Here is a 55,322-nt window from a genome sequence, read left to right on the forward strand (position 1 = left end):
CGGTCAAGGAGGTCGCGGGTTCGGGCAAGCAGCTGCTCTGCCCGATGCCGGGCCTGGTGAAGAGCATCATGGTCACCCCCGGCCAGGAGGTGAAGGCGGGTGAGCCGCTGGCGATCGTCGAGGCGATGAAGATGGAGAATGTGCTGCGCGCCGAGCGCGACGGCACCGTCCAGACCATCCAGGCCAAGGAGGGCGACAGCCTGGCAGTCGACGCGGTGATCCTCGAATTCGCCTGACCGGTCGTTCGTGCCGCTCTACTTCGCCTACGGCTCCAACATGGACCGGGCCGCCATGGCCCGGCGCTGCCCCGCCTCGCGGGTCATCGGCCTCGGCCGGCTCAACCGCCACCGCCTGGTGATCATGCGCGAGGGCTACGCCTCGGTGGAGCGTTCGCCCACCGGGACGGTCTGGGGCGTGCTCTGGGATCTGGCGCTCTCCGACGTGCCGGCCCTCGACCGCTACGAGGGCGTGGCGAGCGGGCTCTACGTCAAGGCGCAGCAACCGGTCTCGACCGAGGGCGGGGTGCGGCGGGCCTTGGTGTATCTCGGGCGCGGCAACGGTGGGGTGCCGCGGCCGGGCTACCTGGAAGGCGTGATCGCGGCGGGCCGGGAGAACGGGTTGCCGGAGATGTACCTCAAGGGGCTGGCGACGCTGAAGCGGTGAAAACCCGCGACGCCTGAACCCTCCCCCCTCTGCGGGGGAGGGTGCCCCACGGAGTGGGGCGGGAGAGGGTAACCACGCTTCCGGAGAGGTCGCGACCTTGATGAAGGGCGCCGACTGAATCAGCGCGTCGCGCTGCCCCTCTCCCGGCTCGCTCCGCTCGCCACCCTCCCCCGCAGAGGGGGGAGGGTTGATCTATGCGCTCTACGAGGCGCGGGGAACCAGCTTCACCGCCCCGCTCTGGGGATCATACGCCACACCCCGATAAAAGCAGTCCCGCCGCCCGGTATGGCAGCAACCGCCGTCGCCGCCGACGCGCACCCGCAGCAAGAGCGCGTCCTGATCGCAATCGACCCGCATCTCGACGAGCGTCTGGATCTGCCCGCTGGTCGCACCCTTGTGCCAGAGCTCGGCCCGCGAGCGCGACCAGTACCAGACCTCGCCGGTAATAAGCGTGCGCGCCAGCGATTCGGCGTTCATGTGGGCGAGCATCAGCACCGCGCCCGTGTCGGCATCGACCGCGAGCGCCGTGATGAGGCCGTCGGGCCCGAAGCGCGGGGTGAACACCTCGCCCTCTTCCAGCGCCCGCTTGTCGCCGGGCGGGGCAAACACGGGAAGCGCGCTCATCGCCGGTCGCGCACGAGGGTGAGGAAGCGGACCTGTTCGGTCGGGTCCTGCTTGAAGACGCCGGTGAACTGGGTGGTGATGGTCGAGACGCCGGATTTCTGCACGCCGCGCATCGCCATGCACAGGTGCTCGGCCTCCACCATCACGGCGACGCCGCGGGGATGCAGCACCGAATCGATCACCTCGGCGATCTGGGCGGTCATCGTTTCCTGGGTTTGGAGCCGGCGCGCGAAGGTGTCGACCACCCGGGCGAGCTTCGAGAGCCCGACGACGCCGCGGCGCGGATAATAGGCGATGTGGGCATGCCCCATGAACGGCACCATGTGGTGCTCGCAATGGGAGTGGAACGGGATGTCGCGTACCAGCACGATGTCGGAATAGCCCTCGACCTCCTCGAACACCCGGTCGAGGATGGCGTCGGCATCCTGGCGGTAGCCCCCAAAAATCTGCTCGTAGGCCTTCACCACCCGCTGCGGCGTCTCGAGCAGGCCCTCGCGCTCCGGATCGTCGCCGGCCCAGCGCAGCAGGGTGCGCACGGCGGCTTCGGCCTCCTGGCGGGTCGGGCGCTCGGTGACGCGCGCCGGCCGGGGGGCGTCGCTGCGCTTGTCGGCCGCCTCCGGGGACCGGACCGACAAGGACTTCAGCACCGCGTCCATCACGCCTCCAAGATCGAGACCGCCCCCGTCGGGCAGCCATGCCGGGACCGAAAGATGCGCCCCGATCCGGCCGCGCCTCGCACCGCCCGGCAACCGTGCCTATATCGGAAATCCGTCCGGCGCGCGCAATGCACCGGGCGCGCAGCAGGTCACCGCGTCCGAACCCATCCTTCCGTCAAGCCAAAGTCAGACCGGTTCGGTCAAGTCCGATTCGTCCGTCCCGCGGCCCCTCTCGTCCAAAGTACGAATGCCATGCTCGACGACATCTACAATGCCCGCATCCTCGCCCTCGCGGCGGACATCCCCCGCCTCGGCCGCCTGCCGCGCCCGGGGGCGAGCGCGTCCAAGCACTCGAAGCTGTGCGGCTCGACCGTGACGGTCGATCTCGTCGCCGAGGGCGGCACGGTCACCGACTTCGCCCACGACGTGAAGGCCTGCGCGCTCGGCCAGGCCGCCTCCTCGCTGATGGCCCGTCACGTGGTCGGGGCGAGCGCCGAGGAACTGCGCGCACTTCGCGAGACCGTGCGGCGGATGCTGAAGGAGAACGGGCCGGCCCCGGAGGGGAAGTTCGCCGATTTCGCGGTGCTGGAGCCGGTGCGGGACTTCAAGGCGCGCCACGCCTCGACGCTGCTCACCTTCGACGCGGTGGTGGACGCCCTCGACCAGATCGCCGCCCAAAAAGAGGCGGTGCCGGCGTGAGCCCGACCCGCCGCGCGGCGCATCTCGCCATCCGCGGCTACCAGCTGACCTTGTCGGGCCTCGTCGGGCGCCAGTGCCGGCACTGGCCGTCCTGCTCGGCCTATACCGACGAGGCGATCCAGCGCCACGGCCTCTGGGCCGGCGGCTGGATGGGATTCGCCCGGATCTGCCGCTGCGGCCCGTTCGGCACCCACGGCATCGACCTCGTGCCGGACGCCCCGCCTCCTGGTGCCGCCTGGCACCGCCCCTGGGCCTATGCCCGCTGGCGCGGGGTCAACGCGCCGCCGCCGCTCTGCGAGCGCGTCGAGGGCTGAGCGCGAAGACGCGGGCGAAGGTGCAGGACTGTGTCTGACATGTCCCGTCATCGCTGCTATACGGCGCGGCGTCCGGTGCGTGGCTGAAGCCCGCCGGATTCGTGTCCACCATCCGGCTTACCTGCACCGTGCGCAGGAGTGAGCCCCGAGGAGCTTTTCGAGACCCATGCCGATCCTGACATTTCCCAACGGCGATACGCGGTCCTTCGACGGCGCCGTGACCGGCCGCACCGTCGTCGAGGGCATCGCCAAGTCCCTGGCCAAGCGCACCGTGGCGATGGCTCTCGACGGCTCTGTCCGCGACCTCGGCGACACGATCGAGGCGGATGCCCGCATCGAGTTCCTCGACCGTACCGACCCGCGGGCGCTGGAACTGATCCGGCACGATTGCGCCCACGTCCTGGCGGAGGCCGTGCAGTCGCTGTGGCCGGAGACGCAGGTCACGATCGGCCCGGTGATCGAGAACGGCTTCTACTACGACTTCCACCGCGAGACCCCGTTCTCGCCGGAGGACTTCCCGGCGATCGAGGCGCGGATGCGCGAGATCATCGCCCGGGACGCCCCCTTCACCAAGGAGATCTGGGCCCGCGACGACGTGCGCAGGCTGTTCGAGCAGAAGGGCGAGCACTTCAAGGTCGAGCTGGTCGACGCGATCCCGCCGGGCGAGGACCTGCGGATCTACCGCCAGGGCGAGTGGTTCGACCTCTGCCGCGGCCCGCACATGACCTCGACCGCCAAGATCGGCAGCGCCTTCAAGCTGATGAAGGTGGCCGGCGCCTATTGGCGCGGCGATTCGACGAAGCCTATGCTGAGCCGGATCTACGCCACCGCCTGGGCGACCCAAGCCGATCTCGACGCCTACCTGAACCGCCTCGCCGAGGCCGAGCGCCGCGACCACCGCAAGCTCGGCCGCGAGATGGACCTCTTCCACTTCCAGGAGGAGGGGCCGGGCGTGGTGTTCTGGCACCCGAAGGGCTGGACCCTGTTCCAGTCGCTGATCGCCTACATGCGCCGGCGCCTGAAGGGCGACTACGCCGAGGTGAACGCGCCGCAGATCCTCGACAAGGCCCTGTGGGAGACGTCCGGCCACTGGGACTGGTACCGGGAGAACATGTTCGTCACGAAGACCGAGGACGACCGCGTCTTCGCGATCAAGCCGATGAACTGCCCCGGCCACGTCCAGATCTTCAAGCACGGGCTGAAGTCCTACCGCGACCTGCCGCTGCGCATGGCCGAGTTCGGCGCGGTCTCGCGCTACGAACCGTCGGGCGCGCTGCACGGCCTGATGCGGGTGCGGGCCTTCACGCAGGACGACGCCCACGTCTTCTGCACCGAGGACCAGCTCGCCGCCGAGTGCCTGAAGATCAACGACCTGATCCTCTCGACTTACGCCGATTTCGGCTTCGACGAGATCGTGGTGAAGCTCTCGACCCGGCCCGAGAAGCGCGTCGGCTCGGACGCCCTGTGGGATCACGCCGAGGAGGTGATGACCCGGGTGCTCTCCCAGATCGAGGAGCAGTCCGGCGGGCGGATCAAGACCGCGATCAACCCCGGCGAGGGCGCCTTCTACGGCCCGAAATTCGAGTACGTTTTGCGCGACGCCATCGGCCGCGACTGGCAATGCGGCACCACGCAGGTCGACTTCAACCTGCCGGAGCGGTTCGGCGCGTTCTTCGTCGATGCCGACGGGCAGAAGAAGACCCCGGTCATGGTCCACCGGGCGATCTGCGGCTCGATGGAGCGCTTCACCGGCATCCTGATCGAGCATTTCGCCGGCCATTTCCCGCTCTGGCTGGCGCCGCTCCAGGTGGTCGTCGCGACGATCACCGGCGAGGCCGACCCCTATGCCCGCGAGGTCCTGAAGGCGGCGGACGCGGCGGGGCTGCGGGCCGAGGCCGATCTTCGCAACGAGAAGATCAACTACAAGGTCCGCGAGCATTCCCACGCCAAGGTGCCGGTGATGCTGGTCGTCGGCCGCAAGGAAGGCGAGGAGCGCACCGTCTCGATCCGCCGCCTCGGCAGCCCGCAGAGCCGCACGCTGCCGCTCGACCAGGCTCTGGCCGAGCTCGTCGCCGAGGCGACCTTCCCGGATCTGCGCCGGGCGGAAGCGGTGGCCGATGCCGTGCCGAGCGAGGGCGTGACGCTCGACGGGCAGCACGGCGAAACGCCGGTGCCGTAATCCCGAGAAGGGACGGGGTCGGCCCGCCGGCCCCGCCCTTTTCGTCGTCCGCGACGCTCAGGACGTCCGCGACTGTGCCGGTGCGGGCGCAGGCGGGGCCAGCCGCAGCACCAGGGCTCCGGCGGCCATGCAGAGCAGCGAGCCGGCCAGCACGCCGATCTTGGTCTCGGCCTCCAGTTCCGGGCTGCTGGCGAAGGCCAGGAGGCCGATGAACAGACTCATGGTGAACCCGACCCCGCACAGCAGCGCCACGCCGTAGATCTGGAGCCAGGTGGCGCGGGCCGGCCGCTGCGCCCAGCCGAGCCTGACCACGCCCAGCACGAATCCGAACACCCCGAGCTGCTTGCCGAGGAACAGGCCCAAAGCCACGCCGAGGGTGACGGGATCGAGCAGCATCGCCGGCTTGAACCCGGCCAGGGACACGCCCGCATTGGCGAAGCCGAAGATCGGCAGGATCAGGAACGCCGACCACGGATGGATCGCGTGTTCGAGGATGTGCAGCGGCGAGGTCGGGTCGTCCGGCTTGCCGACGCTGAGGCGCAAGGGGATCGTCAGCGCGAGCAGCACGCCGGCGATCGTCGCGTGGATGCCGGATTTGAGCACGAACACCCACAGCACCACGCCGAGCAGCAGGTAGGGCCACAGCCGCGCGACACCGGCCTTGTTCATCCCGTAGAGCGCGGCGAGCGTCAGGCCTGCGCCTCCGAGCATCGGCAGCGACAAGTCGGCGGTGTAGAACGCCGCGATGATGACGACCGCGCCGAGGTCGTCGATGATCGCGAGCGCGGTCAGGAAGACCTTGAGCGAGACCGGCACGCGCGAGCCGAGCAGCGCCAGCACCCCGAGCGCGAAGGCGATGTCGGTGGCGGCCGGAATCGCCCAGCCGCGCAGGGTCTCCGGCGAATGCCAGTTGATCGCGGTGTAGACCAGCGCCGGCATCAGCATGCCGCCGAGCGCCGCGACGCCGGGCAGGATGCGGTCGGGCCAGGTGCGCAGCCGCCCGTCCAGAACCTCGCGCTTGATCTCGAGGCCGACCAGCAGGAAGAACACCGCCATCAGGGCGTCGTTGATCCAGTGCAGCAGGCTCAACGGGCCGAGATAGGCTTTCAGGGCCGCGAAATAGGTATCCGCATAGGCGGAATTGGCGACGACCAGCGCGAGCGCCGCGCTCGCCATCAGCACCAGGCCGCCGCTGGCTTCGTTGTGCAGCATGGAGCGCAAGGCCGAGAGCGGCCGGCGAATGGGCATCGGGGCCTGGATGTTCATGTCGTTCACCTTGCGGGTCCGCAGGGGAGGGGGCGGCGGAATCCGCCGATTGTCGGAGACACTGTCTTCGCGAGGGCGGCCGAGCCGGGGTGGACCTGTCACGATGGCTGCGCCGAGGTCGGGGCCGTGGCCCCATCGTCGCGGGTGCCGATCAGGCCGCCGACCAGCAGAAGGCAGAGCACACCGAGGATGGCGACGAGTGCGACCGCCAGGACGACGTCGGCGGCGCGGACGGTCGTCGGGGCGCGGCGGCTGGCGACTGATGGCCGGAGGCGACGGTGGCTGGTCGGATGAGGCATGGGCACGGGTCTCCGCCGCTGGCGGCCCGACCAGCGGTAGAGATCCTGCAAGCCCCGTCACGAGGCCGCACACCTTGGCGCCCCTATCCCATCGATCGACGGCGCGTGCAATGGCGCACGCCCGGTCCGGGTGCGCGAGAGGGCTCCACGATCGCGTTGCAATCGTGACGCTCTCCGGGCCTTTGGTTGTGCCGCACCCACCGCGCCGAACCCGCATCCGCTTCGTCGGAAAATGCTCTATGGGGCATGCCCGCCTCGCCCGACCGGACCGCATGTCTTCCCTGAAAGCCCGATTGCAGGCCCTCTACGAGGGTGACACCGACCAGGCGCATCGCTTCCGGTACGCCCTGCTCGCCTTCGACGTCGCGACGATCGCCTTCGTGATCGCGACCTCGTTCCTGCCTCTCTCTCTCCCTGGATCCTCGCCCTCGACGGATTGCTCGGGCTCGGGGTGCTGGCGGATTTCCTCGGCCGCCTGACGATCAGCCGGGCGCCGGCCCGCGAGTTCCTGCGCCTGAGCACCTGGACGGACGTGGTCGCCATCGCCTCGTTCCTGGCGCCGATGTTCGCGGAGGGCGTCGGCTTCCTGCGCATCCTGCGTACGCTGCGCCTGTCGCGCACCTACCAGCTGCTCGAGCGCCTGCGCCACGACAGCCGGGTCTTCCGGCGCAACGAGGAGGCGATCCTCGCGGCGACCAACCTCGTCGTGTTCGTGTTCGTGATGACCGGCGTGGTCTACGTCACGCAGCATCGCACCAATCCGGCGATCGGCAGTCCGGTCGATGCCCTGTACTTCACGGTCACGTCGCTGACGACCACCGGCTACGGCGACATCACCCTGCCGGGCACCTCCGGACGGCTGATCTCGGTGTTCGTGATGATCTGCGGCGTGACCTTGTTCTTCCGCCTCGCCCAGGTGGTGTTCCGGCCCTACAAGGTGCGTTTCCCGTGCCCGACCTGCGGCTTGCAGCGGCACGAGCCCGACGCCGTGCATTGCAAGGCCTGCGGCACCACGCTGAACATTCCCGACGAAGGCGCCGACTGAGACCGCCGTGCCGGGAGGGGTCGGTGCACGGCGACATGATCGGGGTTCGACCCTGAGCGTGCCGTGTGCGGGTCGGCACGGCGAGCGCGGTCCGGCGGGCGTACCAGATTGCCGGCAAGCCAGGACTCACGCCATGTCCGAGATCGTCTCCGACGTCACCCGCTACGCCATCCGCCGCGACCGGGCCGGCTGGACGGTCTACGACCTGCGCTCCGGGGCGATCGCGGTCATCGGCGATGTGCTGCAAATCGGCCTCGACCGCGACGAGGCCGAGTGCGTCGCGGAGGCCTCTGGCGATGGGCCGCACGTCTCGGCGCTCGCGGGCGTGCTGCCGCGATTCGCGTGGTTCCAGGTACCGGCCCGTCCGTGAAAGGGCGCTCGATCGGCGCCATCTTTCGATCCGGCGGGAATAGCGGAATATCCCGACCCCTCACCTCATCCTGAGGCGCGACCGGAGGGAGCCTCGAAGGAGGGATCCAGAAGCCTCGGCGATTCCTGGAGCCCTCCTTCGAGGTCAGCCGATTTCCAATCGGGTGCGATCTGCGATCGCCAACACCTCAGGATGAGGTTGGAGGATAGGAACCTCAGTTTTCCGGAACGTCCGAAGATCGGGCCTCTCCCGAAATTGCGAGATCAGGCCCGAAACCCCTCGAACACCATCTGGTCGGCATGCGCCCGCGCCAGCTGCACCTGCGCCTCGGTCCTGACGGTCCAGGTCATCACCGGCATGCGCCCGAGCAGGCGGCAGAGATGGGTCGCGGCGTTCGGCAGGTCGTCGACGCGCCAGGACAGGAAGTCCGGACGGCTCTCGGACACATGCAGCAGGTTCGCCAGCCCGTGCCGTTGCGCCTCGGTGAGGGCGGCATAGGCCGGGTCGTCGTGGTGGCTCTCCGCGACGATGCCGCGCGGGACTCCCGGCGCGAGATCGGCAAGCGCCCCGACGATGACGGGATCGAACGATTTCAGCGCCACCGGCCCGTCATAGGCGGCGACGATGTCCGCGGTGCGGCGGGCCAGGTCCAAGTCGCCGTCGTGCCGGGTCTTCACCTCGATCACCAGCGGCGTCCGGCCGGCGATTTTTCCCAAGAATTCCGACAGGGTCGGGACGCGCTCGGCGCTGCCGAGCACCGTCAATCGCTTGAGATCGGCGGCGTCGCGCTCGCGCACGAGGCCATCGGCCCCGGTGAGCCGGCCGAGGCCGGCATCGTGGAACACCATCGCCTCGCCGTCCCGGCTGAGCTGGACGTCGCACTCGATCGCGTAGCCGCCACCGATCGCGGCCTCGGCGGCGGCGATCGTGTTCTCGGGGATGCCGGCGCCGCGGTCGTGCAGGCCGCGATGGGCGATCGGACGGGCGGTCAGCCAGTCGGGGGCGAGGCGGTCTGTCATTGTATCAGCGGATCTCGAACATGCCCTCGACCTCGACCACGGCGTCGAGCGGAAGTTCCGCGACGCCGATCGTCGAGCGGGCGTGGCGGCCGCGCTCGCCCATCACCTGCACCATCAGGTCGGAGGCGCCGTTCATCACGCCCGCGATGGCCGAGAAGCCCGGTGCCGCGTTGATGAAGCCGCCGAGCCGCAGGCAGGCCACCACCGCGTCGTCGAGGTTGCCGGCCGCCGCGCGCAGCTGCGCCAGGACGTTGAGGGCGCAGTGCCGCGCCGCCTCGGCAGCCAGTTCCGGCGAGACCGCGCCGCCGACCTTGCCCTTGTGGGCCGGGTCGATCTGGCCGTCGGCGCCGAAGGGCAGCTGGCCCGAGATGATCACCAGGTTGCCGCTGCGCTGGAAGCCGACATAGTTCGCCACGGGGGCCGCGGCCGGCGGCAGGGTGAAGCCGAGCTCCTTCAGGCGGTCGAGGGTCGCGCTCATCGGTCCAATCTCCCACCAGGCCCGCCAGCTCGCCGCGTCATGGCCGGTTCGTCGTCCCCGCGGCGTGACTGCCGCGGCGCGGCCGAGACCGGCCGCCCGAGGGTCTGTGCCCCGAAGGAAGTCCGGCCGCAACCCCGGGCGGGGCGATGTGTCCGTGTCATCTCGGCGTCATCTTCATCGACGGCGTTGACAGGGCGCGCTCGTTCCATAGTATCCGCGCGCGCCGCCCTTCGAGGCGGCGCTTTGTTTTCCGGTCGACCGACTCACTCGACCGCGACGGAGACGAGATCGTGACCTCCTCGCTGCTGCCGACCTACGCCCGGGCCAAGGTGTCCTTCGAGCGCGGTGAGGGCGCTTGGCTCATCGCCCGAGACGGCTCGCGATACCTCGATTTCGGCGCCGGCATCGCGGTCAACTCGGTCGGCCACGGCCATCCGCACCTCGTCGCCGCCCTGACCGAGCAGGCCCAGAAGGTCTGGCACGTCTCGAACCTGTTCGAGGTGCCCGACGCCGAGCGGCTGGCCCAGCGGCTGACCGAGGCGAGCTTCGCCGACGTGGTGTTCTTCGCCAATTCCGGTGCCGAGGCCAACGAGGCCTGCATCAAGATGGCGCGCAAGTACCACGCCGCCGGCGGCCATCCCGAGCGCTACCGGATCGTCACCTTCGAGGGCGCCTTCCACGGCCGGACGCTCGCCACCATCGCGGCCGGCGGCCAGCAGAAATACATCGACGGCTTCGGCCCGAAGGTCGACGGGTTCGACCAGGTGCCTTTCGGCGACCTGGAGGCGTTGAAGGCCGCCATCACGCCGGAGACCGCCGCCCTGATGATCGAGCCGATCCAGGGCGAGGGCGGCCTGCGGGTGGTCTCGCACGAGTGGCTGCGCACCCTGCGCTCGCTCTGCGACGAGCACGGCCTCCTGCTCATCATGGACGAGGTCCAGACCGGGATCGGCCGGACCGGCAAGCTCTTCGCCCATGAATGGTCGGGCGTGACGCCGGACATCCTGTCCTCGGCCAAGGGGATCGGCGGCGGCTTCCCGATGGGCGCCTGCCTCGCCACCCGCGAGGCGGCCCGCGGCATGGTGGTCGGCAGCCACGGCACCACCTTCGGCGGCAACCCGCTCGCCATGGCGGTGGGCAATGCCGTGCTCGACATCGTGCTGGCCCCCGGCTTCCTCGACCACGTGCGCCAGACCGGCCTTCTGCTGAAGCAGCGGCTCGCCGCCCTCAAGGACCGCCACCCGGACGTGGTCGACGAGATCCGCGGCGAGGGCCTGATGACCGGCCTGCGCCTCGTGGTGCCGAACACCGAATTCGCCGCCACCGCCCGGGACGAGCACCTGCTGGTGATCCCGGCCGGCGACAACGTCGTGCGCCTGCTGCCGCCGCTGATCATCGGCGAGGCCGAGGTGAACGCGGCGCTCGACAAGCTGGAGGCGGCCTGCGCCGCCATGGAGACGAGGGGCCGGAGGGCCGCCGAGTGATGAATGCGCCCGTGAAGATCGCGCCGGCCCCCCGGCATTTCCTCGACCTGACCGATTTCAGCGGCGCCGAGCTGCGCACGGTCCTCGATGCCTGCGCCGACCTGAAAAGCCGCCGCCGCCGGGGCGAGCCCCCGGCCGAGCGTCCGCTCGCCGGCAAGTTCCTCGGCATGGTGTTCGACAAACCCTCGACCCGCACCCGCGTCTCCTTCGACGTGGCGATGCGGGAACTGGGCGGCGAGACCCTGATGCTCACCGGCCGGGAGATGCAGCTCGGCCGCGGCGAGACCGTCGCCGACACCGCCCGGGTCCTGTCGCGCTACATCGACGCGATCATGATCCGCATCCTCGATCACGGCATGATGCTGGAACTGGCCGAATACGCCACCATCCCGGTCATCAACGGCCTGACGAAGGATTCGCACCCGTGCCAGATCATGGCCGACGTGCTGACCTTCGAGGAGCATCGCGGGCCGATCAAGGGCCGCACCGTCGCCTGGTCGGGCGATTCGAACAACGTGCTGGCCTCCTGGGCTCACGCCGCGGCGCGGTTCGACTTCACGCTCAACGTCGCCTGCCCGCCCGAGATGCCGGTCTCGGAGAGCCTGATCGCCCGCGCCAAGGCCGAGGGCGCGGTGCTCAACGTCACCACCGATCCGTTCGAGGCGGTGGCGGGGGCCGACGCGGTCGTGACCGATTGCTGGGTCTCGATGGGCGACGAGGACGAGGCGCACCGCCACAACCTGCTGATGCCCTACCAGGTCAACGGCCGGCTGATGGCGGCCGCCGCCAAGGATGCGGTGTTCATGCACTGCCTGCCGGCCCATCGCGGCGAGGAGGTCACCGCCGAGGTGATCGACGGGCCGCAATCGGTGGTGTTCGACGAGGCCGAGAACCGCCTGCACGCCCAGAAGGGAATCCTGGCCTGGTGCCTCGGCGCCGTGCCGTGAGGGTATGACCGACGGGCTGGTGGTTCCGCCCCCACGCTTCGATCATCCTCCACGTCATCCCGGGGCTCGGCAAAGCCGAGAACCCGGGATGACGTGGCGTGGGTGAACACCGTGGGGACCGGCGAACAGGCGCCGGCTTCATCCCCCGGTAACCCCTTCGAAAACATCGGTCAGACCACCATATATCGGGATAAGCCGGTCTCTCGCCGCGGCGTCTCCCGCCTCATCGCTCCGCCTGCCCGCTCGCTGCGCGGACATGCGGCGCGGGTTCGCGCGGGAGGCCCCTCGCCGGGAGACCTTCAAAATCGTGCGCGAGAGCCGGCCTTCAGCCTTGCCGGCGACGGTGAGAGCATGTCCGAGACCATTCCCTCTCAGAATTCCGAGGGCCGCGACGACGCGATCCTTCCCTTCGCGGTCGAGCCCCTCGACGTGCGCGGCCGCGTCGTGCGCCTCGGCCCTTCCGTCGACACCATCCTGCGGCGTCACGGCTATCCGGACACCGTGGCGCGGCTCCTCGGCGAGGCCGCGGCGCTGACGGTCCTGCTCGGCTCCTCGCTCAAGTTCCAGGGCCGGTTCCAGCTCCAGACCAAGTCCGACGGCCCGGTCGACATGGTGGTGGTGGATTTCGAGGCGCCCGACCGGGTCCGCGCCACCGCCCGCTTCGATGCCGGCCGCGTCGCCGAGGCCGGTCCCCGCGCCGGCACTGCGCAGCTCCTCGGACGCGGTCACCTCGCCATGACCATCGACCAGGGTTCGGTCCAGAGCCGCTACCAGGGCGTGGTCGCGCTGGAGGGCCAGGGCTTCGAGGAGGCGGCGCACCAGTATTTCCGCCAGTCGGAGCAGATCCCGACCCGGGTCCGCCTCGCCGTCGCCGAGCAGGTCGAGGGCGCGGGACAGGCCTGGAGGGCCGGCGGCCTCCTGATGCAGTTCCTGCCGCACTCGCCCGAGCGCGCGCGGCTGGCCGACCTGCCGCCCGGCGACCTGCCGGAGGGGCATGCGCTCCTCGACGAGAGCCGACCACAGGAGGACGATGCCTGGGTCGAGGCCAAGTCGCTGGTGGCGACGATCGAGGACCACGAACTCGTCGACCCGACGGTGTCGAGCGAGCGCCTGCTCTACCGCCTCTTCCACGAGCGCGGCGTGCGGGTGTTCGAGGCGCTAGGGGTGCACGAGGCCTGCCGCTGCTCGCGCGAGCGGGTGATGGGCATGGTGCGCAACTTCTCGGCCGAGGAGCGCCGCGAGATCGTCGGGGATGACGGCCGGATCGGCATCACCTGCGAGTTCTGCTCGCGGCACTACGACCTCGACCCGGCCGAGGTCGAGGCCGAGATCGCGGGAAGCCCGCAGGCCTGACGCAGCGAAAGAGGGGGCTTACGGGAACTTTTCGCACCGCAACGGACTCATATTGCGCCCGAGCGTGTCGGGCGTCTGATGCCGGAGCCGTCGATGTCCCGCCCCCTCCTCGCCGCCGCGTTCCTCCTCGTCGCCGGCGCCAGCGCCGGCCTGGCGCAGGATGTCGGCGGTCCGAAGCCCGTGCCCGGCACTCCCGCCACCCTGAACAACGACCTGCGGCCGACCTTCGTCGCCCAGGAGCCGAGCGACCTCGTCGCCACGAAGCTGATCGGCCAGAACATCCAGAACGGCGCCAACGAGACTATCGGCTCGATCGCCGACATCGTGCTCGGGCCGGATCTGGCGGTGAAGTCCTACGTCGTCGGTGTCGGTGGCTTCCTCGGCCTCGGTACCAAGTACGTCTCGGTGGCGAAGGAGGCGTTGCAGGTCACCCGGGTCGACGACAAGACCCTGAAGGCGGTGATCAACACCGACAAGGACCAGCTCCGCGCCGCGCCGGAATACGTCTATCTCGGCCAGCAGCCCGCCAAGGCGGATGCTCCGAAGTCCGGCGCGCAGGCAACCGACACGTCGAAATCCGACGTTCCCGCCTCGACCGGCACCACCACGACCCAGCCGGTGCAGCAGTAACCGCGAGTCTGGCGGGGTGGCAGCGTGCATGGCACGCTGTATTCCGGTTCAAAGCCGGATCGCCCCGCCATGCCCCCCGACCTCTATCTCGGCTTCGTCGCCGCGACGCTCGTCCTGATCCTGATCCCGGGCCCGAACGTCGCCCTCATCGTCGCCAACAGCGTGGCCCATGGCACCCGCTACGGCCTCGTCACGGTGGCGGGGACCAGCGTGGCCCTGACGATCCAGCTCGTGCTCACGGTCGCCGGCCTCTCGGCGATGCTGAGCCTGATGGCGGCGTGGTTCGAGGTGCTGCGCTGGATCGGCGTCGCCTATCTCGCCTGGCTGGCCGTCCGCGCCTGGCGTGCCCCGGCGACCGACCTCGCGCAGACCGCGCCGGAACCCCGGGCCGTCCGGGTCATCGCGCTCCGCGGCTTCCTCGTGGCGCTCACCAACCCGAAGACGCTGCTGTTCTTCGGCGCGTTCCTGCCCCAGTTCGTCAGCCCGGATGCGGCGCCCCTCGGGCAGCTGGCGCTGCTCGCCGTGACCTTCCTGGTCCTGGCGATCGGCGGCGATGCGGTCTGGGCGGCGCTGGCGGGGCGGGCGCGGGTCGTGCTGGCGCGTGGGCGGTGGCGCAACCGGCTGACCGGTGGTCTGCTGATGGGGGCGGGCGTCGGGTTGGCGCTGGCGCGGCGGCCGTGAGGTGGAACTGCAAACTCGCCGACGTGTGGAAGTAGAGCGCGTCTCCCTCCCCCTTGTGGGGAGGGGCTAGGGGTGGGGGTGGTGCAGACGGCACCGCCTCGCTCTATCCGGCACCACCCCCACCCCTAGCCCCTCCCGCAACTTGCAGCGATACCGGGCAAGCCCGGGATCGCCGGGGGGAGGGGAGGAGCGTTACTTGCAAAGAGAGAGGATGGTCAGATCGAGTTGTCTGAATGCGACAATTGTCACGGGTGAGGAGAGCCCGCGATTAATTTTTACAACATGCACTCCTTGCGGAAGCTTGCTGTGACGTCTCACACCGGGCTCCACCCCGCCGCACAATCCCGCACCAGCTGGCGCAGGAAATCCTCTCCCGCCTCCAAAGCCGCCAGCGTGATGTATTCGTCCGGCTGGTGAGCCTGGTCGATCGAGCCGGGGCCGCAGACGACGGTCGGCAGGCCGGCGAGCTGGAAGCGGCCGGCCTCGGTGGCGTAGGGCACCGTGATCGTGTGGTTGCGGCCGGCGAGCCGCAGGGCGAGGCGCTCGGCCGGGGAACCGGGCTCGGGTGCGAGCCCCGGTACCGCCGCATCCTCCTCGGTCTCGACGCGGCCGTAATCGCCGAAGCGGTTGAGCCGCTCGCGGGTCACCCGCTCGACTTCCGCGGAGAACAGGGCCGGGATCTCGTCGCGGGGAAGGTCCGGCAGGCCGCGGAATTCCCACTGGAACTCGCAGGCCTTGGGCAGGATGTTGCGGGCGGTGCCGCCACCGATCACCCCGACATGCACGGTCGTGTAGGCCGGATCGAACCGACCGCTGGCGTCGCCCCGCGCCGCCATCTGGTCGGCGATGCGGTTGAGCCCCGCCACCAGCTCCGCCGCCGCCATCACGGCGTTGGCGCCCAGCGCCGGCTTCGAGGAATGCGCCTCGTGGCCGTGGACGGTGGTGCGGTAGGTGTAGATGCTCTTGTGGGCGTCGGCCACGTCGAGGTCGGTCGGCTCGCCGACGATCACCGCGCCCGGCCGCGGCAGGTCCTTGCCGAAGCGCGCGATCACGTCGACGACGCCGAGGCAGGTCAGCTCCTCGTCGTAGGAGAGCAGGATGTGGATCGGCGTCTTGAGGTCGGCCGCCAGCATCTCCGGCACCAGGGCGAGGCAGAGCGCGTCGAAGCCCTTCATGTCGACGGCACCGCGGCCATAGGCCCGGCCGTCGGCGATGCGCAAGGTATAGGGATCGCTGGTCCAGTTCTGGCCGGCCACCGGCACCACGTCGGTATGGCCCGACAGCACCACGCCGCCGTCCCGCATCGGCCCGATCGTGGCGAAGAGCGCCGCCTTGTCGCCGGTCTCGTTGGGGGCGACGATGTAGGGCACGCCCCAGGCGTCGAGGTACTCGCCCACCCACGCGATCAGCGGCAGGTTCGACCTCTGGCTCTCGGTATCGAAGGAGATCAGCCGGGCGAGCAGTTCGAGCGGGGTCAGGCGGGGGCCGGTCTTGGTCATCGGGGCAGGCTGTCTCGCGCAACGGGATTCGAAGCCCCGGTCTTAGCGCAAGCTCACGCCCCTCGACAGCCGCCCCGGCGCAACGTCCCCCAGACGCCGGAGCACAGGCTCCTGTTAGTGCATCACCCGGCGCACATGCGGCGAATCGAGCGAGAAGGCGGGGATCGCCGCCTCGAAGCTGCGGCCGTCGGCGGTCGCCATGGTGTAGGTGCCCTCCATCGTGCCGTCCGGCGTCGTGAGGGGGCAGCCGCTGGTATAGCTGAACGATTCGCCGGGCCCGAGCACCGGCTGCTTGCCGACCACGCCGGCGCCGCGCACCTCCTGCATCTCGCCGCGACCGTCGACGATGCGCCAGTGGCGGGAGCGCAGCTGCACCTGCTCGCTGCCGTTGTTGGTGATCTCCACCGTGTAGGCGAAGAAGTAGCGTCCGCTGTCGGGCGAGGATTCCTCCTCGACGAAGCGCGGCTGCACGGACACGCTGATGCCGCGGGTCTCTGCCTTGTACATCAGGGAACCTCCGCTGGCGGCCCCGCAGGCAAGCGCGACGGCCGGCGGGGGTCGTGGTACGTCCGGCCTTCCGGATCGTCAATCACCGGCGATCACGGTCGGTAATCCTGCACGAGGCGCGCCCGTTCCCGCCATGAGGTTTCTTCGCTCGTCCACGACCGTCGCGGGCCTTGCCGCCGCCGCGGCGCTGGCGCTCCGGGCCGATGCCACGGCGCTCGCCCTGCTCGCCCTCTGGTGCGGGCTGACCCTGCTCGCGGCGCGGCGGGGGATGGCGGGGGAGGAGGGAGCCCGGATCCGCCTCGCGCTTGCCCTCGCGCTGGCGTGGCGGGCGCCCGGCGGTCCGGCGGCGGCACTCAGCGCGGCGCTCCTCGTCGAGATCGCCGTGGCGCGGCTGACGGCCGTCGCGGCGGCCCGGACCGGGACGGCGATGCCCGGCCTGGACCCGCACTCGCTGATCCTTGCCGGCGGGCGGGGGGCCGACATCGTCGCAGGTGCGGGCCTTGCCGCCCTGATCCTGTGGCCGGATCGGCTGCCGCTGATCGCGAGCGCGCTCGCCGGCCTCACCGCCATGGGGGCGATCGCCCGGGCGAGCCTCGCACTCGCGGTGATGCGGGGGATGCGCGACGAGGCGTGATCCTCTTCACCTCGTCGCAACCCTGGCCTACGACAGTGGCCGCTTGAGGATGGACAGGTCATGGTGAAGCTCGAGGACGGGATTCAATCGGCGGAGAGCATCGTGGCGCTGGCCGCCGCCGGGGTGATCCGGCCGGCCAGCCCCTTTGCGGACGATCAGGTCCAGCCGGCGAGCCTCGACCTGCGCTTGGGCAACCGGGCCTGGCGGGTGCGGGCGAGCTTCCTGCCAGGGCGCACCCGCGACGTCGCCGCCTGCCTCGACAAGCTCAAGCTGCACGAGATCGACCTGCGCCAGGGCGCGGTGCTGGAGACCGGCTGCGTCTACATCGCCGAGCTCCAGGAGGGCCTGGCCCTGCCGCCGGACCTCGCCGCGAGCGCCAACCCCAAAAGCTCGACCGGGCGCATCGACGTGTTCACCCGGGTCATCACCGACCAGGCGCGGGAATTCGACATGGTCGAGGCCGGCTATGCCGGGCCGCTCTTCGCCGAGATCTCGCCGCGCACCTTCCCGGTGCTGGTGCGCACCGGCTCGCGCCTGTCGCAGCTGCGCTTCCGCCGCGGCGCGGTGCGGCTCGACGATGCGGCGCTCGCCCGCCTGCACGCGGCGACGCCGCTGGTCGATTCGTCCGACCCCTCGTTCCAGGGCGGCGTCGCGGTCTCGGTCGATCTCTCGGGCTTCGACGGGCTGATCGGCTACCGCGCCAAGCGCCATACCGGCCTCGTCGACGTCGACCGGCCCCGGTCCTATCCGGCGGGCGAGTTCTGGGAGCCCCTGCGGGCCGACGGATCCGGCACGCTCATCCTCGATCCGGGCCAGTTCTACATCCTGGCCTCGAAGGAGGCGGTGCAGGTACCGCCGGACTTCGCCGCCGAGATGGTGCCGTTCGATCCCCTGGTGGGCGAGTTCCGGGTCCATTACGCCGGCTTCTTCGATCCCGGCTTCGGCCATGCCGAGGCCGGCGGCACCGGCGCCCGCGCGGTGCTGGAGGTGCGCTCCCGCGACGTGCCGTTCATGCTGGAGGACGGCCAGATCGTCGGCCGCCTCGTCTACGAACGCATGGCCCAGCGCCCGGCCGCCCTCTACGGCAGTGCCGCCGGCTCGAACTACCAGGCGCAGGGGCTGAAGCTCTCGAAGCACTTCGTCTGACCCTCGCCTCCGGGCGACCGCCCCGGGATTGGGTGACGCACGAAAAGGGGCCCGACCGCAGCGCGATCGGGCCCTTCTTTCTGGCCGCCGCCAAGGTTCAGGCCGCCTTGACCCGCCCGAGGAAGCTCGTCACCTCGTGCCGCAGCATCTCCGATTGACGTGACAGCTCCTGCGCGGCGCCCAGGACCTGGGAGGCCGCCTGGCTGGTCTGACCGGCGCCGTCGCGCACGCCGGCGATGTTGCCGGTGACCTGCTCGGTGCCGCGGGCCGCCTGCTGCACGTTACGGGTGATCTCCTGCACGGCGCTGCCCTGCTCCTCCATCGCCGCCGCGATGCTGGCGGCGTAGGTCGACATGTCCTCGATCACCTTGGCGATCTGGCGGATGTCGCCCACCGTCGCGCGGGTCGCCTCCTGGATCTCGCCGATCCGGGCGCCGATCTCGTCGGTGGCCTTGCCGGTCTGGCCGGCGAGTTCCTTCACTTCCGCGGCGACGACGGCGAAGCCGCGCCCCGCCGCACCGGCCCGCGCCGCCTCGATGGTGGCGTTGAGCGCGAGCAGGTTGGTCTGGCTGGCGATGCTCGACACGGTGGCGACGAAGTCGTTGATCCGCTCCGCCGTCCCGGCGAGGCGCTGCACCGTCGCGTTGGTGCGCGCGGCATCCTCCACCGCGCGGGCGGCGATGCGGGACGATTGGTTGACCTGCTGGACGATCTCCTGGATCGAGGCGGTCATCTCCTCGCTGGCCGCCGCGACCGTCTGGACGTTCGCGGAGGTCTGCGACGCGGCGCCCGCCACCGTCACGGTCTGGCGGGTCGTCTCCTCGGCCACGTCGGTCATGGAGCGTGCCGTCGCCTCCATCTCGGTGGCGGCGCCGGCAAGGCCGGCGGTAAGGCCCGACACCGTCTGCTCGAACGCCCGCGCCAGGTCGTCGACGAGGCGGGCGCGGCGCATCCGGGCCTCGTCCTCGGCGGCCTGGGCGGCGGCCAGCCTGTCCGCCTCGATGGCGTTCCGGCGAAACACCTCGACGGCCCGCGCCATGGCGCCGACCTCGTCGCCGCGCTCCACACCCGCGACCACGATCGACTTGTCGCCTTGCGCCAGCCGCTGCATCAGCGCGGCCATCGCCCGCAGCGGCATCGCCAGGGTGCGCGAGACCATCAGGGCCATCACGGCGGCGATCAGCAGGCTCGCGGCGACGCCGAGGAGGTTCATCAGGTCGGCGAGGCCGAAGGTGCGCTCCTGCGCCCGCTCGCGCACGGTCATCAGGTCGTCCTCGACCTTGCGGATCTCCGCCGCCTTCGCGCGCAGGGCATCCATGGCCGCCTTGCCGGCTCCCTTCGCTTCGATGGCGCGGGCCTGGTCGCGGGTGCCCGCATCGCCCATCAGGGCGATTTCCCGCTCGGCGACGTCCTGCATCCAGCGTCGCGCCTCCCGGTCGAGCGCGTCGAGGCGCACCTGCTGCGCGGGGTTGTCGGCGGTCAGACGCTTGGCCTCGGCAAAGGCGGTCCGGTAGGCCTGCTGCCCCTCGCTGTAGGGGGCGAGGAAGTGCTGATCGGCCGAGACCAGATAGCCGCGCAGGCCTGTCTCCTGATTGAGCATCCCGGACACTATATCGTCGACGGCATGGAGCACGGCCTGCGTATGCCCAGTCCAGTGGTTGCGCTCCTTGATCGACTGAAAGCTCCAGTAATTCAGGGCGTTGACCGTCAGGGTGACGGCCACCAGGCTGCCGAACGCGACGGTCAGTTTGGGGACGATCTTGAGATTGTTGAGCGCGCGCATCGGGCCTGCTCGCAAGGACAGCCCTTGGGAGCTGCCGGTGGGTCGGTTACGCAGATCTGCGTCCGTCCACCTTGGCGATGAGTCGTTAAGATCGATTCATTGTTGACGCTTTTGCGTTCAGGTTACTGTTATGGAGCAAATTGTATCAATCAAAGGTTGCAATTGGGCGCTCATGCAGAAACCGTGAAATAAAGGGCGCGCCCTGTCATCACCAATACATAGCTGTCATACCAATGGCCCAGGATGCTGACGCATCGGGCCATTGATACAACTCGAATTTTCGATTTCAAGCCAGAGGCTCGGCAAAAATTCGAGAACGGAACCAAAGATCGTTTCCAACGACCGTTGGTATCAGACGTTGGAATGCCCGCGCCTCACGATGCGGGCCGAGGTCTGATTTCACGGACGAAAATGCCCGTACCTGCATCTCGCGTGGGCATGCCGAAACCCCACCGGACGGGGCGCGGCGCCGACATGACCCAATGGCAGCATGCTCGCGCCTGCGTTGTGTCGTGGATGCCGGCGCCTGCGCCCGTCAGACCGCCGCGTCCCGATCGAGCAGCCACACGGTCTCGCCCCAGGCCTTTGCGTGTCCCGACGGCAGGTCCTCACCGGAGGCGAGGCGGGACAGGGGTGCCCGCTTGCCCGCGCCGGTGACCAGGAACAGGATCAGCGGCGTGGCGCCGAGCGCCGAAAGGGTCAGGCTCACCCGCGGCACGAAGGGGCTAAGACCCGCCTCCGGTACCGCCACCACCCAGGCCGCCGCCTCCCGCGCCTCGGGCTTGCCCGGAAACAGCGAGGCGGTGTGGCCGTCCTCGCCGAGCCCGAGGAGGACGAGGTCGAACAGGGGCCGGGCGGGGTCGAGCCGATCGGCGCCGTACCAGGCCCGCAACTCCGCCGCGTAAGCGGCGGCGCAGGCCTGCGGGGTCCGGTCGGTCGGGATCGGGTGCAGGTGGCCGTCGGGGACGAGGTCGCCGAAGGCGTCTTCCGTCAGCCGCCGGTTGCTGCCGGCCTCCGGCCCGTCACCGACGCGCTCGTCGCCGAAGAACCAGTGCAGGCGCTCCCACGGGAGGCGGTCGCGAAACTCCGGCCCGGCGAGCAGCCGGTAGAGAAGCTTCGGGGTCGAGCCGCCCGACAGGCAGATCCCGATCCGGTCCGGCTTGGCCCCCGCCACCGCGACCAGCCGCTCGGCCGCCGCCCGGGCGACCGCGTCGGGATCGGGCAGCACCTCGTGATGCCCGGTCATGACTGGTGCTCCAGCGAGCGCCAGGCCCGGCCGTCGCGGGTCAGGAGTTCGTCCGCCTCCTTCGGCCCGGCGGTGCCGGCCTCGTAGGGCAGGGTGGCGAGCGTGCCCGAGGCCGCGGCATCGAGGATCGGCTGGACGATGCGCCAGCCGGCCTCGATCATGTCGGCGCGCTGGAACAGCGTCGGGTCGCCGATCATCGCGTCGTAGATCAGCGTCTCGTAGCCGGTGCTCGGCTCGGTCTTGAAGTAGTCCTTGTAGCAGAACCTCATGTCGACGCTGCCGAGCCGCACCGCCGGGCCCGGAATCTTGGCACCGAATTGCAGCGAGATGCCCTCGTCGGGCTGCAATTGCAGCACCAGCCAGTTCGGCACGTCCTCGCGAACGTTGGTGCCCTTGAACAGCGACAGCGGCGCCTGCTTGAAGCGGATGGCGATCTCGGTGTCGCGCCGGGTCATCGCCTTGCCGGTGCGTAGGTAGAACGGCACCCCGGCCCAGCGCCAGTTGTCGATGCCGAGCTTGAGGGCCACGAAGGTCTCGGTGTCGGAGTCGTGGGCGACGTCCGGCTCCTCGCGGTAATCCTTGACGGCCTTGCCCTGGACCTCGCCCGCAACGTAGCGGCCCCGCACCGCATCCTCGACTTTGGCCGAGGGGGTGGCGAGCAGCACCTCCTCTTTCTTGTCGCGCACGGCCTCGGCCTCGAACGAGATCGGCGGCTCCATGGCGACCAGCGTGTAGAGCTGGAACAGGTGATTGGGCACCATGTCGCGCAAGGCGCCGGTGGCCTCGTAGAACTTCCCCCGTCCCTCGACGCCCACCGTTTCCGCGACGGTGATCTGGACGTGATCGATGTGGTCGCGGTTCCACAACGGCTCGAACAGGCCGTTGCCGAACCGGAACGCCATGATGTTCTGCACCGTCTCCTTGCCGAGGAAGTGGTCGATGCGAAAGACCTGGTCCTCGGACAGGACCTTCAGGATGTCGGCATCGAGCTTTTCCGCGGATGGAAGGTCGTGGCCGAACGGCTTCTCGATGATGACCCGGCGCCAGCGATCCTCACCCTGTTCGGTCAGCCCGGCCTCGCCGAGCTTGGCGATGGTCGACCCGAACAGGCCGGCGGCGACCGCGAGGTAGAACAGGACGTTGCCACCATCCTGCTTGCCCGACACCTCGGCGATGGCCCGCTTCAGCTCCTCGAACGAGGCCGCCTCCGACAGGTCGCCCGAGCGGTAATGGACCCGCCCGACGAGGTCGCTCCACACGCCTTCGTCGAATCCGCCGCCGCCGGCCTCACCGCCCTTTGCGGTGAGGAAGCCGCGCACGGTCTCGCTCAGCTCGGAGCGGAACTCCTCCGAGGACATCTCCGACCGGCTGACGCCGATCACGGAAAAGTCCTGCGGCAAGAGGCCCCAGCGGCCGAGATTGTAGAGTGCCGGCATCAGCAGCCGGTGGGTGAGGTCGCCGGTCGCCCCGAAGATCACCAGGGTGCAGGCGGGCGGGGGCGCGGCCCCCTCGGCCATGGCGGAGGTCATTTCGGCTCCTGGTGGCCGCCGAAGCCCTTGCGCATCGCCGAGAGCAGCTTGTCGGCGTAGGTCGCCTCCTGGCGCGAGCGGAAGCGGGCGTAGAGCGCGGCCGACAGGACGTGGGCCGGGATGGCCTCCTCGATCGCGGCGTTCAGCGTCCAGCGGCCCTCGCCCGAATCGGCGACGTGGCCCGAGAAGGCGTCGAGGTTCTCGTCGCCGGCGAGCGCTGTAGCGGTGAGGTCGAGGAGCCAGGACGAGACCACGCTGCCCCGGCGCCAGACCTCGGCGATGTCGCCGATGTTGAGGTCGAAGCGCTGCGCCTCCGGCAGCTCCGTCGAGTTGGCGTGCTTGAGGATGTCGAAGCCCTCGGCATAGGCCTGCATCAGGCCGTACTCGATGCCGTTGTGGATCATCTTGACGAAGTGGCCGGCGCCGCTCGGCCCGGCATGGATGTAGCCGTGCTCGGCGCGGGAATCGCGGCCGTCGCGGCCCGGGGTGCGCGGCACCTCGCCGAGGCCGGGCGCGAGTGTCGAGAAGATTGGGTCGAGCCGGTCGACGGCTGCCTTGTGGCCGCCGATCATCATGCAGTAGCCGCGCTCCAGGCCCCAGACGCCGCCCGACGTGCCGACATCGACGTAGTGCAGGCCCTTCGCGTCGAGGGCGGCGGCGCGACGGATGTCGTCCTTGTAGAACGAGTTGCCGCCGTCGATGATCACGTCGTCCGGCTGCATCAGGCCGGCGATCGTCATCACCGTGACTTCGGTCGGGTCGCCCGCCGGCAGCATCACCCAGGCGGTGCGGGGCAATTCGAGCTTCGCGACGAAATCCTCGAGGCTGTCGGCGCCGACTGCCCCCTCCTGCACCAGGGCCGCGACGGCCTTGGGATCCTGGTCGAACACCACGGCCGTGTGCCCGTTGCGCAGGAGCCGTCGGACGATGTTGCCGCCCATCCGACCGAGACCGACCATGCCGAGTTGCATCGTGTCACTCCTCGCCGGCGAGGCCGGGGCCGGCGGCCCGTGGGCGTGGGGGCCCGTCAAACGTTCAGCAGTGGCCCTCTCTCCCGCAAGCCAAACTGTTCACACGCTGCATTCCGCACCCACTCCCGCTTCAAGGCGAAGCGCTTCCCCTCACCCTTGTGGGGAGGGGCTAGGGGTGGGGGTGGTGCCAGAGAAAGCTGAGCGGTGCCTTCTGCACCACCCCCACCCCCTGACCCCTCCCCACAAGGGGGAGGGGAGAGCGCTCACCCAGAAAAGCAGGTGCAATGGCGTCGTGTTGGTTAGTCGGCCCGAGAGAGGAGCCCTCGCGCTAGCCCTAACTAAGCGCCGACTTCAGCCGGTCGAGCCCCTTGGCCACATCGCCCTTGATGTGGACGCGCAAGGCCCGCCGCCCCCGCTCGGACAGCACGCCGAAATCGCCTCGCGCCTGCGCGGCGATCACCGTGGCAAAGCCCAGGCTACGGCCGGGAATGGCGAGGTCCGGCGCCTCCGAGGTGATCTGGAGGAAGACGCCGCTATCGGGCCCACCCTTGTAGGCCTGGCCGGTCGAGTGCAGGAAGCGCGGCCCGAACTCGGCGCAGGTCGCGACGTGCTTGGCGTCGCGAAGCGCCAGCCGGGCCTCCTGAAGCGCCGCCTGGTGCTCCGGATTGCGGGTGACGTAGGCGAGCAGCGCGACGTAGTCGCCGGTTCCGATGCGCCCGGCTTGCGCCTTGATCCAGCTCACCGGATCGGAGCCCGCACCCGCCTTGCGCAAGGCCTCGGCATTGGCCGCATCGGTGTAGAGCGCGAAGGTCTCGTCCTCGGCCACCGGCGTCTCGGAGGGCAGTGCGCCGTCCTTCTCGGCGGCGGAGAACAGCTCGCGGGTCTTGATCTTGCTCGCCTCGACGTCGGGCTGGTCGAACGGGTTGATGCCGAGCACCGCGCCCGCCACCGCCGTGGCGATCTCGAAGCGGAAGAATTCCTGCGGCAGGCTCCGCTTCGAGGCGAGGCTGATCCGCACCACCGGGTGGCCGGCCTCCTCCAGGGCCTCGACCGCGGCATCCTGGGCGGCATCGGCGCCCTCGTCGAGGCGCAAGTACACGAAGACCCGGTCCGACCCGTAGGCGGACGCTGCCGCCAGGGGCTCGTTCTCGATCGGGATCAGGCCCTTACCCTGCTTGCCGGTCGATTCGGCGATCAGCTGCTCGGCCCAGGCGCCGAAGGTGTCGATGCCCTTCGATGCGACGAGCGTGACCTTGTCGCGCCCCTGTTCCGTCGCGGCCTTGCCCAGCACCAGGCCGAGCTGCACGCCCGGGTTCAGGTCCGGCGGCACGTCGGAGCCGCAGGAGCGCACCATGGTGCGGGCGCTCTCCAGGAAGGCCTTCACGTCGAGGCCCATGGCGGCGGCCGGCACCAGGCCGAAGGCCGAGAGCACGGAGTAGCGTCCACCGATCTGCTTCACGCCGTAGAAGATGCGCCGGAAGCCGTCGTCCTTCGCCGCCTTCTCCATCGCCGAGCCCGGATCGGTCACGGCGACGAAGTGGCGGCCGGCCTTGTCGTGCCCGACCACGTCGCGCATCCGGCCGAGGAAGTAATCGCGGAAGACGTTGGGTTCGAGGGTGGAGCCCGACTTCGAGGCGACGATGAACAGGGTGCGTTCCAGGTTCACCGCGGCCTCGACCGCCCGGACCTCGTCCGGATCGGTCGAATCGAGGATGCGCAGGCGCGGGAAGCCGGGCTGCTGGCCGAAGGTCTCGGCCAGAACCTCCGGGCCGAGGCTGGAGCCGCCCATGCCGAGCACGACCGCATCGGTGAAGCCCTCCTGCTTCACCTCAGCCGCGAAGGCGGCGTAGTCGGCGGCCTTCTTCGACTCGTCCTCCACGATGGTGAGCCAGCCGAGCCATTGCGCCTCGTCGGCGCCGCTCCAAACGCTCGCGTCGCGCTGCCACAGGCGGCGCACCAGGCCGTCCTTGCGCCAGGTCTCGATTGCCTGCTTCACCGGTTCGTCGAGGCTGCCGAGCGCGAGCGCCTGCCGATCGAGACCGTTCCCCAGAAACTTCTGGCGCTTGCCGGCGACGGCGCCCAGCACCTTGTCGGCGGCATCGACGAAGAGCTGCACGCCCTCCTCGACGAGCTGGCGCGCCACCGCGTCGATATCGATGCCGGCCTTGGCGAGATGGGCCATCACCCGCTCGGCCTCGTCGACTCCGTCCTCCAGGCTCGCCCGGACTTTTCCGTGATCGCGGAAGGCGTCCATCGTCGCCGGCGGGATGGTGTTGACGGTGTTGGGGCCGATCAGCTCCTCGACGTAGAGCACGTCGGAATAGGCCTTGTTCTTCACGCCGGTGGAGGCCCAGAGCAGGCGCTGCGGATGGGCGCCCTTGGTCGAAAGCTTTTGCCAGCGGTCCCCGGCGAACAGGCGCTTGTAGCGCTGATAGGCGAGCTTGGCGTTGGCGATCGCCACCTTGCCCTTGAGGCCTTCGAGGGCCGCCTTCTCGTCCGGATCGTTGGCCGCCGCGATCTTCTCGTCGAGGAGCTTGTCGACCGCCGCGTCGATGCGGCTGATGAAGAAGCTCGCCACGCTGGCGACCCGGCCGATGTCGCCGCCGCTCGCTGCAAACTTTTCCAGGCCGTCGATATAGGCGTTCGCCACGTCCTCGTAGGCGCCTTGGGCGAAGAGCAGCGTGACGTTGATGTTGATGCCGTCCGCCGTGAGGTCGCGGATCGCCGGGATACCCTCCGGGGTGGCGGGCACCTTCACCATCAGGTTGTCGCGGGCCACCGCCTTGTGGAGGCGGCGCGCCTCCTCCAGCGTCTCGGCGGTGTTCAGCGCCAGGTACGGCGACACTTCGAGGCTGACGAAGCCGTCCTGGCCGCCGCTCGCCTCGTAGACCGGGCGCAGCACGTCGGCCGCCGCCTGGATGTCGGCGATGGCCAGTCCCTCGTAGAGATCGATCACCCGCTGGTCGCCGGCCGCCTTGATCGCGTCGTCGTACTCGTCCGAGTGGCCGATCGCCTTCTCGAAGATCGCCGGGTTCGAGGTCACCCCGCGCAGGCCGTCCTCGTCGACCAGGCGCTTGAGCCCACCGTCCTGGACGAAGCCCCGGGCGACGAAATCGAGCCAGACGGCCTGGTCCTGTTCGGCGTGCAGCGTCTTGAGCGGGTTCATGCCTGCGGTCTCCGCGTGTTTGCCGCAGATGTGGACCGGAAGTGGCCGCTGTCCAGGGGGGAGAGAGGCGAGAAGCTTGGCCGTTCGCGTGAAAAGCGTGCGGATCTTCGCTTACGTCACCGCCGCGCGGGTCCGAGCGCCGCGCCGGCGACCAAGACCCAGCCGAGGATCAGGACCATGCCGCCGCTCGGTGCCGCCATCGGGAAGAGCGGCTGCTGCAGGAAGGCCCGGACCGCGAGGTCGCCGGAGAACAGCGCGAGGCCGAGGGACAGGGCGAAGCCCGCCGCCCGGACCACGACCGGATGGGCCCGCCCGCTGCCGGCCAGACACGCGAGGGCGAGCAGGGCAGGGGCGTGGAACAGCAGGAACTGCGCGGCCGTGGCGAGGCTCGTCGCCCCGGCGATATGGGCCGCCGCCGCCGACAACCCGACGCCGAGCGCGCCGGCAATGCCGGCAAGCGCCAGGAGCCCCCGGTCGGCCGGATGCATCACGCTTCCCCTCGCTCGGAGAGCAGACGGGCGATGCTGGCGCGCAGGTCGGTGACGCCGTCATCGGTGCGGCTCGAGGTCAGGATGATCTCCGGATAGGCCGCCGGCCGCCGGGCGATCGCCGCCTTCGTCGCGTCGAGCCGGGCCTTGATCTCGTGCTTCTTGAGCGCGTCCGACTTGGTGAGCACGATCTGGTAGGAGACCGCGGCCTTGTCGAGCCCGTCCAGCACCTCGGCGTCGTTCGGCTTGATGCCGTGGCGCGAGTCGATCAGCACGTAGACCCGGGCGAGGTTGGCCCGGCCGCGCAGGTAGGAGTGGATCAGCTCGGTCCAGGCCGCGACCTTCGCCTTCTCGACCGCGGCATAGCCGTAGCCCGGCATGTCGACGAGGACGAGCTTGCCGCCGCCCACGTCGAAGAAGTTCAGCTGCTGGGTGCGCCCCGGCGTGTGCGAGGTGCGGGCGAGCGCGTTGCGGCCCGTCAGCGCGTTGATCAGGCTCGACTTGCCGACGTTGGACCGGCCCGCGAAGGCGATCTCGTGCCCCCGCATCGGCGGCAGGATCTCGAGCTTGTCGGCGGCGTAGAAGAAGTCGGCGGAGCCGGCGAAGAGCAGCCGCCCTGCTTCGCGCAGGGCGGCCTCCTTCTCGGCCTCGGTCTGAGACTGGTCCTGCATCGGTTCTGGACCCTCAGCCCTTGGCCTTCGCGGCCTTCGGGCGTGAGAATGTCGAGCGCAGGTTGTCCCAGAGCTCCACCTTCACCCCGTTGCGCCGCATGATCACGTATTGCTGGATCACCGACAGGGTGTTGTTCCACGCCCAGTAGATCACCAGGCCGGCCGGGAACGAGCCGAGCATGAAGGTGAAGATGATGGGCATGAAGGTGAAGACCTGGGCCTGGACCGGGTCCGGCGGCGCGGGGTTCATCTTCATCTGCACGAACATCGTCACGCCCATGATGAGCGGCCAGATGCCGAGGTGGAGGAAGTCCGGCGGAGTGTAGGGCAGGAGGCCGAACAGGTTGAACACCGAGGTCGGGTCCGGCGCCGCGAGGTCGCGGATCCAGCCGAAGAACGGCGCGTGCCGCATCTCGATGGTGACGAACAGCACCTTGTAGAGCGAGAAGAAGACCGGGATTTGCACCAGCACCGGCCAGCAGCCGGCGACCGGGTTGATCTTCTCCTTCTTGTACAGCTCCATCATCGCCTGCTGCTGCTTCACCTTGTCGTCGGCGTAGCGCTCGCGGATGGCGGTCATTTCCGGCTGGACGGCCTTCATCTTGGCCATCGAGACGTAGGAGCGGTTGGCGATCGGCAGGAACAGCAGCTTCAGCAGGAAGGTGACGACCAGGATCGACACGCCGAAATTGCCGAACAGATGGTAGAAGAAGTCCAGCGCCTTGAACATCGGCTTGGTGATGAAGTAGAACCATCCCCAATCGATCAAGAGGTCGAAGCGCTTGATGCCGAGCGACTTCTCGTAGCCGTCGATGGTGCCGACCTCCTTGGCGCCGGCGAAGAGATGCTGCTGCGCCTCGATGCTGGCGCCGGGGGCGAGCGACTTGGCGTCGCCGAGGCTGCTCGCCTGGTAGACCTTGGTGGCGCCCTCGTCGCGCTCGGTGAACGAGCCGGTATAGGGGGCCTTCTGGTCGGGAATCGCGGTGGCGGCCCAGTACTTGTCGGTGATGCCGAGGAAGCCGCCGGTCACGCCGGTCCAGGACTGGCCGCGGGTGCCGGGGGCGCCGAGCGGGTTGTCCTTGGCGAGCTTGTCGTAGGTGACTTCCTGCAGGCCCTTGTCGCCGAGCACGCCGATCATGCCCTCGTGCAGGACGTAGTAGCCCTGGGTGTGCGGCTTGCCCCAGCGCGAGACGAGGCCGTACGGGTAGAGGGTGACGGCGGTGCCGCCCTTGTTCTCGACCGCATCGGCGACCGTGAACATGAACTTGTCGTCGACCGAGATGGTGCGGCGGAAGGTGAGGCCGGCACCGTTGTCCCAGGTCAGCACCAGGGGCTTCTGCGGCGTCAGCACGTCGCCCTCGGCGGTCCACAGCGTGTCGCCGGTCGGCAGCGCCGAGGCGCCTTGCCCGGCTGCACCCTGACCCACCCAGCCGAACTCGGCGTAGTACGGGTTGGCCGAGCCGGTGGGCGAGAGCAGCACGATGCGCGGCGAGGAATTGTCCACGGTCTCGTGGTAGTTCTTCAGCGACACGTCGTCGATGCGGCCGCCCTTGAGAGCGATCGAGCCGGCGAGCGCCGGGGTGTCGATGCGCACCCGCGGCGAGCGGGCGAGCGCCTCATCGCGGGTCGCCGCGAGCGCCGGGCTGCCGCCGGGCGCGCCCGGCAGGGTGCCGGGGACCGGAGCCGCGGGACCGCCCTCGCGGGGGCTCGCCGCCGGACCGTCCTTCGCGGCCTGCGCCTGCTTGGCGGCCTGCTCCTGACGCTGGCGCTCGACCTGCGGCGCGCTGACGAAGTAGTTCCAGCCGAGCAGCACCGCCAGCGACAGCGCGACGGCGATGATCATGTTCGTCTTGTCGTTACCCATGGACCCGCGACGCCTGCCGCCAAAAGAGCGGGACCGAGGGCGGGCCTGGCAGCCCGCATCCCGGCCCTCACGACCAACACGACGAGGCGATTCCGGCTGCCCGGGATCGCCTCATGAATTCCGTTCCGGGGACCTCGCCGCTGGAGCCTGTCCCGGCTTGCTCGAGCCCGTTTTCCCTCGCCCGCGCCCGGGCTTCGCGCCCTCGGCGGAAGGCGGCTTCGGGCCGCGGGGCTTCGTCACCACGCCGAGGGCCTGGGCGACATCCTCGACCAGCTGGGCGAAGGGCGCCGCCAGGGCGTCGCGCCGGCCGATCAGCACCACGTCGGCCGCTTTGTCCCGCTGCGCCGGCCCGGCCTGCTCCGCCGCGAGCCGGGCCGCGACCTTGAGGCGGCGGCGGATCCGGTTGCGCTCGGTGGCGTGGCCCTCGCGCTTCGTCACGGTGAAGCCCACGCGCAGGCCGCCCGGCGGTCCATCGTCCCGCAGGCGGCCCTGTGCCGTCAGGCGCTCGGTATGGAAACGGCGGCCCTTGGCCGCCGCCAGATAGTCCGGGCGCCGGGTGATCCGGCCGATCGGCGGCGAAGCACCGGTCATCGCGGTACTCCGGTCAACGCGGCGCTTGCGGGCACCGCGAGGCGCCTTACGCCGACAAGCGCTTGCGGCCGCGGGCGCGGCGGGCGGCGATCACCTTGCGGCCGCCGACGGTGGCCATGCGGGCACGGAAGCCGTGGCGGCGCTTGCGCACGAGCTTCGACGGTTGATAGGTTCTCTTCACGGCTCGTTCTCCGAAGGCCGGGGCCGGCCCCGCGCGTCGCGCTGCCGAGGCCCTCGTGGTCCAGAATGTCTTGGCGAAAGCGAACCGCGCCCGAATTGGGGCGCGGTCACGTCGCGCCGGTGTATGGCGGAATGGTCCCCGCGAGTCAATCGCGTTAAGGATCGCCCGGAGAGCGCCGCGGGGCGCCCGCGCACCGAGGGAGACGCCGATGTTCGACGACGCCGAGAGCCGGAAGCCGGTGCACGCCGCCCATCAGATCGGCCAGGACCTCGCCGCCCTGTCCGTCTCCGATCTCGACGAGCGGATCGCGTCCCTGCGCCGGGAGATCGCCCGGCTCGAGGAGGACAAGCGGCGCAAGCAGGCTTCGCAGGAAGCGGCCCGGGCGGTGTTCAAGTTCTGACCCGGGGCGGGGTGCGGTCGGGATGTCCCGCTTCGGGGCGTCGGCGCGGAAGCGGTGTGCCAGGTGGCTGACCGGCGGTCGATTCAGGATCGTCCTTTCACGGCATCCGGCAGGGCCGGTTTGAAAGCGCGCGCTCTTCCTCTCTCCGCGGGCGCCGGGTGCGCAGGATGAGGGGGGCCGAGAGAGGAATCCTGCGCGACGTCCGTTCCCTCGACCGTCCTACGGCCGGCGGTCAGGCTCATCCTGGTCCGGTGGGCGGGACGAGGAACGATCGCGAGATGAGGAAGCGCCCACGCCAAGTTCGTAAGGTGGAGGTGAACGGCGTGGGCGCGTGCCTCTCGGGGAGGACAGTAACCCGATCCTATACCGGTTCGATTGTACCGCCATCGCCACTTCGGGGGAGCCGGTCGCCCGGCCCTCACGCCTGCGCGTCGTCGGAGAGCGGATAGGCCGCTTCCACCACATAGGGTCCGCCGCCGACCGAGTCCCGCGCCGAGTACAGCGCCACCCGCCGCGCCGTGAACGCGATCCGCGGGAAGACCGGTTGCACCGCCAGGTATTGCGCCACCCCGTCCGGGCCGGCGCCGCGCTTGAGCCGGGCCAGGGTGACGTGAGGCGTGAAGCGCCGCGTGTCGGGCGCGACGCCGAGCTGGCGCAGGATGCGCTCGTGCTCGGCCTGCAACTCGGCGAGGTCGGGATCGGGTACGACGCGGGCGAACAGTGCGTGCGGCTTCTCGCCGCCGAACACCGCCAGTTCGTCGAGGACGAGGGTGAGGGGCGGGCGGGGCCGAAGATCGGCCAGGGCCTCGGTGATCTCCTCGGCGAGCCCGCCCTCGACGTCGCCGATGAAGCGCAAGGTGACGTGGTAATCGGCGGGCTCGACCCAGCGGGCGCCGGGCAGCCCGCCCCGGAAGGCGCTCAAGCCCAGCCCGGTCTCGGGCGGGACCTCGATCCCGGTGAACAGGCGCGGCATTGATTCTGGACCTCTTGGATTCTGGACCTTTTGGATTCCGGACTTCTCGGGCTCAGGCCCCCTTGCGCAGGCGCGTCAGGAACGTCTCGACGCTCGGCAGGATGCCGGCGACGATTATGGCGACCCCGTCCTTGGTCGGGTGCAGGCCGTCCGGCAGCGTGAGGCTGCGGTCGCCCGCGACGCCGTCGAGGAAGAACGGGTAGAGGACGAGGCCGTCGCGCTCGGCCAGACGGGGATAGATCGCGTCGAAGCGCTTGCCGTAATCGGGCCCGAGATTCGGCGCCGCCCGCATCCCGGCGAGCATCACCGGGATGCCGCGGGCCTTCAGCCGCGCGACGATCGCCGCGAGGGCTTTTTCGGTGACCGCCGGGTCGGTGCCGCGCAGCATGTCGTTGGCGCCGAGTTCCAGGATCACCCCATCGGTTCCATCCGGCACCGACCAGTCGACCCGGTCGAGCCCGCCGGTCGCGGTGTCGCCGGAGACGCCCGCATTGGCGACCGCGACCGAATGACCACGCGCCTTGAGCGCCGCTTCGAGCTGGACCGGGAAGGCGGCGGCTGCCGGCAGGCCGTAGCCCGCCGTGAGGCTGTCGCCGAGCGCGACGAGGTTCAGGGGGCGGGCCTTCGCGGGGCCGGGGGGGGCGTCCTGCGCATGGAGCGGCGTCACGAGGGTCATCAGCAGCGAAACGATCAGAAATGCGAGTGCCGCGCGGCGGCCATCTTGGCGAACCACCAAGGCACGGCCCATATCGGGCCGGCGGGCCGCCCGTGCTGCGTAGGTTCGTCCCAACACGTCACCTCCGGCGGCGGCCCTTAAGTGGCCGCCGCGCTACAGATCGGCTTTTCCCTCATGACCGACAAGGCCACCGGACCGGCGATCGCGCTCGACGGCGTCGATCTCAGCCTCGGCCGCGGCGCTGCCCGGGTCCACATCCTCAAGGGGATCTCGCTCAGCGTCGCGCCGGGGGAGGCGGTCGGCCTCGTCGGTCCCTCGGGCTCGGGCAAGTCGACCCTGCTGATGACCATGGCGGGGCTGGAGCGGCCGGATTCGGGGAAGGTCGTGGTCGAGGGCACCGACCTCGCCGGGCTCGACGAGGATGCGCTCGCGCGGTTCCGCGGCCGGCGCATCGGCATCGTGTTCCAGTCCTTCCACCTCGTGCCGACCATGACGGCGCTCGAGAACGTCGCGCTGCCGCTCGAACTCGCCGACGCGCCGGATGCGCACGCGCGGGCGTCGCGGGAACTCGAGGCGGTCGGGCTCGGCCACCGGCTGCACCATTACCCGGCCCAGCTCTCCGGCGGCGAGCAGCAGCGCGTCGCCATCGCCCGTGCGGTGGCGCCGGAACCGGCGATCCTGGTGGCCGACGAGCCGACCGGCAATCTCGACGAGGCGACCGGCGCCCAGATCGTCGACCTGCTGTTTGCCCTCAAGCGCGACCGCGGCGCCACCCTGGTGCTGGTCACCCACGATCCCGGCCTCGCCCGCCTGTGCGACCGCACGGTGCGCCTGCGCTCGGGGTTGATCGACATGGCCGTGAGCGCCTGATCCCATGCACGGCAACTTTCCCAAGCTTCCCTTGCCCAAACTCCCCGGCGGGACGCCCGGTCGGCCGTCGCGCCTGCCGCTGACCCTGCGCCTCGCGCTCCGCGAATTGCGCGGGGGCTTGCGCGGCTTCACGGTGCTGCTCGCCTGCATCGCCATCGGGGTCGCCACCATCGCGGGCGTCGCCTCGTTGTCGCGCTCGCTCTCCGACGGGCTCGCCCGCGAAGGGCGAAAGATCCTCGGCGGCGACGTCACCTTCGGGCTGATCCACCGCGAGGCGAGCCCGCAGGAGAGAGCGTTCCTGGACTCGCGCGGCCGGGTCTCGGTCGCGGGCTTCACCCGCGCCATGGCCTCGGCCGGGGACAAGGGCGCGGCTTTGGTCGAGCTGAAGGCGGTCGGGCCCGACTACCCGGCGGTCGGCGCGCTGACGACCGAGCCCTCGATGCCGCCCTCCGCCATCTTCGCCGCCCGCGATGGCATCTATGGCGCCGCCGCCGATCCGGCGCTCCTCGCCCGCCTCGACCTCAAGCTCGGCGACCGGCTCACGGTCGGCGGCGCCGAGATCGCGCTGCGCACGGTGCTGGTCAGCGAACCGGACAAGATCGCCGGCGGCATCGGCTTCGGGCCGCGCCTGATGGTGTCGCTCGATGCGCTCAAGGCCTCGGGCCTGGTCCAGCCCGGCAGCCTCAACCGCTTCGTCTACCGGGTGATGCTGCCTCAAGGCGACGACGCGGCGGTCGAAAAGACCATGGCCGATGCCCGCGCCGCCCTGCCGGAGGCCGGCTGGGAGATCCGCTCGCGGCTCAACGCCGATCCGCGCTTCGCCCGCAGCATCGAGCGCTTCACCCAGTTCCTCACGCTCGTCGGCCTCACCGCGCTTCTCGTCGGTGGCGTCGGCGTCGCCAATGCGGTGCGGGCCTTCGTCGAGCGCAAGCGCGCCTCGATCGCGACCCTCAAGAGCCTCGGTGCTCCCGGGAGCCAGGTGGTCGGCATCTACCTGACGCAGGTGATGCTGATCGCCGGGATCGGCATCGCCTCTGGCCTCGTGATCGGCGCCGTACTGCCCTTCGCGCTCGATGCCGCGTTCGGATCGCTGCTCCCCTTGCCGCTCGACCCGACGCTGGCGCCGGGGGAACTGGTGGTCGCGGCCCTGTACGGCGCGCTGACCGCGCTCGCCTTCGCGATCGGGCCGCTCGGCCGCGCCCACGACGTCGCGGTGTCCGGACTTTTCCGCGATACGGTCGATCCCGACCGGCGCTGGCCTCGGCCGCTCTATCTCGGCATCCTCGGCCTCGCGCTCGCCGGCCTCGTCGGGCTGGCGCTCGCCACCGCCTACGATCGCGGCGTGGCGCTGATCTTCATCGCGGCTTCGGGCCTCGCCTTCGGGCTCCTGCGCCTCGTCGCCCTCGGGCTGATGGCGCTCGCCCGCCGCCTGCCGCGCCCGACCCGCGCCGCGCCGCGTCTGGCGCTCGCCAATCTCCACCGGCCGGGCGCACTGACGCCGTCGATCGTGCTGTCGCTCGGCCTCGGCATCACGCTGCTGGTGGCCTTGAGCCTGATCGACGCCAACATCACCCGGACCCTGACCCGATCGCTGCCCGCCAAGGCGCCGAGCCTGTTCTTCCTCGACATCCCGAGCCGCGATGCGGACGCGTTCGACCAGTTCCTCGGACGGGCCGCGCCGCTGGCCAAGATCGAGCGGGTGCCGATGATGCGCGGGCGGATCACGGCGCTCAACGGCGTGCCGGCCGGCCAGATCAAGGCCGGCGAGGACGCCGCCTGGGTGCTCGACGGCGACCGCGGCATCACCTACGCCGATGATCTGCCGGACGGCTCCACGATCACCTCCGGCCGGTGGTGGAAGGGCGAGGAGGCGACAAAGCCGCTCGTCTCCTTTGACGACCAGCTCGCCCGCAGCCTGAAGCTCAAGGTCGGGGACAGCGTCACCGTCAACGTGCTCGGGCGCAGCCTGACCGTCACCATCGCCAACCTGCGCCACGTCGAATGGCGCAACCTCGGCATCAACTTCGTGATGGTGTTCTCGCCCGGCACTTTCCGGGGCGCGCCGCATAGCGACCTCGCGACGCTCACCCTGCCCGAGGGACCGGATCCCGCCCTCGAAGCCCGGATCCTGCGCGACGCGGCCAGGGAGTTCCCCTCGGTGAGCAGCGTGCGGGTCAAGGACGCGCTCGATGCGGTCAACGACCTCGTGGCCAAGCTCGTCTTCGCGATCCGCGGCGCCAGCGGGGTCGCGGTGGCGACGAGCCTGTTCGTGCTGGCCGGCGCGCTCGCCGCCGGCCACCGGGCTCGGCTCTACGACGCGGTGGTGCTCAAGACCCTCGGCGCCACCCGGGCGCGGCTGCTCTCCGCCTACACGATGGAATACGGTGCCCTCGGCCTCGCCACCGCCGTCTTCGGCCTCGTCGCCGGGACGCTGGCGGGCTGGGTGATCCTCACCAAGGTGATGCATCTCGATTTCGCCCTCGATCTCTCGGGGGCGTTGCTCGCGGCGCTTCTGGCGGTCGTCGTGGCGGTGGGGCTCGGGCTCGCCGGGACCTGGCGCATCCTCGGGCAGAAGCCGGCGCAGTACCTACGAAATCTGTAGGAATGTTAATCCTTCGCATTCCCTGCGGCGGATTGACCTTGGGTTTTTGCGGGATCCGACGGAAGTCGGATCCCCTCACGCCCTTGTGCGCGCTCGCCGCACCCCACATATTCCGGTCAAGGCGGACGGGCCCGCGAGGGCGAGGCCGCCGATCCGACGCGTAAAGCGTCCGAGGGTCGCGTAGGAACCTCGCACCAGGAACATCCACGCTAGAGAGCTTCCGAAGGAATCTCCCATGGCATTCGAGAACAGCCCGTTCCGGCAGGGCAACGCGAGCGGCTACGGGGGCCCCACCGGCTACGCCCCGAGCCAGGTCCAGGTCGACCAGGGCCTGCGCGCGTTCATGCTGGGCGTCTACAACAACATGATCATCGGCCTCGGGATCTCCGGGGTGGTGGCACTCGGCATCAACAAGCTCGCGGTGGCGACCTCGCAGGCGGATGCGGTGGCGCGGATCGGCTCGATCCCGCTGACGCCCATCGGCAAGGCGCTCTACGGCTCGCCGCTGATGTGGGTGATCGCGCTCGCGCCGCTCGCCTTCATCTTCCTGTTCTCGTTCCGGATGGACCGGATGTCGGCCGCCACGGCCCGCACCACCTTCTTCGCCTTTGCGGCGGTGATGGGTGCGTCGCTGTCGACGCTGCTGATCCGCTATACCGGCGCGAGCGTGGTCCAGGTGTTCTTCGTCACGGCGGCGGCCTTCGGCGGCCTGAGCCTCTACGGCTACACCACGACCCGCAGCCTGTCGGGCATCGGCTCGTTCCTGGTGATGGGCCTGATCGGCCTCGTCATCGCCAGCCTGGTGAACATCTTCCTTGCCTCGAGCGCCCTGCAATTCGCCATCTCGGTCATCGGCGTGCTGATCTTCGCTGGCCTGACCGCGTACGACACGCAGAAGCTCAAGGAGATGTACGTCTACGGCAACTTCGACGGCGAGACCGCCGCCAAGGTGTCGGTGTTCGGCGCCCTGACGCTGTACCTGGACTTCATCAACATGTTCCAGTTCCTGCTCTCGCTGATGGGCAACCGCAACAACTAAGAGCACCTATCTAAACCGCATCCATCCTTGCGATTTTAATCGCTTAGCTGGGACGGTGGCGGGTTGTGTTAGGGGCTCTAAGAGGCTTCCGGGGCGGTACGCTGCCCCCTTCGCCCGATCGAAAGCCCCGGCCTGCCGCCGGGGCTTTTTTCGTGTGCGCGGATCCGGACAGCTCGGTTGACGGCCTGTTATCTCTGACTTACGTCAGACGAATGTCGACCGATGCCGTCCGCCGTATCCGCCGCTTCAACCGGGCCGTCACAGCCGAGGTCGGAGCCCTCGACACCTCGTTCCTCGGCCGCGGCCGGCCCCTCGGCGCCGCCCGGGTGCTCAACGCCATCGGGCACGGCCGCGGGGAGGTGGGTGCCTTGCGTGACTATCTCGGGCTCGATTCCGGCCTGCTGAGCCGGCTCCTGCGCAGCCTGGAGGAGGAGGGGCTGGTGGTCACGCTGCCTCATCCGGGCGATGCCCGCCGCCGGGTCGCCGTCCTGACCGAGGCCGGACGGCAGGAATTCGCCGCCTACGAGGCCTTGTCGAACGGCCGGGCGACGGAGCTGCTGGCCCGCTTCCCCAAGGGCGACGAACTCCTGCGCGCCATGGACCTCGTCGCCACGGCGCTCGGCCGCGAGCGGATCGCGGTCGAGGAGACCGACCCGCGCTCCGAGGCCGCCCTGCATTGCCTGACGGAATACTACGCCGAGCTGGGACGGCGGTTCGCCACCGGCTTCGACGTCTCCCTCTCCCGCGATCCCGAGGCCGCCGACATGATGCGCCCGCGCGGCGCCTTCCTGGTCGCGCTGTCGGACGGGCTACCGATCGGCTGCGTCGGCCTCAAGGGCAAGGGTGGGGATAGCGCGGAGATCAAGCGGCTCTGGGTCTGCCCCTCCGCCCGCGGCCTCGGCCTCGCCCGCCGGCTGATGGAGGGGGCGGAGGCGGCGGCGCGGGACCTCGGCATCGCGACCTTGCGCCTCGACACCAACTCGGCGCTTCCCGAGGCGCTGCAGCTCTACCGCCGCACCGGCTGGGTCGAGATCGACCGCTTCAACGACGATCCCTACCCGGATCATTTCTTCGAGAAGCGGTTGCCGGAAACAAGCTCGGTCCTCTTACCCACGTCCTCATCCTGAGGTGCGACCGTAGCGAGCCTCGAAGGAGGGCTCCAGGGATCACGGAGCTATCTGGAGCCCTCCTTCGAGGTCAGTCGATCTCTGATCGACTAAATAGAAACTGGCTCTACGGGTTTGATTTCGCACGCAAATCCAAGGCGCTCGATCTGCCGCACGAGCGCCTTGGCGCGGATGGTCGGGGCCGCCTTGCGGCCGTGATCAGGCCCGGGATCGACGTAAGCCGTGCCGGCCTTGAGCATGTGATAGATCGCGGTCAACATCGAAGCGGCGACCGCGCAGATCGCCTTCTTGGGGCCGCGCCGGCCGCGCAAGCGCTGGAACTGCGCCCTGATGTAGCTCGCCTTCTTGCGCACTCCGGCCCAGGCGGCCTGCACCAAGGCCGTCTTGAGCCAGGGCGCGCCCTTGCGCAGTCGCGTCGAGCGCCGCTTGCCCGCGCTCTCGTCGTTTCTCGGGCACAGCCCGGCCCAGGAGATCAGATGGCCGGCGGTCGGGAAGCGGCTCATGTCGGGGCCGATCTCGGAGAGGATCACCTGCGCGGTGAGGTCACTGATGCCCGGGATCGTCACCAGCAGCTTCACCGCTTCCCGGAAAGGGCCGAGGTCGCGCTCCACCTGCGCGTCGATCTCCGCGATCGCTCGCCCCAACCCGTCGTACTGGCGTAGATGCACACCGAGCAGGAAACGGTGGTGATCCCCGATCCGGCCCGTGAGCGCGGCCCGGATCGCCTCGGGCGCCGCCTTCACCCGCGGGCTGACCAGCGCCTGCAGCCCAGCCGGATCGCGCTCGCCCTTGACCAGCGCGTCGAGCACGGCGCGACCGGACTGGCCCATGATGTCGGTGAGCACCGAGGCGAGCTTGAGGTTGGCCTCCTCGAGGGTCTTCTGGATGCGCTGGACGTGGCTGGCCTGCTCGCGGACCAGTTGCTTGCGGGTGCGCAGCAGGTCGCGCATCGCCTGGGTCTGGGCCTCGGGCACGAAGCTGGCGCGGATCAGGCCGTGGGCGAGCAGGTCGGAGAGCCAGACCGCGTCGGCGACGTCGGTCTTGCGGCCGGGCACGTTCTTGACATGGGCGGCATTGGCCAGGATCAGGGTGCGGCTGTCGGCGTCGAGGACCTGCCAGACCGGGCGCCAGTAGATGCCGGTCGCCTCCATGGCGACATGGGTGCAGGCGTGCTCGTCGAGCCAGGCGGAGAGGTCGAGCAGGGCGGGCGTGGTGGTGGCAAACGTCCGCACCTCACGCTGAACCTAGCTGCTCTCGGCCCGGCGGATGGCTGCGACGACGGTGTCCTTGTGAACATCGAGGGCGGCGCAGCGGGGGTAGAGGACCTTCATCACGATCTCCTTGCCGTCAGGCCGCCGGCGCAGGCTCCCGTGAGATCAAATCTAAATGACGCGCTCCGGGGCTGGCCCGAGGACCGGCCCGTGACGCAAGCGAGGGGACTGAAGAGGAGCCCGGATCCAACTGATACGCGGGGTCTGGCACACCAAAGACGAACCGATCTCTCCGCCGACGGCAAGTCCACTCTGCCATATGTTTCATCCGCAAGGGACCGCGAAGCCGGTGACGAACTGATACGGAATCCGGAAGATCACTTCCGGATTCCGTATCATCAGCCCGCGCGGCGCCTGAGCGAGACCGCTTTCCGCATCGCGAAGCGATCAATCGGAAAGCGTATGACACCTCAGGATGAGGTCGCGGGTGAGACGAGCAGAGGAAGCACGCCGGCGATAGGGCCCCCAACAATTCCTCACCCCCGCGCTCCGCGCAGGATCAGCCGGCTGCCCCGCACCTCGTAGGAGTTCAGCCGCTCCAGGAAACTCATCCCGAGCAGGTTCACGCTGAGCGCCCCCGGCCGGGTCACCAGGGCGGTGATGCGGGTCTCGGTGATCGGGCCGATCGTCACCGTGTCGAGCACCACCGGGGCCGCGGCGGTGCGGCCGTTGGCGGTCTGGACCTGGACCCGGTAGGCGCCCGGCCCCGGATGGAGGCCGAGATGCGCCGCGCTCTCGGCGGTGAGCACCACCGCGCTCGCGCCGGTATCGAAGGCGAAGTCCTGGGCCCGGCCGTTGACCTTGGCCCGCACGGTGAAGCCGCCATCGACCCGCCGGGCGATCACCACCTCGTCGCCGCGCCCGGGCACCGGCTCGCCCGGACTCATCTCGCCGAGCGCCCGGAAGGCCAGGTCCCGGGCCTGGTCGCGATGGGCATAGAGCCAGGCCGCCCCGGCGCCGATCCCGCCCCAGAGCAGGAGCGCGACGAACCCCTCGCCGAACCCGGACCGGAACCGGTTGCCGACGCCGTTCAGCACCATCAGCACGGCGCCGCCGGCGGCGGCGAGCCCGGCCGCCTCGTCGGGGCGCAGGCCCGCGACCTCGCGCCCGCCGGTGAGGGTGAGCGCGTAAGCGCAGGCGAGGAGCAGGAGCCCGATGCCGACGGCGCCCGGCATCGGATCAGGCGATCACCGCCGGGGCCGGCTCGGGTTCCGGCTCGGGGTAGGCGGCGGCGAGCCGCGCCGGCAGGCCCGCCATGATGCGCAGGCGCTCCGGCTCGGACAGGGCGCCCCAGGCGCCGATCTCGGCGCCGGTGCGGCCGCAGCCCTCGCACAGGCCGGTGACGGGATCGAGCACGCAGAGGCGGATGCAGGGAGAGGAGGCGGGCATCAGGCGGGAATCGCGATCACGAGGGCGAGGAGGGCGGCGATCTCGGCCAGTTGCTGGCTCGCCCCGATGACGTCGCCGGTCTGGCCGCCGACGAGGCGCGCGGCCATCCGGGTCAGGGTCCAGGCGGCGAGGAACGCCAGGAGTGCGGCAAGGCCGAGGCCGAGCCAGGGCAGGCCGAGGAGGAAGGCGGCCGCCAGTACGGCGAGGCAGAGCGCCCAGGCGGTGGCATGGGTGGCTTCGGTCGGCCGACCGACCGCATGGGCGGCGCCGTCCGGCCGGGCGGGAGGGAGACGGCAGAGCGGCCACAGGGCGGCGGTGCGCGAGAGCGCGGCCGCCGCCAGGAAGGCCAGGGCGACGCGCCAGCCGATCCGGTCGGCCAACGTCGCCAGGGCGCCGATGCGCAAAGCGTAGGACAGGACCAGGGCCGCGGCCCCGTAGGCGCCGATGCGGCTGTCGCGCATGATCTCGAGGCGCCGGGCGACCGTCGCCCCGCCGCCGAACCCGTCCGCCACGTCGGCGAGGCCGTCCTCGTGGAGCGCCCCGGTGACCAGGGTGGTGAAGGCGAGCGCCAGTGTCGCGGCGAGGAACGGCCCGAGCCCGAGCGCCAGCGACGCCGCCAGCGCGACGGCGCCGGGGGCGCCGATCACCAGGCCGGCGAGCGGCAGCATCCGGGGGAGGTTGCGGAAGTCGGGCGCGGCATGGATGTCGGTCTCGCCGGGCAGGGCCGGGACCGGGAGACGGCTGTAGAAGCGCAGGCAGGCGGCGAGGTCGCGCAAAGGCGGCCAGGGACCGGGTGGGGGAGGCGGCTCGAAGGCATCGTCACCCCTGGTGTCCGCGGCCCGGCCATCCGCTCGGCCGGGCCCGGCGCTCCTCTCCGTCGTCATCACCCACCGCATCCCGACGACATCGACCCGCGCGGAGTCGCGCCTTCGTGCAATTTTGCTGTATCTGCACGCCTCACGAAAGCCCCACCTTCCGGGTTGCCCCCGCAGGACACCGCCCCATGGCCGACACCCCCACCGCCGCCGCCCCGTTCGACGACATCCGCCGCCTGATCGCCACCATGCCGGGGCCGGACGAATCCGCCGCCGCGGAGGTCTCGGCCCGCGACTCGCTGCTCACCAAGCCCGCCGGCAGCCTCGGCCGGCTCGAATTCCTCGCCGCCTGGATGGCCGCCTGGCAGGGCAAGGCGCCGCCGAGCCTCGACCGGCCGCTGGTCTGCGTCTTCGCCGGCAGCCACGGCGTGGCGGCGCAGGGCGTCTCGGCCTATCCCTCCGCCGTCAACCGGCAGATGCTCGACAATTTCGCCGCCGGGGGCGCGGCGATCAACCAGATCTGTGCCGCCTACGGCCTCGGCTTCAAGGTGTTCGACCTCGCCATCGACATGCCGACCGGGGACATCACCGCCGAGCCGGCGATGACCGAGAAGGCCTGCGTCGCTACCATGGCCTTCGGCATGGAGGCGGTGGCGGCGGGCACCGACGGGCTCGCCGTCGGCGAGATGGGCATCGGCAACACCACGGTGGCCGCCGCGATCTACGCCGCGCTCTTTGGCGGCGAGCCGGCAAAGTGGGTCGGCCGTGGCACCGGCATCGACGAGGCGGGCTTTTCCCGCAAGGTCGCGGCGGTGGAAAAGGCGCTGACCTGTCACCAGGGCCACCTCGACGATCCGCTCTCTGTCATGGCCCGCCTCGGCGGCCGCGAGATCGCCGCCATGGCCGGGGCGATCCTGGCGGCGCGGCTGCAGCGGGTGCCGGTGGTGATCGACGGCTACGTCTCGACCGCCGCGGCGGCGCTCCTCCACTCCGTCGATCCCCGCGCCCTCGACCATTGCCTCGCCGGCCACGTCTCGGCGGAAGGCGACCACGCCGCGGTGCTGGAGCGGCTGGGCCTGCGCCCGCTCCTCGATCTCGGGCTCCGCCTCGGCGAGGGCAGCGGCGCGGCGATGGCTTTGGGCCTCGTCAAGGCGGCGGTGGCCTGCCACCGCGAGATGGCGACCTTCGACCAGGCGGGGGTGTCGGGGCCGGTCTGAGACTCCGGGAGCCGATTCCCGCGACGGGACTGAAATCCTCCGCGTCATGCCGGACTCCGCTTTCGCGGTTCCGGGATGACGCGGATACCGAGAGGCTGTCTCTGTAGCTCCAGGCTCTCGATCCCACCCGCGACCTCAGGATGAGGTCGCGGGTGGGATCGAGATGTTCATCGCGATGCTTCCCGTGAGCGCTGCGAACGACGTCGGCTCAGGCGACGGATAGACTCTCCATCCACCTCACGCCGACCGCGCCATCGCCTTGCGCACCCGGCCGACCAGCGCCCAGAGCCGGGGATCGCGCTTGATCCGCCGCTTCAGGCGCGCACCCGCTTCCGCCGCGGCGCCGTAGGCCCGGCCGCGCAGGCTCACCGGGATCACCGCATCGACGAGCGCGATGGTCTCGTCGCAGACGCTCGCCTTGTAGCGCGCCTCGCCGACGCCGAGATCGAGGGCCGTGCGGCCGCGCAAAGCTTGGTCGCGGATCAGGGCCTGGAGCAGCAGGTCGCCGGGGCTGAAGCGGGCGAGCGCGGGGTCGGGATCGAACGAGGTCAGCATGCCGCTGAACCGCGTCGCGTCGACGGCGCCGATGAAGGTGGCGAGGATGCGCCCGCCTTCCGTCCGCAGGGCGTGCAGCTCGAGGGCGCCGGCCCGGTGCGCCTGCGCGAGGAAGGCCCGCGCCGCCGGATCGGCGAAGGGATCGGCGATGCCGGTCTGCGCGAAGCGCACCGCCTTCTGGGCGAGATAGGCGGACAGGATCGCCTCGCCCTCCGGCCCATCCGCCGCGACCCGGTGCGCGACCGGCCCGTGGGCGGCGACCAGCCACTTCTCCTTCTGGCGCAGCTTGCGCCGCGCATCGCCGCTCATGACGCGCTTGAGTACCGCCTCCGGGTCGGCCTCCAGCGCCAGGCCGTAGGCGTCGCTCGGCGAGGCGGTGCCCTGCGCCAGCGGATTCGCCACGCCGTTCCACAGAAGGGGCTGGTCGGGCAGGTGGATCACGTCGATCCCGGCCCGGGCGCCGGCGCGGCGCAGGCCTTGCGCGTAGGATTCCGCCGGCAGGGCCATCGCCTCCGGGCCGGCGAAGAGCGGCATGTGGAAGTTGGCGTGCCGGCCGCCGATCACCCGGCCGACGCGGATGCCGGCCTCGCGGCAGACGAAGAGCGGCAGCAGCGCCACCGGCCGGCCAGTGGGGTCGCGCAGCAGAACCGGGCAGGGGCGGGCGCCCGCAGGCAGGATTCCGGCACAGGCCGCCACCCAGTCGAAGCGCTGATAGGGCGTCATCACCGCGCCGGGCGCCGCCTCGAGGGCGCGCCAGAGCGCCTCGGCCGCCGCGAGGCCGGAAAAGATCTCGGATGCAAGGATGAGGGGCTGCGCCGGGCCGGCCGCCACGCCCTCCGCCGCGAGTTGCATCGTGCCGCTCATCGCCCCACCTCGCCCGTCTCAACCGATGGGGTAGCGGGCAAGCGTGCAGAATCCGCAAACGCCGTAACGAAGCTTTGGCCGATCGGCCTCATCCTCCGGTCATGCTCTCGGCGTCCGCCCGTCACCGCCTGTTCCAGGCCGGCTTTTCCACCATCGCGGCCACCGGGGCCGATCGCTGGCTCGCTCCGGCCGCCCGCGGCCGGGGCGTGATCCTCACGTTCCACCACGTCCGGCCGGACGAGCCGCCGCCGGGCGCCTACGCGCCGAACCGGCTGCTCGCCATCACCCCGGCCTTCCTCGACCGCACCCTCACCGTCCTGCGGGAACGGGGATTCTCGATCGTCCCGCTCTGCGAACTGCCGCGCCGGCTCGGCGAGCCGGGCGAGCCCTTCGCGGTGCTGACCTTCGACGACGGCTACCGCGACAACCTGGAGCACGCCGCTCCCGTTTTGCGCCGCCACGCCGCGCCCTGGACCTTGTTCGTCACCCACGACTACGCCGCCGGGACCGGCCGGCTGTGGTGGATCGAGCTGGAACGGGCGATCCGGGTCCTCGACCGGGTGCAGGTGCCGGAGATCGGGCTCGATTGCCCGGCGATCGGCGACGTGCAGAAATCCGCAGCCTTCGCGGCGAGCTATCGCGGCCTGCGAGCCGGGCCGGAGGAGATTTTACGCGACGTCACCTTGCGCCTGTGCGAGGAGGCCGGGATCGACGCGGGATCGATCGCCCGCGAACTCTGCCTGTCGGGCGACGCGTTGCGCGACCTGTCCCGGGACGAGGCGGTGACGCTCGCCGCCCACACCCTCTCCCACCCGATGCTCGCCAAGCACGATGCCGCCACCGCCCGCCGGGAGATCGTGGAGGGGAGGGCACGCCTCGGCGACCTGCTCGGCCGGGTGCCGGAGCACTTTTCCTATCCGGTCGGCGATTCCAGCGCGGCGGGCCCTCGGGACTTCGCGTTGGCCCGCGAGGCGGGCTACCGCACCGCCGTGACGACCCGGCCCGGCCATCTCTTCCCCGGGCACGCCGCCCACCTGCACGCCCTGCCGCGGGTCTCGGTCAATGGCTGCTTCCAGACCGATGCGGCCTTGCGCGCCCTCCTCTCCGGGGTACCGTTCCTGGCTTGGAACCGGGGCCGGCGGCTCAATGTCGGATAGGGTTCAGCGGTGGCGCCGGCGGCGGTAATGGCGGCTCCCGCCGCCGCTGATGACCGCGAAGCTCGCGCTCTGGCGCCCGCCGCGCAGGCGCCGGGTCCAGCCGCGGCGGCCGCGGGGCGCGGGCTCCACCGCCTCGGCGATGGCCTGTGGCAGGCGCGGGATCGCCGCCGAGACCGCGGCGGCGGCGGCCGCGACGCCCTTCGCGGCGGGGCCGAACAGCGACAGGCACTGGTTGTAGGCGAGATCGCCCTTGATGCGCTCGCAATCGCCGACGGAGCGCGGCGCACCCTGGGCCAGGGCGGCCCCGGCGAGAGGACCGAGGAGGAGGATGAGCGCGAGCGCGTGGCGCATGGGCCTGGGGCTGCCTTGCGGATGTCGAGGGAGATGCCGAAGCGGGAGAGCGCGGGCCGGACGGCTGCGACCCCGGGTCTGGCAGCCCTTTTTGGCGAAAACCCGGCCTTTGCACCATTCAGTTCATGGAACGCGCCTCAGGCCGGGTCGCGGTCGGGCCGTTCCATCCACCGGATCAGCGGCATCAGCGGAATGATCCAGGCGAGCCCGAGGATCGCGTAGAGCACCGACTGCACCAGCGGCGGCGTCTGGGCGATGCGGCTGTCGGCGAGCGCCATGGCGAGGGGCGCGTAGATCAACACGAAGGCGATCATCACGATCGCCCCGACGAAGGAGCGGGTGCGGCGACGCATGGCGGAAAACCTGATGCGGTGGCGGATTGTCAGTCCCGCCTACGCGAGCGCTCGCCCGACGACAATCCGGCCGGCCGACGCAGGGCGACGCCTCGCTGCTTTAGGTTTTTGACAATGCTCTACCCCGCCCGCGACAGCGGCGCCCCGGAATCGTTGCCCGCCCGGGCCGCTGCCAGCAGGGCGTCGCTGCGCGCGCGCCAGGCCGCGATCGCCCGCGCCTTGACCGGGCCGAAGCCGCGGATCTCCTGCGGGGCGGCGAGGAGATCGCGAAGCGCCGCCGGATCGGCCCGGCCGACGAGAGCGAGGGCTTCGTCGATCTGGGCCTCGTAGGCGGCGAGCACCGCCCGCTCCTCCCGCCGCTCGGCGATTAGCCGCAAGGGATCGAGTCGCCGGCCGCGCAAGGTCTTGAGGGCGGCAATCCCGCGCAGGACCGGCAGCAGCCATGGCCCGAAGGCGATCTTGCGCGGCTCGGATTCGCCTGGCCGCGTCCGCGCGAGGAAGGGAGGTGCGAGATGGAAGGTCGGCCTGAGCTTGCTTCCGGGGCCTTGCCCCTCGAACTCCTCGGCGAGGCGGGCCAGGAAGGCGGGATCCGACTGGAGCCGGGCCACCTCGTACTCGTCTTTGACCGCCATCAGCTTGAACAGCGAGTGGGCGACCGCCTCGGCCAGGGCGTCGCCGCCCCGCGCCCGCACCGACGCGACCCGGTCGCGGTAGCGCGCGGCGTAAACTCCGTCCTGATAGGCGGTGAGGTACTCGGCCCGGCGCGCCACCACGCCGTCGAGGTCCTGCGCCGGTGCGGCCTCCGGGGCGAGGTGCCCGTCGACGAAGGCGGGATCGGCGGCGAGCAGCCGGCCCCAGGCCAGCGCCAGGCGGTTGCCCGCCACCGCGACGCCGTTCAGCGTCACCGCCCGGTCGAGGCCCTCGCGCGAGACCGGCACCAGCCCGGATTGCCAGGCAAAGCCGAGGAGCAGCACGTTGGCTCCTTGCGCGTCGCCGGTCAGGCGCGCGGCCATCGCCTGCGCGTCGAGGCTGCGGAGCGCTCCGGCGCGGACCCGGCGGGCGAGCAGGGTCTCCAGCATCCGCGTGTCGATGCGGGCCTTCGGATCGCGCAAGGTGGCGCCGGTCGGAATCTCGTGGGTATTGGCGACGATGCGGGTGCGGGCGGGATCGATCACCGCCGTCGCGTCGGGGCTTGCCGCCACCACGAGGTCGCAGGCGAGCACCGCGTCGGCCCGGCCGCGGTCGATCCGCACCTGGTTGAGCGCCGCCGGTTCCGCTGCGAGGCGCACGAAGGAGAGCACCTGCCCGCCCTTCTGGGCAAAACCCATGAAGTCGAGCACGGTGGCCCCATACCCTTCGAGATGCGCCGCCATGGTGATGAGGGCGCCGACCGTCACCACCCCGGTGCCGCCGACCCCCGCCACCAGGATCTCGTAGGGCTCGGGCCCCAGCGCGGTGTCGGGCTCGGGCAGGGCGGCGGCGCGGGCGGCCACCGTCTCGGGATCGACCGCGACGCCGGGCCGGCGCCGGGGCGCCGCGCCCTCCAGGGTGACGAAGGATGGGCAGAAGCCCTTGAGGCAGGACAGGTCGCTGTTGCAGCCGGTCTGGTCGATGGCACGCTTCACGCCGAACTCGGTCTCGACCGGCACCACCGAGAGGCAGTTCGATTTCCGCTGGCAATCGCCGCACCCCTCGCAGACCAGCGGGTTGATGACCGCGCGCCGCGCCGGGGGCGAGGCTTTGCCCCGCTTGCGCCGGCGCCGCGCCTCGGTGGCGCAGGTCTGGTCGTAGACGAGGACCGTGACGCCCGCGGTCTCGCGCAAGTCCCGCTGCACGGCGTCGAGGTCGTCGCGGTGGTGGACCGTCACGCCGGGGCCGAGGGGATCGCGGGCGGCCGCGCGCGTCACCCGGTCGGGATCGTCCGACACCACCACCACCCGCCGTGCACCCTCGGCCGAGACCAGGCGGGTGATCTGCGGTACGGTGAGCACGCCGTCGACCGGCTGGCCGCCGGTCATCGCCACGGCGTCGTTGTAGAGGATCTTGTAGGTGATGTTCGCCCCGCTCGCGACCGCCTGCCGGATCGCCGCGTGGCCGGAATGGAAATAGGTTCCGTCGCCGAGATTCTGGAAGATGTGGGCCTGGCGGGTGAACGGCGCCTGGCCGGTCCAGTCGACCCCCTCTGCCCCCATCGGCACGATGCCGGTGGTGTCGCGCTCCATCCAGTTCGCCATGAAGTGGCAGCCGATCCCGGCCCGGGCTTGCGAGCCCTCCGGCACCCGGGTCGAGGTGTTGTGTGGGCAGCCGGAGCAGAAATACGGCGTGCGCACCGGCAGCGGCCCGGAGGCGGGAGGGACGACCGGTGCGTCCGGCTCGGAGACATCGAGGCCGAGGCCGCGCAAGGTCCGTCCCAAGATCCCGACGAGGCGGGAGGGTCGCAATTCCTCGATCTCCGGGACGAGCGGCCGGCCCTCCGCATCGTGCTTGCCGAGGATGCGCGGGCGCCGCTCCGCCGGCAGGTCGTACAGCCCGTCGCGCAGCTGGCGCTCGACCAGCGGCGCTTTCTCCTCGATCACCAGCACGGTCTCGACGCCGGCCGCGACACTCGAGATCCCTGCGACGTCCAGCGGATGGACGAGGCCGACCTTCAGCACAGCGACCCCGGCCCGGGCGAGCGAATCCGGATGGTGGCCGAGGAGCCGGCAGGCCTCCATCGCGTCGCCGTGGGCCTTGCCGACCGTGACGACGAGGAGGCGGGGCCGCTCCGGCGCCACGATTAGCCGGTCGAGGGGATTGGCCCGGGCGAAGGCGCGGATCGCGTCGAGCTTGGCCAGCGCCCGGGCCTCGATGGCGAGGCTCGGCAGATCGGGCCAGCGGATGTGCAGGCCGCCCGGCGGCGGGGTGTAGGCCGGCGCCGCGAAGCGGGGCAGCGGCGCGAGATCGACGGAGGCTGCGCCCTCCACCACCTCGGAGATCGCCTTGAACCCGACCCAGGCGCCGGAGAAGCGCGACGCGGCAAAGCCCCACAGGCCGAAGGCTTCGTACTCGGCGATTCCAGCCGGATGGATCACCGGCATGTGCCAGGCCGCCAGCGCCAGGTCGCTCTGGTGCGACATCGAGGAGGAGACGCAGCCATGGTCGTCGCCGGCGACGACCAGCACCCCGCCCTTCGGGCTGCTGCCATAGGCGTTGCCGTGCTTGAGGGCGTCGCCGGAGCGGTCGACGCCGGGGCCCTTGCCGTACCAGAGGCCGAACACGCCCTCCACGGTGGCGGCCGGATCGAGGGCGACTCGCTGGCTGCCGAGCAGGGCCGCCGCCGCCAGGTCCTCGTTGATGCCGGGCTGGAAGCGGATGCCGGCGGCGGCGAGGCGCTCCTTCGCCCGCCACAATTCCTGGTCGACCGCGCCGAGCGGCGAACCGCGATAGCCGGAGACGAGGCCGGCGGTGTTCAGCCCGTCGCGGCGGTCGATCCGGCTTTGCGCCAGGAGAAGGCGCACCAGGGCCTGCGTGCCGGTCATGTAGGCCCGGCCGGCTTCGCGATCGAAGCGGTCGTCGAGGCGGTAGGCACGGTCGAGCTCGGGCATCGGCGGGGTCTCCTCGCCGTCAGGCTATGCCGCTCCCGAAGGCAAAACCTGCCTCTCTGCTTCCCGCCGAGGGCCTCCGGAGGTACGAACGGGGCCGGAAACACCGAAACGAGACATGCCCATGCCCGAACGGGGAGATGCACCGGACCGCTTCGAGCGGGCGATCCTGGACGCGTTGCAGGACGATGCGCGGCTCTCGGTGCAGGATCTCGCGCAGCGGATCGGGCTGTCGAGCTCGCCGACCTGGCGGCGGCTGAAGGCCCTGGAAGAGCGGGGGATCATCCGCGGCTACGTCGCCCTCGTCGATGCGGCGGCGCTCGGCCACGGCCAATGCGTCTTCGCCCACGTGACCCTGGCCAAGCACGACCGGGAGGGCGTGGCCGAGTTCGAGCGCGTGATCGGGCGCCGCGACGAGGTGCTGGAATGCTTTTCCACCACCGGCCAGGCCGATTACCTGCTGCGTGTCGTGGTGCGGGACGCCCAGCACTACGAGCGCTTCCTGCAGGAGGCGGTGTTCTCGTGCCCGGCGGTGCAGCAGATTCACTCGAACTTCGCCCTGCGCGAGGTGAAGTTCAGCGTGAAGGTGCCGACGGGACTGTAGGGGATCGCCAAAAAAGAAGAGCCCGGCCGTGAGGCCGGGCTCCGTTCCGTCGAGGTGACGGACTATGACGACTAGAAGCCGTTGAACTTGTAGTTCAGGCCGGCGCGGACGACCGCGAACTCGGTCTCGCGACGGTACAGGTTGGCCGGGCCGACCGACACCACGCCCGGCGAGAACACCGAGTACTGCGTGCCGTTGGCGGTCTGGGCGAACACGCCGTTGTTGCGGTTGCCCTGATCCAGGTTCACGTACAGGCCTTCGACCTTGAGGGTCACGGCCGACGAACGGAAGAAGTTGAAGAACGAGTCGGTGGGCAGAGCGTACTCGACGCCGCCGCCGACGACCCAGCCGGTCTGGAAGTCGTCGCGCGAGCTGTTGGTCAGACCGAAGTCGCGACCGCCGCCCGAGCCGTAGGCGAAGCCGCCGGTGGCGTACACGAGGGTGCGGTCCCAGGCGTAGCCGAGACGGCCGCGCACGGTGCCGAAGAAGTCCAGGCCCGAGATGCCGTTCGGGTTGAACACCAGGGTGCCCGGAGCCACGCCGCCGCCCGGAACGGTGGCGAAGGCGAAGCGGTTGCGGCTGCGGCCGAAGTCGACGTACTGGGCGTCGGCCTCGATACCCACGACCACGCCCGAGCCCGGGGTGAACTGATAGTTGTAGCCGACCTGGCCGCCGCCGACGAAGCCGTCGTTGCTGTTGCGGTTGCCGAAGGCGACGACGCCGGTGGTCGGCGCGCCGAACTGGTTGATGAACACGCTGTTGGCGGCGGTGGTGCCGGCCGGCACGCCGATCACGGTCGGAGCGCGGGTGTCAGCGGTGTTGAAGCCGTAGCCGGCGTTGAAACCGGCGTAGAAACCCGTCCAGGTGAAGACCGGAACCGGCGTGAAGACCGGCGGCGGGGCGACGCGGCGCGGCAGGTCCGCGGCGAAGGCCGAGCCGGCGACGACGATGCCAGCGAGGGCGGTAGCGCTCTTGAGAAGCGACTTCATGGTACTGGTCCTTCCTACTATGCCGCGGCGATCGCGCCCGTTTGCGGGTCGGCGGCCGTCCGAAGCAGTGTCCCCGACATACCCCGGTAGCTCCGGGAAAGCTGTGTCCTCGCGACAACGCTGGTGGGTTTCACCGCGGCCTTAACGGCTGTTCATCGCGAGCATTCCCTTGGCTCCTTGATCCCCTAACGCGGGCGAATGGCCAAGGTTCACGGGCACACAGATTTTTTTTGCTACGCTTGCCGGAGCAATCCTGACGATCACCGTTCGGCGCCCCAACGGGCTTGCGGCCGCCGCCGGAATCGCCGCGGCACGGAGACCGTCAGGGCGTCACGGCGATGGCCGAGACGAGCCGGCCGTAATCGACCTCCGCCCGGTGGGTGGTGCGGCGGTAGCTGAAGAAGCGGTCCGGATCGGCGTAGGTGCACAGACTCAAGTTCGCCACCTCGCCGATGCCGGCCCGTTCGAGCCGCGCGACGATGTAGGCCGGGAGGTCGAACAGGCTGTGGGACGCGCGCTCGGGGCTGACCGCGAAGTAGCGGGCATTGTCCGGGTCGGCCGTCTCGAACCGCTCGCGGAATTCCGGGCCGACCTCGTAGGCTTGCGGCCCGATCGTGGGCCCGAGCACCGCGACGATGCCGGTGCGCGCGGCGCCCAGGCCCTCCATGGCGGCGAGCGTCGCCTCGATCACGCCGGTGAGCGCGCCCTTCCAGCCGGCATGCGCGGCGCCCACCACCCGGTTGACCGGATCGGCGAACAGGATCGGCCCGCAATCGGCGGTGAGGATTCCGAGCGCCAGACCCGGCACCCGGGTCGCCATCGCGTCGGCGCGGGGGCGCTCCTTCAGGGGCGCCTCGACCACCAGGGCCTCGGCCGAATGGATCTGGTAGAGGCTGATCAGGTTCTCCGAGGGCAGCGCGAGTTGCGCCGTCATGCGGCGGCGGTTCTCCCGCACCCGGGCCGGATCGTCGCCGGAGCCGAGGCCGCCGTTGAGGGAGGCGTAGAGCCCCTCCGACACGCCGCCCTGCCGGGTGAAGAAGGCGTGGCGGATGCCGGAATGGGAGCTCAGCTCGGGCGCTTCGATGAACATCGCTGGCTCCATCCTGGGGCGAGGCGTCCTGCAGGATCGCCGGACAATCGTGTCGAAACCGGGAATTTTTTCTAGAGGCCCGGCAGCGCCGGCTGGTTTGGCCCCGCGAGCCCCATCACCTTGAACAGGTGGCCCATGCCGCGGGGCGTGCGGTCGATCAGGCGGTCGGCCCCGGCCTTCACCGCTTCGGCCTGGACCGGGGTTGCCCGGGCCGCCAGCCGCGCCGCCCGCTGGGCGAGGCCGAGCGCGAGAAGGAAATCGGCTTGCGTCACCGGTCCGTGCACCACGGCGCCTGTGCTCGCGGCGGCGCGGGCGAGCGCGGCGAAATCCACCTGCGCGGTCAGGTCGGTCTCGCCCGGGGCCTCGAGGGGGTCGGCGAATCGGTGGCGCGCCACCGCCTGGAGCGTGTCGGCGGTGCCGCCGTAGAGGTCGCCGTAATCGATGGCGAGCAAGGCACCGCCCTCGTGGGCGAGGCGCCCGGCGATCTGCCGGGTGAGGTCGAGGGCGACGGCCGGCAGAGTCAGGATCGCGCCGGGCGCTCCGTCCGCGGTGATCTCCGGCGTCGGATCCGGGCTCAGGCCGAAGGTGAGGGCATCCCCCTCCAGGCCGACCCGGCGCTCGCACCAGCCGCGCGCGGTGCGCTGGTACTGGCGCACCGGCAGGGCGTCGAAGAACTCGTTCGCCAGCAGAATCGCCCGACCGCCCGGCAGCGTGTCGATGGAATCGTGCCAGGTCGGCGCCGCGTCGGCGAGCGCCCGCCCTTGCGCGGCGCGCAAGGTGGGGCTGGTCTCGACGAGGTGGAGGTCGGCAGCCGCGAGGCAATCGGGGGCCGCCGCCTTGAGGGCGCGGAGGGCATCGGCCATCAGCGTGCCGCGGCCGGGGCCGAGCTCGACGAGGCGAAACGGGCTCGGCCGGCCGAGCCCGTGCCAGACCTCCGCCGTCCACAGCCCGAGCAGCTCGCCGAAGATCTGGCTGATCTCCGGCGCGGTGGTGAAGTCGCCGGCCGCACCCAGGGGATCGCGGGTGCGGTAATAGCCGTGCACGGGATGGCCGAGGCAGAGCGCCATGTAGCGCTCGATGGTGATCGGCCCCTCGACGGCGATCAGGCGGCGTAGCTCGCCGAGGAGCGGCGTCTCGCTCACGCCGATTTCGCTTCCGGCGAATCGCCCTCGGTGGCCTCGTCGAGCCGCGGCCGGGGCCTCGTGTCGCCCCGCAGGGCCCGCACGATGAAGACGGCACCGGCTAGCAGCATCGGCACGCAGAGCAGCATCCCCATGGTGATGCCACCGTCGAGCGCCCCGACATGGGTGCCGAACAGGAAGCCGAGCTGCGGGTCGGGCTCGCGGAAGAACTCGCAGGTGGTCCGCGCGATGGCGTAGCCGACGACGAACAGGCCGCCGAGCAGACCGGGACGGCGGAAGCCGAAGCGCCTGACCGCGATCGCCATCAGGACGAACAGCACCAGCCCTTCGGCGAAGGCCTCGTAGAGCTGGCTCGGATGGCGCGGCAGCGGTCCGCCGTTCGGGAACACGATGGCATAAGGAAAGTCCGGCGCCGGCCGGCCCCACAATTCGCCGTTCACGAAATTGGCGATGCGGCCGAAGAACAGCCCGATCGGCACCACCACGGCGGCGAGATCGAGCATCGCATAGGTGTTGAGGCCGCGGCGGCGGGAGAACAGCACCAGGGCCAGCACCGCCCCGAGGAACCCGCCGTGGAACGACATCCCGCCGCGCCAGATCGCCAGGATCTCGGCCGGATGCGACAGGTAGGCGGCGAGGTTGTAGAACAGCACGTAGCCGATGCGCCCGCCGAGCACGACGCCGAGCGCCACCCAGACGATCAGGTCGTCGATGTCGAGGGCGGTGGGACGGCGCACCGCGCCCCAGAGCGCCGGGGCCGAGACCAGGCGCTTGGCATAGTACCAGCCGCCCACGAGGCCCACGATGTAGGCGAGGGCGTACCACTTGATCTGCAACGGCCCGATCGCAACCGCGACGGGGTCGATGGCCGGGAAGGGCAGGGCGAGGAGCGGAGACATCGGGCGATGAGGTGAACCGGCGGCGGGGCGGCGTCAAGGCGGCCCCCATGCCGCGAAAGCGTGTCGAGCGTGCGGCAGGAGCGTTGCGGGTGAGGGGTTGATTCGGTCTGGTCCGAAACCGGTGCAGGGTGGATCGGCTCTGCCGTGTGGCAGGATTGTCCAGGTGATCCTCCCCCGGCTGGCGCGTTCGTGCTCACCCACGCCGGCGCTGATCCGTTGCGGTGGCTGCTCGTGTGGTGGCTGCTTGCCCTCGCCCTCATCAACCTCGGCAGGATCTGGGCACTATGGCGGACGCGTCAGCTGTCCCTCCGAATCCGCGGCGGCATTCGCGGTCTTCGTTCTCGTCACCGTCGAAGCGGTACCGTTCCGCCTCGT

At 70.5% G+C, this 55,322-nt stretch carries 52 protein-coding genes and 2 pseudogenes (1 of these 54 running past the window's edge); 22 read left to right on the forward strand and 32 right to left on the reverse strand.

The window, feature by feature from the left end:
• Positions 1–236, forward strand: partial view of an acetyl-CoA carboxylase biotin carboxylase subunit gene (locus HBB12_RS14615; RefSeq protein ID WP_236990017.1) — the 3' portion only. The gene continues 1,768 nt to the left of window position 1, outside the view; only the last 236 of its 2,004 coding nucleotides appear in the window; the start codon falls outside the window, past its left edge; its stop codon occupies positions 234–236.
• 10 nt (positions 237–246) lie between these two features.
• Complete coding sequence (locus HBB12_RS14620) at positions 247–663, forward strand: gamma-glutamylcyclotransferase family protein (protein WP_236990018.1); 417 nt, start codon at positions 247–249, stop codon at positions 661–663.
• A 201-nt stretch (positions 664–864) separates the two neighbouring features.
• On the opposite strand, the gene hisI is transcribed toward HBB12_RS14620, so the two are convergent.
• Together hisI and folE are read right to left on the reverse strand one after the other, a co-directional pair.
• Complete coding sequence (hisI, locus tag HBB12_RS14625; RefSeq protein WP_236990019.1) at positions 865–1,287, reverse strand: phosphoribosyl-AMP cyclohydrolase; 423 nt, start codon at positions 1,285–1,287, stop codon at positions 865–867.
• Positions 1,284–1,943, reverse strand: coding sequence for a GTP cyclohydrolase I FolE (gene folE, locus HBB12_RS14630; RefSeq protein WP_236990020.1), 660 nt, complete (start codon positions 1,941–1,943; stop codon positions 1,284–1,286). Before folE ends, hisI begins: the two co-directional genes overlap by 4 nt.
• A gap of 252 nt (positions 1,944–2,195) precedes the next feature.
• Here folE and HBB12_RS14635 point away from each other — a divergent pair, with 252 nt between their 5' ends.
• The 3 genes from HBB12_RS14635 to thrS all read left to right on the forward strand — a co-directional run bounded on the left by HBB12_RS14635 (position 2,196) and on the right by thrS (position 5,135).
• Positions 2,196–2,642 (forward strand): iron-sulfur cluster assembly scaffold protein, encoded by a 447-nt coding sequence (locus tag HBB12_RS14635; protein ID WP_236990021.1) that lies wholly within the window; start codon positions 2,196–2,198, stop codon positions 2,640–2,642.
• Complete coding sequence (yidD, locus tag HBB12_RS14640) at positions 2,639–2,956, forward strand: membrane protein insertion efficiency factor YidD (RefSeq protein WP_236990022.1); 318 nt, start codon at positions 2,639–2,641, stop codon at positions 2,954–2,956. The genes HBB12_RS14635 and yidD overlap by 4 nt, the downstream gene beginning before the upstream one ends.
• 166 nt (positions 2,957–3,122) lie before the next feature.
• Complete coding sequence (gene thrS / locus HBB12_RS14645) at positions 3,123–5,135, forward strand: threonine--tRNA ligase (protein WP_236990023.1); 2,013 nt, start codon at positions 3,123–3,125, stop codon at positions 5,133–5,135.
• A gap of 57 nt (positions 5,136–5,192) precedes the next feature.
• Here the strand turns inward: thrS and nhaA are convergent, their stop codons facing one another.
• The gene (gene nhaA / locus HBB12_RS14650; protein ID WP_236990024.1) at positions 5,193–6,401 is read right to left on the reverse strand and encodes a Na+/H+ antiporter NhaA; all 1,209 of its coding nucleotides are present in this window, start codon (positions 6,399–6,401) and stop codon (positions 5,193–5,195) included.
• 98 nt (positions 6,402–6,499) lie between these two features.
• The gene (locus tag HBB12_RS14655; RefSeq protein ID WP_236990025.1) at positions 6,500–6,700 is read right to left on the reverse strand and encodes a hypothetical protein; all 201 of its coding nucleotides are present in this window, start codon (positions 6,698–6,700) and stop codon (positions 6,500–6,502) included.
• 272 nt (positions 6,701–6,972) lie between these two features.
• Between HBB12_RS14655 and HBB12_RS14660 the strand changes: the two are divergent.
• A pseudogene (locus HBB12_RS14660) lies at positions 6,973–7,745 on the forward strand (ion channel).
• Positions 7,746–7,878: 133 nt separating this feature from the next.
• Positions 7,879–8,115 carry a hypothetical protein gene (locus tag HBB12_RS14665; RefSeq protein WP_236990026.1) on the forward strand — a complete coding sequence of 79 codons (237 nt, stop codon included), beginning with the start codon at positions 7,879–7,881 and terminating at the stop codon, positions 8,113–8,115.
• A 263-nt stretch (positions 8,116–8,378) separates the two neighbouring features.
• Here the strand turns inward: HBB12_RS14665 and HBB12_RS14670 are convergent, their stop codons facing one another.
• Positions 8,379–9,134 (reverse strand): glycerophosphodiester phosphodiesterase family protein, encoded by a 756-nt coding sequence (locus tag HBB12_RS14670; protein ID WP_236990027.1) that lies wholly within the window; start codon positions 9,132–9,134, stop codon positions 8,379–8,381.
• 4 nt (positions 9,135–9,138) lie between these two features.
• Entirely contained in the window at positions 9,139–9,612 is a 474-nt protein-coding gene (locus tag HBB12_RS14675) for a RidA family protein (RefSeq protein ID WP_236990028.1), read from the reverse strand.
• Between the two features lie 290 nt (positions 9,613–9,902).
• Here HBB12_RS14675 and HBB12_RS14680 point away from each other — a divergent pair, with 290 nt between their 5' ends.
• From HBB12_RS14680 to HBB12_RS14700, 5 genes are all read left to right on the forward strand, one after another.
• Positions 9,903–11,096: an aspartate aminotransferase family protein gene (locus HBB12_RS14680; RefSeq protein WP_236990029.1), complete on the forward strand. Its 1,194-nt coding sequence runs from the start codon at positions 9,903–9,905 to the stop codon at positions 11,094–11,096.
• On the forward strand, positions 11,096–12,043 hold the full coding sequence (gene argF / locus HBB12_RS14685; protein WP_236990030.1) for an ornithine carbamoyltransferase: 948 nt from the start codon (positions 11,096–11,098) through the stop codon (positions 12,041–12,043). Before HBB12_RS14680 ends, argF begins: the two co-directional genes overlap by 1 nt.
• 351 nt (positions 12,044–12,394) lie before the next feature.
• Positions 12,395–13,396: an Hsp33 family molecular chaperone gene (locus tag HBB12_RS14690; protein WP_236990031.1), complete on the forward strand. Its 1,002-nt coding sequence runs from the start codon at positions 12,395–12,397 to the stop codon at positions 13,394–13,396.
• Between the two features lie 93 nt (positions 13,397–13,489).
• The gene (locus HBB12_RS14695; protein ID WP_236990032.1) at positions 13,490–14,026 is read left to right on the forward strand and encodes a PRC-barrel domain-containing protein; all 537 of its coding nucleotides are present in this window, start codon (positions 13,490–13,492) and stop codon (positions 14,024–14,026) included.
• Positions 14,027–14,095: 69 nt separating this feature from the next.
• Positions 14,096–14,707, forward strand: coding sequence for a LysE family translocator (locus HBB12_RS14700; protein ID WP_236990033.1), 612 nt, complete (start codon positions 14,096–14,098; stop codon positions 14,705–14,707).
• A gap of 314 nt (positions 14,708–15,021) precedes the next feature.
• Here HBB12_RS14700 and argE read toward each other — a convergent pair whose 3' ends face one another.
• Together argE and apaG are read right to left on the reverse strand one after the other, a co-directional pair.
• Positions 15,022–16,206 (reverse strand): acetylornithine deacetylase, encoded by a 1,185-nt coding sequence (gene argE / locus HBB12_RS14705; RefSeq protein WP_236990034.1) that lies wholly within the window; start codon positions 16,204–16,206, stop codon positions 15,022–15,024.
• Between the two features lie 114 nt (positions 16,207–16,320).
• On the reverse strand, positions 16,321–16,713 hold the full coding sequence (gene apaG / locus HBB12_RS14710) for a Co2+/Mg2+ efflux facilitator ApaG/CorD (protein ID WP_236990035.1): 393 nt from the start codon (positions 16,711–16,713) through the stop codon (positions 16,321–16,323).
• A 133-nt stretch (positions 16,714–16,846) separates the two neighbouring features.
• Here apaG and HBB12_RS14715 point away from each other — a divergent pair, with 133 nt between their 5' ends.
• Complete coding sequence (locus HBB12_RS14715) at positions 16,847–17,347, forward strand: hypothetical protein (protein ID WP_236990036.1); 501 nt, start codon at positions 16,847–16,849, stop codon at positions 17,345–17,347.
• A 60-nt stretch (positions 17,348–17,407) separates the two neighbouring features.
• Complete coding sequence (locus tag HBB12_RS14720; protein WP_236990037.1) at positions 17,408–18,493, forward strand: 2'-deoxycytidine 5'-triphosphate deaminase; 1,086 nt, start codon at positions 17,408–17,410, stop codon at positions 18,491–18,493.
• Between the two features lie 97 nt (positions 18,494–18,590).
• Here HBB12_RS14720 and HBB12_RS14725 read toward each other — a convergent pair whose 3' ends face one another.
• From HBB12_RS14725 to rpmH, 10 genes are all read right to left on the reverse strand, one after another.
• Positions 18,591–20,276, reverse strand: a complete 1,686-nt coding sequence (locus tag HBB12_RS14725; RefSeq protein WP_236990038.1) for a methyl-accepting chemotaxis protein — start codon at positions 20,274–20,276, stop codon at positions 18,591–18,593.
• 535 nt (positions 20,277–20,811) lie between these two features.
• On the reverse strand, positions 20,812–21,522 hold the full coding sequence (pgl, locus tag HBB12_RS14730; protein ID WP_236990039.1) for a 6-phosphogluconolactonase: 711 nt from the start codon (positions 21,520–21,522) through the stop codon (positions 20,812–20,814).
• Positions 21,519–23,051: a glucose-6-phosphate dehydrogenase gene (gene zwf / locus HBB12_RS14735; RefSeq protein WP_236990040.1), complete on the reverse strand. Its 1,533-nt coding sequence runs from the start codon at positions 23,049–23,051 to the stop codon at positions 21,519–21,521. Before zwf ends, pgl begins: the two co-directional genes overlap by 4 nt.
• Positions 23,048–24,022: a phosphogluconate dehydrogenase (NAD(+)-dependent, decarboxylating) gene (gnd, locus tag HBB12_RS14740; protein WP_236990041.1), complete on the reverse strand. Its 975-nt coding sequence runs from the start codon at positions 24,020–24,022 to the stop codon at positions 23,048–23,050. The genes zwf and gnd overlap by 4 nt, the downstream gene beginning before the upstream one ends.
• A 334-nt stretch (positions 24,023–24,356) precedes the next feature.
• Positions 24,357–27,188, reverse strand: coding sequence for a bifunctional transaldolase/phosoglucose isomerase (locus tag HBB12_RS14745; protein ID WP_236990042.1), 2,832 nt, complete (start codon positions 27,186–27,188; stop codon positions 24,357–24,359).
• A 116-nt stretch (positions 27,189–27,304) separates the two neighbouring features.
• Entirely contained in the window at positions 27,305–27,676 is a 372-nt protein-coding gene (locus HBB12_RS14750; protein WP_236990043.1) for a DUF423 domain-containing protein, read from the reverse strand.
• On the reverse strand, positions 27,676–28,347 hold the full coding sequence (yihA, locus tag HBB12_RS14755) for a ribosome biogenesis GTP-binding protein YihA/YsxC (RefSeq protein WP_236990044.1): 672 nt from the start codon (positions 28,345–28,347) through the stop codon (positions 27,676–27,678). The genes HBB12_RS14750 and yihA overlap by 1 nt, the downstream gene beginning before the upstream one ends.
• 13 nt (positions 28,348–28,360) lie before the next feature.
• Positions 28,361–30,211, reverse strand: coding sequence for a membrane protein insertase YidC (gene yidC, locus HBB12_RS14760; protein ID WP_236990045.1), 1,851 nt, complete (start codon positions 30,209–30,211; stop codon positions 28,361–28,363).
• Positions 30,212–30,322: 111 nt separating this feature from the next.
• Positions 30,323–30,802, reverse strand: coding sequence for a ribonuclease P protein component (locus HBB12_RS14765; protein WP_236990046.1), 480 nt, complete (start codon positions 30,800–30,802; stop codon positions 30,323–30,325).
• A gap of 46 nt (positions 30,803–30,848) precedes the next feature.
• Positions 30,849–30,983, reverse strand: a complete 135-nt coding sequence (gene rpmH / locus HBB12_RS14770) for a 50S ribosomal protein L34 (protein WP_010300405.1) — start codon at positions 30,981–30,983, stop codon at positions 30,849–30,851.
• Between the two features lie 208 nt (positions 30,984–31,191).
• On the opposite strand from rpmH, the gene HBB12_RS14775 reads away from it, so the two are divergent.
• Complete coding sequence (locus HBB12_RS14775) at positions 31,192–31,383, forward strand: DUF1192 domain-containing protein (protein WP_236990047.1); 192 nt, start codon at positions 31,192–31,194, stop codon at positions 31,381–31,383.
• A gap of 418 nt (positions 31,384–31,801) precedes the next feature.
• Here the strand turns inward: HBB12_RS14775 and thpR are convergent, their stop codons facing one another.
• Positions 31,802–32,356 carry an RNA 2',3'-cyclic phosphodiesterase gene (gene thpR, locus HBB12_RS14780; RefSeq protein WP_236990048.1) on the reverse strand — a complete coding sequence of 185 codons (555 nt, stop codon included), beginning with the start codon at positions 32,354–32,356 and terminating at the stop codon, positions 31,802–31,804.
• A 52-nt stretch (positions 32,357–32,408) separates the two neighbouring features.
• Positions 32,409–33,032, reverse strand: a complete 624-nt coding sequence (locus HBB12_RS14785; RefSeq protein WP_236990049.1) for an arylesterase — start codon at positions 33,030–33,032, stop codon at positions 32,409–32,411.
• A 174-nt stretch (positions 33,033–33,206) separates the two neighbouring features.
• Between HBB12_RS14785 and HBB12_RS14790 the strand changes: the two genes are divergently transcribed.
• The 4 genes from HBB12_RS14790 (at position 33,207) to HBB12_RS14805 (ending at position 38,670) form a co-directional block, all read left to right on the forward strand.
• Complete coding sequence (locus HBB12_RS14790; RefSeq protein ID WP_236990050.1) at positions 33,207–33,902, forward strand: ABC transporter ATP-binding protein; 696 nt, start codon at positions 33,207–33,209, stop codon at positions 33,900–33,902.
• A 4-nt stretch (positions 33,903–33,906) separates the two neighbouring features.
• A complete protein-coding gene (locus tag HBB12_RS14795; RefSeq protein ID WP_236990051.1) occupies positions 33,907–36,504 on the forward strand; it encodes an ABC transporter permease in 2,598 nt (865 codons plus the stop codon).
• Positions 36,505–36,739: 235 nt separating this feature from the next.
• The gene (locus HBB12_RS14800; RefSeq protein ID WP_236990052.1) at positions 36,740–37,543 is read left to right on the forward strand and encodes a Bax inhibitor-1/YccA family protein; all 804 of its coding nucleotides are present in this window, start codon (positions 36,740–36,742) and stop codon (positions 37,541–37,543) included.
• 212 nt (positions 37,544–37,755) lie between these two features.
• A complete protein-coding gene (locus HBB12_RS14805; protein WP_236990053.1) occupies positions 37,756–38,670 on the forward strand; it encodes a bifunctional helix-turn-helix transcriptional regulator/GNAT family N-acetyltransferase in 915 nt (304 codons plus the stop codon).
• Positions 38,671–38,759: 89 nt separating this feature from the next.
• On the opposite strand, the pseudogene HBB12_RS14810 reads toward HBB12_RS14805, so the two are convergent.
• The 4 genes and pseudogenes from HBB12_RS14810 to cobS form a co-directional block, all read right to left on the reverse strand.
• A pseudogene (locus tag HBB12_RS14810) lies at positions 38,760–40,001 on the reverse strand (IS110 family RNA-guided transposase).
• Between the two features lie 416 nt (positions 40,002–40,417).
• Positions 40,418–41,116 carry a retropepsin-like aspartic protease family protein gene (locus HBB12_RS14815; protein WP_236990054.1) on the reverse strand — a complete coding sequence of 233 codons (699 nt, stop codon included), beginning with the start codon at positions 41,114–41,116 and terminating at the stop codon, positions 40,418–40,420.
• Between the two features lie 4 nt (positions 41,117–41,120).
• Positions 41,121–41,330, reverse strand: coding sequence for a DUF1289 domain-containing protein (locus HBB12_RS14820; protein ID WP_236990055.1), 210 nt, complete (start codon positions 41,328–41,330; stop codon positions 41,121–41,123).
• Positions 41,330–42,214, reverse strand: coding sequence for an adenosylcobinamide-GDP ribazoletransferase (gene cobS, locus HBB12_RS14825; RefSeq protein ID WP_236990056.1), 885 nt, complete (start codon positions 42,212–42,214; stop codon positions 41,330–41,332). The genes HBB12_RS14820 and cobS overlap by 1 nt, the downstream gene beginning before the upstream one ends.
• A gap of 119 nt (positions 42,215–42,333) precedes the next feature.
• Between cobS and cobT the strand changes: the two genes are divergently transcribed.
• Positions 42,334–43,362 (forward strand): nicotinate-nucleotide--dimethylbenzimidazole phosphoribosyltransferase, encoded by a 1,029-nt coding sequence (cobT, locus tag HBB12_RS14830; RefSeq protein WP_236990057.1) that lies wholly within the window; start codon positions 42,334–42,336, stop codon positions 43,360–43,362.
• 237 nt (positions 43,363–43,599) lie between these two features.
• On the opposite strand, the gene HBB12_RS14835 is transcribed toward cobT, so the two are convergent.
• A complete protein-coding gene (locus HBB12_RS14835; RefSeq protein ID WP_236990058.1) occupies positions 43,600–44,781 on the reverse strand; it encodes a GNAT family N-acetyltransferase in 1,182 nt (393 codons plus the stop codon).
• 101 nt (positions 44,782–44,882) lie between these two features.
• On the opposite strand from HBB12_RS14835, the gene HBB12_RS14840 reads away from it, so the two are divergent.
• Positions 44,883–45,938, forward strand: a complete 1,056-nt coding sequence (locus HBB12_RS14840) for a polysaccharide deacetylase family protein (protein ID WP_236990059.1) — start codon at positions 44,883–44,885, stop codon at positions 45,936–45,938.
• A gap of 3 nt (positions 45,939–45,941) precedes the next feature.
• Here HBB12_RS14840 and HBB12_RS14845 read toward each other — a convergent pair whose 3' ends face one another.
• The 3 genes from HBB12_RS14845 to HBB12_RS14855 all read right to left on the reverse strand — a co-directional run bounded on the left by HBB12_RS14845 (position 45,942) and on the right by HBB12_RS14855 (position 50,226).
• The gene (locus HBB12_RS14845) at positions 45,942–46,289 is read right to left on the reverse strand and encodes a hypothetical protein (RefSeq protein ID WP_236990060.1); all 348 of its coding nucleotides are present in this window, start codon (positions 46,287–46,289) and stop codon (positions 45,942–45,944) included.
• Between the two features lie 137 nt (positions 46,290–46,426).
• Entirely contained in the window at positions 46,427–46,642 is a 216-nt protein-coding gene (locus HBB12_RS14850; protein WP_236990061.1) for a DUF2842 domain-containing protein, read from the reverse strand.
• A 119-nt stretch (positions 46,643–46,761) separates the two neighbouring features.
• The gene (locus tag HBB12_RS14855) at positions 46,762–50,226 is read right to left on the reverse strand and encodes an indolepyruvate ferredoxin oxidoreductase family protein (RefSeq protein ID WP_236990062.1); all 3,465 of its coding nucleotides are present in this window, start codon (positions 50,224–50,226) and stop codon (positions 46,762–46,764) included.
• Positions 50,227–50,347: 121 nt separating this feature from the next.
• Here HBB12_RS14855 and HBB12_RS14860 point away from each other — a divergent pair, with 121 nt between their 5' ends.
• Entirely contained in the window at positions 50,348–50,827 is a 480-nt protein-coding gene (locus HBB12_RS14860; RefSeq protein WP_236990063.1) for an Lrp/AsnC family transcriptional regulator, read from the forward strand.
• A 71-nt stretch (positions 50,828–50,898) separates the two neighbouring features.
• Here the strand turns inward: HBB12_RS14860 and HBB12_RS14865 are convergent, their stop codons facing one another.
• The 4 genes from HBB12_RS14865 to lgt all read right to left on the reverse strand — a co-directional run bounded on the left by HBB12_RS14865 (position 50,899) and on the right by lgt (position 54,947).
• Positions 50,899–51,816, reverse strand: coding sequence for an outer membrane protein (locus HBB12_RS14865; protein ID WP_236990064.1), 918 nt, complete (start codon positions 51,814–51,816; stop codon positions 50,899–50,901).
• A 322-nt stretch (positions 51,817–52,138) separates the two neighbouring features.
• Positions 52,139–52,906, reverse strand: a complete 768-nt coding sequence (gene pgeF / locus HBB12_RS14870; protein WP_236990065.1) for a peptidoglycan editing factor PgeF — start codon at positions 52,904–52,906, stop codon at positions 52,139–52,141.
• A 71-nt stretch (positions 52,907–52,977) separates the two neighbouring features.
• A complete protein-coding gene (locus HBB12_RS14875) occupies positions 52,978–54,054 on the reverse strand; it encodes a class I SAM-dependent methyltransferase (protein WP_442919362.1) in 1,077 nt (358 codons plus the stop codon).
• Positions 54,045–54,947: a prolipoprotein diacylglyceryl transferase gene (gene lgt / locus HBB12_RS14880; RefSeq protein WP_236990067.1), complete on the reverse strand. Its 903-nt coding sequence runs from the start codon at positions 54,945–54,947 to the stop codon at positions 54,045–54,047. Before lgt ends, HBB12_RS14875 begins: the two co-directional genes overlap by 10 nt.
• Between the last annotated feature and the right edge of the window lie 375 nt (positions 54,948–55,322).

This window comes from Methylobacterium sp. SyP6R (genome assembly GCF_019216885.1).
Classification (GTDB): Bacteria; Pseudomonadota; Alphaproteobacteria; order Rhizobiales; family Beijerinckiaceae; genus Methylobacterium.

Bases quoted from the DNA above. Each gene is read 5' to 3' on its own strand.
- HBB12_RS14745 (WP_236990042.1), bottom strand. From the start codon at position 27,188: ATGAACCCGCTCAAGACGCTGCACGCCGAACAGGACCAGGCCGTCTGG.
- HBB12_RS14835 (WP_236990058.1), bottom strand. From the start codon at position 44,781: ATGAGCGGCACGATGCAACTCGCGGCGGAGGGCGTGGCGGCCGGCCCG.
- HBB12_RS14750 (WP_236990043.1), bottom strand. From the start codon at position 27,676: ATGCATCCGGCCGACCGGGGGCTCCTGGCGCTTGCCGGCATTGCCGGC.
- HBB12_RS14805 (WP_236990053.1), top strand. From the start codon at position 37,756: ATGTCGACCGATGCCGTCCGCCGTATCCGCCGCTTCAACCGGGCCGTC.
- argE (WP_236990034.1), bottom strand. From the start codon at position 16,206: ATGACCAAGACCGGCCCCCGCCTGACCCCGCTCGAACTGCTCGCCCGG.
- HBB12_RS14855 (WP_236990062.1), bottom strand. From the start codon at position 50,226: ATGCCCGAGCTCGACCGTGCCTACCGCCTCGACGACCGCTTCGATCGC.
- yihA (WP_236990044.1), bottom strand. From the start codon at position 28,347: ATGCAGGACCAGTCTCAGACCGAGGCCGAGAAGGAGGCCGCCCTGCGC.
- folE (WP_236990020.1), bottom strand. From the start codon at position 1,943: ATGGACGCGGTGCTGAAGTCCTTGTCGGTCCGGTCCCCGGAGGCGGCC.
- HBB12_RS14795 (WP_236990051.1), top strand. From the start codon at position 33,907: ATGCACGGCAACTTTCCCAAGCTTCCCTTGCCCAAACTCCCCGGCGGG.
- cobS (WP_236990056.1), bottom strand. From the start codon at position 42,214: ATGACGACGGAGAGGAGCGCCGGGCCCGGCCGAGCGGATGGCCGGGCC.
- HBB12_RS14720 (WP_236990037.1), top strand. From the start codon at position 17,408: ATGGTGAAGCTCGAGGACGGGATTCAATCGGCGGAGAGCATCGTGGCG.
- thrS (WP_236990023.1), top strand. From the start codon at position 3,123: ATGCCGATCCTGACATTTCCCAACGGCGATACGCGGTCCTTCGACGGC.
- HBB12_RS14790 (WP_236990050.1), top strand. From the start codon at position 33,207: ATGACCGACAAGGCCACCGGACCGGCGATCGCGCTCGACGGCGTCGAT.
- yidC (WP_236990045.1), bottom strand. From the start codon at position 30,211: ATGGGTAACGACAAGACGAACATGATCATCGCCGTCGCGCTGTCGCTG.
- HBB12_RS14665 (WP_236990026.1), top strand. From the start codon at position 7,879: ATGTCCGAGATCGTCTCCGACGTCACCCGCTACGCCATCCGCCGCGAC.
- nhaA (WP_236990024.1), bottom strand. From the start codon at position 6,401: ATGAACATCCAGGCCCCGATGCCCATTCGCCGGCCGCTCTCGGCCTTG.
- HBB12_RS14860 (WP_236990063.1), top strand. From the start codon at position 50,348: ATGCCCGAACGGGGAGATGCACCGGACCGCTTCGAGCGGGCGATCCTG.
- HBB12_RS14655 (WP_236990025.1), bottom strand. From the start codon at position 6,700: ATGCCTCATCCGACCAGCCACCGTCGCCTCCGGCCATCAGTCGCCAGC.
- HBB12_RS14775 (WP_236990047.1), top strand. From the start codon at position 31,192: ATGTTCGACGACGCCGAGAGCCGGAAGCCGGTGCACGCCGCCCATCAG.
- HBB12_RS14785 (WP_236990049.1), bottom strand. From the start codon at position 33,032: ATGACCCTCGTGACGCCGCTCCATGCGCAGGACGCCCCCCCCGGCCCC.
- HBB12_RS14670 (WP_236990027.1), bottom strand. From the start codon at position 9,134: ATGACAGACCGCCTCGCCCCCGACTGGCTGACCGCCCGTCCGATCGCC.
- HBB12_RS14865 (WP_236990064.1), bottom strand. From the start codon at position 51,816: ATGAAGTCGCTTCTCAAGAGCGCTACCGCCCTCGCTGGCATCGTCGTC.
- HBB12_RS14700 (WP_236990033.1), top strand. From the start codon at position 14,096: ATGCCCCCCGACCTCTATCTCGGCTTCGTCGCCGCGACGCTCGTCCTG.
- lgt (WP_236990067.1), bottom strand. From the start codon at position 54,947: ATGTCTCCGCTCCTCGCCCTGCCCTTCCCGGCCATCGACCCCGTCGCG.
- HBB12_RS14715 (WP_236990036.1), top strand. From the start codon at position 16,847: ATGAGGTTTCTTCGCTCGTCCACGACCGTCGCGGGCCTTGCCGCCGCC.
- HBB12_RS14695 (WP_236990032.1), top strand. From the start codon at position 13,490: ATGTCCCGCCCCCTCCTCGCCGCCGCGTTCCTCCTCGTCGCCGGCGCC.
- apaG (WP_236990035.1), bottom strand. From the start codon at position 16,713: ATGTACAAGGCAGAGACCCGCGGCATCAGCGTGTCCGTGCAGCCGCGC.
- HBB12_RS14765 (WP_236990046.1), bottom strand. From the start codon at position 30,802: ATGACCGGTGCTTCGCCGCCGATCGGCCGGATCACCCGGCGCCCGGAC.
- HBB12_RS14690 (WP_236990031.1), top strand. From the start codon at position 12,395: ATGTCCGAGACCATTCCCTCTCAGAATTCCGAGGGCCGCGACGACGCG.
- HBB12_RS14850 (WP_236990061.1), bottom strand. From the start codon at position 46,642: ATGCGTCGCCGCACCCGCTCCTTCGTCGGGGCGATCGTGATGATCGCC.
- HBB12_RS14800 (WP_236990052.1), top strand. From the start codon at position 36,740: ATGGCATTCGAGAACAGCCCGTTCCGGCAGGGCAACGCGAGCGGCTAC.
- zwf (WP_236990040.1), bottom strand. From the start codon at position 23,051: ATGACCTCCGCCATGGCCGAGGGGGCCGCGCCCCCGCCCGCCTGCACC.
- argF (WP_236990030.1), top strand. From the start codon at position 11,096: ATGAATGCGCCCGTGAAGATCGCGCCGGCCCCCCGGCATTTCCTCGAC.
- HBB12_RS14725 (WP_236990038.1), bottom strand. From the start codon at position 20,276: ATGCGCGCGCTCAACAATCTCAAGATCGTCCCCAAACTGACCGTCGCG.
- HBB12_RS14635 (WP_236990021.1), top strand. From the start codon at position 2,196: ATGCTCGACGACATCTACAATGCCCGCATCCTCGCCCTCGCGGCGGAC.
- thpR (WP_236990048.1), bottom strand. From the start codon at position 32,356: ATGCCGCGCCTGTTCACCGGGATCGAGGTCCCGCCCGAGACCGGGCTG.
- pgeF (WP_236990065.1), bottom strand. From the start codon at position 52,906: ATGTTCATCGAAGCGCCCGAGCTGAGCTCCCATTCCGGCATCCGCCAC.
- HBB12_RS14840 (WP_236990059.1), top strand. From the start codon at position 44,883: ATGCTCTCGGCGTCCGCCCGTCACCGCCTGTTCCAGGCCGGCTTTTCC.
- HBB12_RS14820 (WP_236990055.1), bottom strand. From the start codon at position 41,330: ATGCCCGCCTCCTCTCCCTGCATCCGCCTCTGCGTGCTCGATCCCGTC.
- HBB12_RS14845 (WP_236990060.1), bottom strand. From the start codon at position 46,289: ATGCGCCACGCGCTCGCGCTCATCCTCCTCCTCGGTCCTCTCGCCGGG.
- pgl (WP_236990039.1), bottom strand. From the start codon at position 21,522: ATGACCGGGCATCACGAGGTGCTGCCCGATCCCGACGCGGTCGCCCGG.
- hisI (WP_236990019.1), bottom strand. From the start codon at position 1,287: ATGAGCGCGCTTCCCGTGTTTGCCCCGCCCGGCGACAAGCGGGCGCTG.
- HBB12_RS14675 (WP_236990028.1), bottom strand. From the start codon at position 9,612: ATGAGCGCGACCCTCGACCGCCTGAAGGAGCTCGGCTTCACCCTGCCG.
- cobT (WP_236990057.1), top strand. From the start codon at position 42,334: ATGGCCGACACCCCCACCGCCGCCGCCCCGTTCGACGACATCCGCCGC.
- gnd (WP_236990041.1), bottom strand. From the start codon at position 24,022: ATGCAACTCGGCATGGTCGGTCTCGGTCGGATGGGCGGCAACATCGTC.
- HBB12_RS14815 (WP_236990054.1), bottom strand. From the start codon at position 41,116: ATGCCGGGCGCCGTCGGCATCGGGCTCCTGCTCCTCGCCTGCGCTTAC.